At 69.3% G+C, this 55,863-nt stretch carries 51 protein-coding genes (2 of these 51 running past the window's edge); 18 read left to right on the top strand and 33 right to left on the bottom strand.

Going from position 1 to position 55,863, the window contains the following annotated elements; translation table 11 throughout:
- The 5 genes from E8A49_RS19020 to E8A49_RS19000 all read right to left on the bottom strand — a co-directional run.
- Positions 1-2,494, bottom strand: partial view of a carboxyl transferase domain-containing protein gene (locus E8A49_RS19020; protein ID WP_293385284.1) — the 5' portion only. Its footprint begins 848 nt before the window's first position; the window shows 2,494 of its 3,342 coding nt (coding positions 1-2,494); the start codon lies at positions 2,492-2,494; its stop codon lies beyond the left edge, outside the window.
- 63 nt (positions 2,495-2,557) lie between these two features.
- Positions 2,558-3,934 carry a PAS domain-containing protein gene (locus E8A49_RS19015; RefSeq protein ID WP_293385281.1) on the bottom strand — a complete coding sequence of 459 codons (1,377 nt, stop codon included), beginning with the start codon at positions 3,932-3,934 and terminating at the stop codon, positions 2,558-2,560.
- A gap of 120 nt (positions 3,935-4,054) precedes the next feature.
- Entirely contained in the window at positions 4,055-4,756 is a 702-nt protein-coding gene (locus tag E8A49_RS19010; protein ID WP_293385278.1) for a TPM domain-containing protein, read from the bottom strand.
- The gene (locus E8A49_RS19005) at positions 4,756-5,574 is read right to left on the bottom strand and encodes a YgcG family protein (protein WP_293385275.1); all 819 of its coding nucleotides are present in this window, start codon (positions 5,572-5,574) and stop codon (positions 4,756-4,758) included. The genes E8A49_RS19010 and E8A49_RS19005 overlap by 1 nt, the downstream gene beginning before the upstream one ends.
- The gene (locus E8A49_RS19000; RefSeq protein WP_293385272.1) at positions 5,574-6,269 is read right to left on the bottom strand and encodes a LemA family protein; all 696 of its coding nucleotides are present in this window, start codon (positions 6,267-6,269) and stop codon (positions 5,574-5,576) included. The genes E8A49_RS19005 and E8A49_RS19000 overlap by 1 nt, the downstream gene beginning before the upstream one ends.
- A 152-nt stretch (positions 6,270-6,421) precedes the next feature.
- Here E8A49_RS19000 and E8A49_RS18995 point away from each other — a divergent pair, with 152 nt between their 5' ends.
- Complete coding sequence (locus E8A49_RS18995) at positions 6,422-7,189, top strand: bifunctional 2-polyprenyl-6-hydroxyphenol methylase/3-demethylubiquinol 3-O-methyltransferase UbiG (RefSeq protein ID WP_293385269.1); 768 nt, start codon at positions 6,422-6,424, stop codon at positions 7,187-7,189.
- On the opposite strand, the gene E8A49_RS18990 is transcribed toward E8A49_RS18995, so the two are convergent.
- From E8A49_RS18990 to E8A49_RS18970, 5 genes are all read right to left on the bottom strand, one after another.
- The gene (locus tag E8A49_RS18990; protein ID WP_293385266.1) at positions 7,186-7,758 is read right to left on the bottom strand and encodes an SRPBCC domain-containing protein; all 573 of its coding nucleotides are present in this window, start codon (positions 7,756-7,758) and stop codon (positions 7,186-7,188) included. The two genes, E8A49_RS18995 and E8A49_RS18990, sit on opposite strands and share 4 nt — an antisense overlap.
- 26 nt (positions 7,759-7,784) lie before the next feature.
- Positions 7,785-8,384 carry a TetR/AcrR family transcriptional regulator gene (locus tag E8A49_RS18985; protein ID WP_293385263.1) on the bottom strand — a complete coding sequence of 200 codons (600 nt, stop codon included), beginning with the start codon at positions 8,382-8,384 and terminating at the stop codon, positions 7,785-7,787.
- A gap of 75 nt (positions 8,385-8,459) precedes the next feature.
- A complete protein-coding gene (locus E8A49_RS18980; protein WP_293385260.1) occupies positions 8,460-8,747 on the bottom strand; it encodes a hypothetical protein in 288 nt (95 codons plus the stop codon).
- 16 nt (positions 8,748-8,763) lie between these two features.
- A complete protein-coding gene (locus E8A49_RS18975) occupies positions 8,764-10,620 on the bottom strand; it encodes an ABC transporter ATP-binding protein (protein WP_293385257.1) in 1,857 nt (618 codons plus the stop codon).
- The gene (locus E8A49_RS18970) at positions 10,617-12,470 is read right to left on the bottom strand and encodes an ABC transporter ATP-binding protein (protein WP_293385254.1); all 1,854 of its coding nucleotides are present in this window, start codon (positions 12,468-12,470) and stop codon (positions 10,617-10,619) included. Before E8A49_RS18970 ends, E8A49_RS18975 begins: the two co-directional genes overlap by 4 nt.
- Before the next feature lie 191 nt (positions 12,471-12,661).
- On the opposite strand from E8A49_RS18970, the gene E8A49_RS18965 reads away from it, so the two are divergent.
- Positions 12,662-14,296: a tetratricopeptide repeat protein gene (locus tag E8A49_RS18965; protein WP_293385251.1), complete on the top strand. Its 1,635-nt coding sequence runs from the start codon at positions 12,662-12,664 to the stop codon at positions 14,294-14,296.
- Here the strand turns inward: E8A49_RS18965 and E8A49_RS18960 are convergent, their stop codons facing one another.
- Positions 14,297-15,067: a DUF1365 domain-containing protein gene (locus tag E8A49_RS18960; RefSeq protein WP_293385248.1), complete on the bottom strand. Its 771-nt coding sequence runs from the start codon at positions 15,065-15,067 to the stop codon at positions 14,297-14,299.
- Entirely contained in the window at positions 15,067-16,416 is a 1,350-nt protein-coding gene (locus E8A49_RS18955; protein ID WP_293385245.1) for an FAD-dependent oxidoreductase, read from the bottom strand. The genes E8A49_RS18960 and E8A49_RS18955 overlap by 1 nt, the downstream gene beginning before the upstream one ends.
- Positions 16,417-16,546: 130 nt before the next feature.
- Here E8A49_RS18955 and E8A49_RS18950 point away from each other — a divergent pair, with 130 nt between their 5' ends.
- Together E8A49_RS18950 and E8A49_RS18945 are read left to right on the top strand one after the other, a co-directional pair.
- The gene (locus tag E8A49_RS18950; protein WP_293385242.1) at positions 16,547-17,341 is read left to right on the top strand and encodes a DUF1295 domain-containing protein; all 795 of its coding nucleotides are present in this window, start codon (positions 16,547-16,549) and stop codon (positions 17,339-17,341) included.
- 34 nt (positions 17,342-17,375) lie between these two features.
- Positions 17,376-18,404, top strand: coding sequence for a cyclopropane-fatty-acyl-phospholipid synthase family protein (locus tag E8A49_RS18945; RefSeq protein ID WP_293385239.1), 1,029 nt, complete (start codon positions 17,376-17,378; stop codon positions 18,402-18,404).
- 6 nt (positions 18,405-18,410) lie between these two features.
- On the opposite strand, the gene E8A49_RS18940 is transcribed toward E8A49_RS18945, so the two are convergent.
- Positions 18,411-19,364, bottom strand: a complete 954-nt coding sequence (locus tag E8A49_RS18940; RefSeq protein ID WP_293385236.1) for a MoxR family ATPase — start codon at positions 19,362-19,364, stop codon at positions 18,411-18,413.
- 224 nt (positions 19,365-19,588) lie between these two features.
- On the opposite strand from E8A49_RS18940, the gene E8A49_RS18935 reads away from it, so the two are divergent.
- Complete coding sequence (locus E8A49_RS18935; RefSeq protein ID WP_293385233.1) at positions 19,589-21,910, top strand: EAL domain-containing protein; 2,322 nt, start codon at positions 19,589-19,591, stop codon at positions 21,908-21,910.
- A 15-nt stretch (positions 21,911-21,925) separates the two neighbouring features.
- Here E8A49_RS18935 and E8A49_RS18930 read toward each other — a convergent pair whose 3' ends face one another.
- On the bottom strand, positions 21,926-22,558 hold the full coding sequence (locus E8A49_RS18930; protein WP_293385230.1) for a methylamine utilization protein: 633 nt from the start codon (positions 22,556-22,558) through the stop codon (positions 21,926-21,928).
- Between the two features lie 100 nt (positions 22,559-22,658).
- Between E8A49_RS18930 and E8A49_RS18925 the strand changes: the two genes are divergently transcribed.
- Together E8A49_RS18925 and E8A49_RS18920 are read left to right on the top strand one after the other, a co-directional pair.
- Positions 22,659-23,534, top strand: a complete 876-nt coding sequence (locus E8A49_RS18925; protein WP_293385227.1) for a DUF3034 family protein — start codon at positions 22,659-22,661, stop codon at positions 23,532-23,534.
- A 1-nt stretch (position 23,535) separates the two neighbouring features.
- Positions 23,536-24,060, top strand: a complete 525-nt coding sequence (locus E8A49_RS18920) for a group 1 truncated hemoglobin (RefSeq protein ID WP_293385224.1) — start codon at positions 23,536-23,538, stop codon at positions 24,058-24,060.
- Positions 24,061-24,081: 21 nt separating this feature from the next.
- Here E8A49_RS18920 and E8A49_RS18915 read toward each other — a convergent pair whose 3' ends face one another.
- Positions 24,082-25,614 carry an aldehyde dehydrogenase family protein gene (locus E8A49_RS18915; protein WP_293385221.1) on the bottom strand — a complete coding sequence of 511 codons (1,533 nt, stop codon included), beginning with the start codon at positions 25,612-25,614 and terminating at the stop codon, positions 24,082-24,084.
- A 14-nt stretch (positions 25,615-25,628) separates the two neighbouring features.
- Positions 25,629-26,738, bottom strand: coding sequence for a saccharopine dehydrogenase C-terminal domain-containing protein (locus tag E8A49_RS18910; RefSeq protein WP_293385218.1), 1,110 nt, complete (start codon positions 26,736-26,738; stop codon positions 25,629-25,631).
- A 154-nt stretch (positions 26,739-26,892) separates the two neighbouring features.
- On the opposite strand from E8A49_RS18910, the gene E8A49_RS18905 reads away from it, so the two are divergent.
- On the top strand, positions 26,893-27,318 hold the full coding sequence (locus E8A49_RS18905) for an Lrp/AsnC family transcriptional regulator (RefSeq protein WP_293385215.1): 426 nt from the start codon (positions 26,893-26,895) through the stop codon (positions 27,316-27,318).
- A gap of 108 nt (positions 27,319-27,426) precedes the next feature.
- Positions 27,427-29,943: an ATP-binding protein gene (locus tag E8A49_RS18900; protein WP_293385212.1), complete on the top strand. Its 2,517-nt coding sequence runs from the start codon at positions 27,427-27,429 to the stop codon at positions 29,941-29,943.
- 30 nt (positions 29,944-29,973) lie between these two features.
- Here E8A49_RS18900 and E8A49_RS18895 read toward each other — a convergent pair whose 3' ends face one another.
- From E8A49_RS18895 to E8A49_RS18880, 4 genes are all read right to left on the bottom strand, one after another.
- Complete coding sequence (locus E8A49_RS18895) at positions 29,974-31,434, bottom strand: CehA/McbA family metallohydrolase (protein WP_293385209.1); 1,461 nt, start codon at positions 31,432-31,434, stop codon at positions 29,974-29,976.
- A gap of 176 nt (positions 31,435-31,610) precedes the next feature.
- On the bottom strand, positions 31,611-32,753 hold the full coding sequence (locus tag E8A49_RS18890) for a thiolase domain-containing protein (protein WP_293385206.1): 1,143 nt from the start codon (positions 32,751-32,753) through the stop codon (positions 31,611-31,613).
- Between the two features lie 4 nt (positions 32,754-32,757).
- Positions 32,758-33,168 (bottom strand): OB-fold domain-containing protein, encoded by a 411-nt coding sequence (locus tag E8A49_RS18885; RefSeq protein ID WP_293385204.1) that lies wholly within the window; start codon positions 33,166-33,168, stop codon positions 32,758-32,760.
- Positions 33,169-33,253: 85 nt separating this feature from the next.
- Positions 33,254-33,973, bottom strand: coding sequence for a winged helix-turn-helix domain-containing protein (locus tag E8A49_RS18880; protein ID WP_293385201.1), 720 nt, complete (start codon positions 33,971-33,973; stop codon positions 33,254-33,256).
- A gap of 116 nt (positions 33,974-34,089) precedes the next feature.
- On the opposite strand from E8A49_RS18880, the gene E8A49_RS18875 reads away from it, so the two are divergent.
- Together E8A49_RS18875 and E8A49_RS18870 are read left to right on the top strand one after the other, a co-directional pair.
- The gene (locus E8A49_RS18875; RefSeq protein WP_293385198.1) at positions 34,090-34,398 is read left to right on the top strand and encodes an NIPSNAP family protein; all 309 of its coding nucleotides are present in this window, start codon (positions 34,090-34,092) and stop codon (positions 34,396-34,398) included.
- Positions 34,395-34,739, top strand: coding sequence for an antibiotic biosynthesis monooxygenase (locus E8A49_RS18870; RefSeq protein ID WP_293385195.1), 345 nt, complete (start codon positions 34,395-34,397; stop codon positions 34,737-34,739). Before E8A49_RS18875 ends, E8A49_RS18870 begins: the two co-directional genes overlap by 4 nt.
- Here the strand turns inward: E8A49_RS18870 and E8A49_RS18865 are convergent.
- Genes E8A49_RS18865 through E8A49_RS18850 form a run of 4 tightly spaced genes read right to left on the bottom strand, consistent with a single transcriptional unit; the run spans position 34,736 to position 39,018 of the window.
- A complete protein-coding gene (locus E8A49_RS18865; protein ID WP_293385192.1) occupies positions 34,736-36,283 on the bottom strand; it encodes a DHA2 family efflux MFS transporter permease subunit in 1,548 nt (515 codons plus the stop codon). The two genes, E8A49_RS18870 and E8A49_RS18865, sit on opposite strands and share 4 nt — an antisense overlap.
- Before the next feature lie 3 nt (positions 36,284-36,286).
- Complete coding sequence (locus E8A49_RS18860) at positions 36,287-36,670, bottom strand: hypothetical protein (protein ID WP_293385189.1); 384 nt, start codon at positions 36,668-36,670, stop codon at positions 36,287-36,289.
- Positions 36,667-37,692 carry a phosphotransferase family protein gene (locus tag E8A49_RS18855; RefSeq protein WP_293385187.1) on the bottom strand — a complete coding sequence of 342 codons (1,026 nt, stop codon included), beginning with the start codon at positions 37,690-37,692 and terminating at the stop codon, positions 36,667-36,669. Before E8A49_RS18855 ends, E8A49_RS18860 begins: the two co-directional genes overlap by 4 nt.
- Before the next feature lie 24 nt (positions 37,693-37,716).
- Positions 37,717-39,018 carry a cytochrome P450 gene (locus E8A49_RS18850; RefSeq protein WP_293385184.1) on the bottom strand — a complete coding sequence of 434 codons (1,302 nt, stop codon included), beginning with the start codon at positions 39,016-39,018 and terminating at the stop codon, positions 37,717-37,719.
- 147 nt (positions 39,019-39,165) lie between these two features.
- Between E8A49_RS18850 and E8A49_RS18845 the strand changes: the two genes are divergently transcribed.
- A complete protein-coding gene (locus E8A49_RS18845; protein ID WP_293385181.1) occupies positions 39,166-40,245 on the top strand; it encodes a hypothetical protein in 1,080 nt (359 codons plus the stop codon).
- Between the two features lie 258 nt (positions 40,246-40,503).
- The gene (locus E8A49_RS18840; protein ID WP_293385178.1) at positions 40,504-40,980 is read left to right on the top strand and encodes a hypothetical protein; all 477 of its coding nucleotides are present in this window, start codon (positions 40,504-40,506) and stop codon (positions 40,978-40,980) included.
- Between the two features lie 180 nt (positions 40,981-41,160).
- Here the strand turns inward: E8A49_RS18840 and E8A49_RS18835 are convergent, their stop codons facing one another.
- Positions 41,161-41,373 carry a hypothetical protein gene (locus E8A49_RS18835; protein ID WP_293385176.1) on the bottom strand — a complete coding sequence of 71 codons (213 nt, stop codon included), beginning with the start codon at positions 41,371-41,373 and terminating at the stop codon, positions 41,161-41,163.
- Positions 41,374-41,492: 119 nt separating this feature from the next.
- Positions 41,493-42,278 carry a hypothetical protein gene (locus E8A49_RS18830; RefSeq protein WP_293385173.1) on the bottom strand — a complete coding sequence of 262 codons (786 nt, stop codon included), beginning with the start codon at positions 42,276-42,278 and terminating at the stop codon, positions 41,493-41,495.
- A gap of 442 nt (positions 42,279-42,720) precedes the next feature.
- Here E8A49_RS18830 and E8A49_RS18825 point away from each other — a divergent pair, with 442 nt between their 5' ends.
- Positions 42,721-43,080, top strand: coding sequence for a hypothetical protein (locus E8A49_RS18825; protein ID WP_293385171.1), 360 nt, complete (start codon positions 42,721-42,723; stop codon positions 43,078-43,080).
- 305 nt (positions 43,081-43,385) lie between these two features.
- Here E8A49_RS18825 and E8A49_RS18820 read toward each other — a convergent pair whose 3' ends face one another.
- Positions 43,386-44,333, bottom strand: coding sequence for an IS1595 family transposase (locus E8A49_RS18820; RefSeq protein WP_293385168.1), 948 nt, complete (start codon positions 44,331-44,333; stop codon positions 43,386-43,388).
- A 147-nt stretch (positions 44,334-44,480) separates the two neighbouring features.
- Between E8A49_RS18820 and E8A49_RS18815 the strand changes: the two genes are divergently transcribed.
- Complete coding sequence (locus E8A49_RS18815; RefSeq protein WP_293385165.1) at positions 44,481-45,023, top strand: hypothetical protein; 543 nt, start codon at positions 44,481-44,483, stop codon at positions 45,021-45,023.
- 91 nt (positions 45,024-45,114) lie between these two features.
- On the opposite strand, the gene E8A49_RS18810 is transcribed toward E8A49_RS18815, so the two are convergent.
- From E8A49_RS18810 to cpaB, 6 genes are read right to left on the bottom strand one after another with little or no spacing between them, the layout of a single operon-like run.
- The gene (locus tag E8A49_RS18810) at positions 45,115-46,065 is read right to left on the bottom strand and encodes a type II secretion system F family protein (RefSeq protein ID WP_293385635.1); all 951 of its coding nucleotides are present in this window, start codon (positions 46,063-46,065) and stop codon (positions 45,115-45,117) included.
- 19 nt (positions 46,066-46,084) lie between these two features.
- Entirely contained in the window at positions 46,085-47,044 is a 960-nt protein-coding gene (locus E8A49_RS18805) for a type II secretion system F family protein (RefSeq protein WP_293385162.1), read from the bottom strand.
- The gene (locus E8A49_RS18800) at positions 47,041-48,531 is read right to left on the bottom strand and encodes a CpaF family protein (RefSeq protein ID WP_293385158.1); all 1,491 of its coding nucleotides are present in this window, start codon (positions 48,529-48,531) and stop codon (positions 47,041-47,043) included. The genes E8A49_RS18805 and E8A49_RS18800 overlap by 4 nt, the downstream gene beginning before the upstream one ends.
- On the bottom strand, positions 48,531-49,733 hold the full coding sequence (locus E8A49_RS18795; protein WP_293385155.1) for an AAA family ATPase: 1,203 nt from the start codon (positions 49,731-49,733) through the stop codon (positions 48,531-48,533). Before E8A49_RS18795 ends, E8A49_RS18800 begins: the two co-directional genes overlap by 1 nt.
- Before the next feature lie 11 nt (positions 49,734-49,744).
- Positions 49,745-51,133, bottom strand: a complete 1,389-nt coding sequence (locus E8A49_RS18790; RefSeq protein ID WP_293385152.1) for a type II and III secretion system protein family protein — start codon at positions 51,131-51,133, stop codon at positions 49,745-49,747.
- A gap of 20 nt (positions 51,134-51,153) precedes the next feature.
- A complete protein-coding gene (cpaB, locus tag E8A49_RS18785) occupies positions 51,154-52,143 on the bottom strand; it encodes a Flp pilus assembly protein CpaB (protein WP_293385149.1) in 990 nt (329 codons plus the stop codon).
- Positions 52,144-52,378: 235 nt separating this feature from the next.
- On the opposite strand from cpaB, the gene E8A49_RS18780 reads away from it, so the two are divergent.
- The 3 genes from E8A49_RS18780 to E8A49_RS18770 all read left to right on the top strand — a co-directional run.
- Positions 52,379-53,308, top strand: a complete 930-nt coding sequence (locus E8A49_RS18780) for an aldo/keto reductase (protein ID WP_293385146.1) — start codon at positions 52,379-52,381, stop codon at positions 53,306-53,308.
- A 38-nt stretch (positions 53,309-53,346) separates the two neighbouring features.
- Complete coding sequence (locus tag E8A49_RS18775) at positions 53,347-54,555, top strand: CoA transferase (RefSeq protein WP_293385143.1); 1,209 nt, start codon at positions 53,347-53,349, stop codon at positions 54,553-54,555.
- Positions 54,556-54,733: 178 nt separating this feature from the next.
- A protein-coding gene (locus E8A49_RS18770) for an acetyl-CoA C-acyltransferase (RefSeq protein WP_293385140.1) crosses the window boundary here: on the top strand, positions 54,734-55,863 show its 5' portion. 175 nt of this gene lie beyond the right edge of the window; only the first 1,130 of its 1,305 coding nucleotides appear in the window; the start codon lies at positions 54,734-54,736; its stop codon lies off the right edge, out of view.

Genomic DNA, 55,863 nt, shown 5'->3' with positions numbered 1-55,863 from the left:
GGATGTCGATGGTGCCGTTGGCCTGCATGACCTTGATCGGGCCGATCTCCTCGGGCCGGAAGACGCCCAGGCCGCCGCCCTCCACCATGGCCGGACCGCCCATGCCGAGCGCCGAATCCTTGGTGGCGATGATCACGTCGCAGCAGCCGAGGATGGCGGCGTTGCCGGCGAAGCAGCGGCCGGAATTCACTCCCACCAGCGGCACGGTCCCGGAGAGCTTGCCCCAGAACTCGAAGCCGCGGGTGAAGCCGCCGCCCTCGGTGTCGCCCGGCCGCCCGCCGCCGCCCTCGGTGAAGAACACCGTCGGCGTCTTCCAGCGGTGGATCAGCTCGCTCATCCGGTCGAGCTTCCAGTGGTTGTTCGACCCCTGGGTGCCGGCCAGCACGGTGTAGTCGTAGGACAACACCGCCGTGCGCGCCCGGTCCTCCGGGAAGCGGTCGCCGTTCACGGACGCCCAGCCCATTATCATGCCGTCAGCCTGGGTGGTCCTGACCAGTTCGTCCAGGGAATGGCGGCGGCGGCGCGCGGCCACCACCAGCGGGCCGTACTCGACGAAGCTGCCGGGATCGACCAGGTCCTCGACGTTCTCGCGGGCCGTGCGCTGGCCGGTCTTGCGCCGGCGCGCCACGGCATCCGGCCGTGCCGCGTCGAGGGTGAGTTCGTGGCGGGCCATCACCTCGGCGAGGTCCGGGCGGATGAAGTCGAGGTCGATCTCTTCGTCCCCCGCGTGGGCGCCGCCGGCCACCTCGGCCTCCTCGACGAAGGCTAGCGGATGACCCTCGAACACCGTCTCGCCAGCGGCGACCGTCACCTGGCGCACGACGCCGGAGACTTCGGCTGAGATCACGTGCTCCATCTTCATGGCTTCCATGATCATCAGCGCCTGGCCGGCGCGGACCTCGTCGCCGGAGGCCACGGAGATGGAGATCACGGTGCCCTGCAACGGCGCGCGCAGGGCTTTGGTCCCCTCCGGCCCCTCGGGCTCCGACTCCTCCGTCGGCTGCTCGATGTCCTGCTTGCCGAGCGCCAGCACCGCGAGGGGATCGACCGCGTCGATCTGATAGCCCACCCGTTGCGGCGCGGCGGCCTTGGCCATAGCTTCGAAATAGAGCTTGGGATGGGCTTCGAGAGGGCCGGCCAGTTCGGCCATGTGCGCCTCGATGAAGCGGGTGTGGACCTCGCCCGCCGCCACCTCCGGCCGCGCCAGGAGGTGCTGCAGGAAGCCGATGTTGCTGGCCGAGCCCTCGATGCGGAATTCGCTCAAGGCGCGGTAGGCCTTGGCGACGGCGCGCTCCAGCCCGCCTGCGCCAGCGTGGACGATCAGCTTGGCGAGCAGGCTATCGAAACGGGCGCTGGTGCGGTAGCCGGCGTAGCCGAAGCCGTCGACCCGCACGCCCGGCCCCGAGGGCGGCTCGAAGGCGGTGAGCGTCCCGCCCGCTGGCCGGGCGGAGCCGTCGGCCGCCATGGTCTCCAGATTGACCCGGACCTGCACCGCATGGCCGCGCGGCGCGGGGACCTGCGCCTGCGTCAGGGCAAGGTCCGCCAACGAACGGCCGTCGGCGATCTGCAACTGCAGGCGCACGAGATCGAGGCCGGTCACCTCCTCGGTGACGGTGTGCTCCACCTGCAGGCGCGCGTTGCCCTCGATGAAGACGAAGTCCTCTCCGTCCACCAGGAACTCCATGGTCCCCAGGCTGCGGTAGCCGGCGGCCTCGCCCAGGCGTACGGCCGCGGCGAACAGCCGTTCACGCAGCGCCATGGGCAGGACATCGGCCGGGGCGATCTCCACCAGCTTCTGCCGCTGGCGCTGGAGGCTGCATTCGCGGTCCCAGAGGTGGCTGACCGCGACGCCGTCACCGATGACCTGCACCTCGATATGACGGGCGTGCGGCAGGAAGCGCTCCACATAGAGGTCACCATTGCCGAAGGCGGCCTTGGCCTCCGAGGCGCAGCGTTCGAAGGCGGCCTCCAGATCGTCCGCCGACGTCACCGGCCGCATGCCGCGCCCGCCGCCGCCGGCGACGGCCTTGACCATCACGGCGCCCTGGCCCGGGCCGCCGAAGAACGCCCGCGCCGCGTCCAACGTGGTCGGTCCGTCCGTACCCGCCAGCACCGGCGCGCCGCACTGTTGGGCGAGCGTCCGGGCGCGGCCCTTGTCGCCGAACAGCTCCAGGGTCTCCGGCGAGGGCCCCACGAAGATCAGGCCGGCCTCGGCGCAGGCCCGCGCGAAGGCCGCGTTCTCCGACAGGAAGCCATAACCCGGATGCACCGCGTCGCAACCCGCCGCCCGCGCAGCGGCCACCACCTGGGCGATGTCGAGATAGGCCGCGGGGCCGGAGCCCTTCAGACCTACCGCCGCGTCGGCCTTGCGGGTGTGCAGCGAGGCCGCGTCGTCCTCGGAGAACACCGCCACCGTGGCGATCCCCATCTCCGCGGCGGTGCGCGCGATCCGGACGGCGATCTCGCCGCGGTTGGCGATCAGGAGCTTCTGCACGTGCCGGCCATCCCCGCATTCGAACGAGCGGTCTGGCGCCGCCTCGAGCGCCATTGTGCCGGTCTAGCGAACGGTTGGGAACTCCACCCGCGCCTGGAAGCCGCTCGCATCGAAGGCGAAGCTCACCTGGCCGCCCTGCGGACGCAGCACCTGTTCCAGGAGGCGGGTGCCGAAGCCCGGCTTGATCTCGGCGGGCGGCGGGGGGCCGCCGGTCTCGCGCCAGGAGAAGGCCGCCTGGCCGTCGGCGGAAGGCAGGGGCGAGAGCGCCACCCGCCCGCCCGCCGCCGACAGGGCGCCGTACTTCACCGCATTGGTGGCCATCTCGTGCAGCAGGAGGCCCATGCCCACCGCCATCTCGCCGCGGATGACGATCCCGCCGATGGCGGGGTTGACGTCGACGCGGCCGCGGCCAAAGGGCGCGAGCGCCTTGGCGATCACGTCGGAGAGCGCCACCGGCCCGCCGCCGACGGCGGTGACCAGGTCCTGCGAGGCCGCCATGGCCTGCAGGCGCGACATGATCTGCTCCTCGAAGCTCTCGACGCTCGCCGCATTGCGCGCGGTCTGGCTGACGATGGCCATCAGGACCGCGATGCCGTTCTTCGAGCGGTGGGCCAGCTCCCCCATCAGCAGCGCCCGGCGCTCCTCGGCGGCCTTGCGTTCGGTGATGTCGAGGGAGGTGCCAACCACCAGCCCCGCCTCGCCGCTGGCGTCGGGGCTGACGCGGCCGTGCACCAGGAGCCAGCGCACCTCGCCGTCGGTGCGGACGATGCGGTGCTCGATGGCGTAGTCGCCGCCCTGCGGCCGGTCGCGGACGGCCAGGAAGGAGCTGCGCACGTTCTCGACGTCGTCGGGGTGCACCATGCGCAGATAGCGCCCGATGGTGATCTCTTCGTCGGCGCCCAGGCCATAGAGGGTCTTGTTGCGCTCCGACCAGCTGACCTTGCTGGCCGCGATGTCCCACTCCCAGAAGCCGAGGCCGGCGGCCTCCACGGCCACCTCCAGGCGGCGGCGCTGCTCCAGGAGCTCGGCGGCCAGGTCGCGGCGCTCGGTGACATCGATCTGCAGGCCGTCCCAGAGGACGCCGCCGTCCGGCTGTTGGCGGGGCAGGGCCGCGAAGCGCCGCCAGCGGACCCGGTCGTCGGCGCCGCGCATGGCCACCTCGACGTCCAGCGCCGTCAGCCCCTGGCGCGCCTCGGCCTCCGCCGCGTCGAAGACCGTGCGGTGGTCGGGCAGGATGCGGTCGAAGACCAGGGATGCGTCGGTCATGGCGGCCTCGCCGCTGATCCCGTTGACGCTCAGGCAGCGCGGGCCGGCGAACACGAACCGGCGCGTTCCGTCAGGCCTGCACTCCAGGACGAAGGCCATGCCCAGGGCTGTCGCGTCGGCTGCCGACCGGACGATGGGGTCGTAGCCGCCCAATTCTTCGACCGAGGCGCTCACCGGCTTGAAGCTTCCCGCCCAACCGGGCCGCAATCTGTCGCGGCCTTACCGCAGCGGCAATACCAGAAGAACTAAGGTTAAGCCGCGCACAGTGTTGTGCGGCCGATCGCCCCAACGCCTTCAGGGTCTTGGCAGCACGACCACCGCGTCTGGCAGTTGATTGGACCTGTCGTTCGGGTCGGCTGGGAATTTCTCGGCCAGCACATCGCCGCACAGCCGCACGCAGGTCTCGAAGCCCTGCTCCACCTGGCCGGTCTTCAGGCCCTGGGTGAGCGCCGCCATGGCCTGGTCCCAGACGTGCGGGCCCACGTGGTCGTGGATGCCCTCGTCGGCGATCAACTCGGCCATCCGTTCGCCCAGCGAGACGAAGATCAGCACGCCGGTGCGCTCGCGGGTGGCGTGCAGGTTCTTGGCCAGGAACTGCTCGGCGGCGCGGCGCTGGACGCGCAGGCGCTTCAGGCTGCGCGGCGTGAGGAACATCCGGACCGGCGGGATCGAGGCGATCAGCGCGGTGAGCACGAACAGCACCGCCTGGGCCGCCACCGCGCCCAGGAGGGCGCGGCGCACGGCCTGCTCTATGGCCTGGCCGACGTCGCTGGCGCTCCAGCTCGAGAAGACGTCGGGGATGGTCACATGCACGCCCGCCAGCAGCAGCAGGGCCGGCCCCAGCAGCGCCACGCCCGCGCCCCAGGCGATGGCGGTCTCGCCGTAGTGCGAGCTCTCCTCGGTGACGATGCAGTAGATCTCGCCGGTGGTGCGGGCCTCCGCGGCGGTCACCGCGGCCTCGATGGCGGCCAGGTCTGAGGGACTGAGCGCTTTCATCACCAGCTCCCCGACGAACCGCCGCCGCCGAACGAGCCGCCGCCGCCGGAGAAGCCGCCGCCGCCTCCGCCGCCCCAACCGCCGCCGCCGCCCCAGCCGCCGCCGCGGCCCAAGAACATGAAGGGCAACCACCATAGGCCGCCCAGGCCGCGGCCGCCGCTGCGCAGGAGGCCGGAGATCACCCAGAAGAGGATGAAGATGATGACGATGACCGGGATGTGCGGGCCGACGCCGCCGCGCTCATGGACCGCGACCGGCGGGCGCGCGGCGGCCTGGGCGACATTGGCCTTGGCCTGGTCGTCGGGCAGGGAAAGCTGGGCGATCAGCGCCTCCGCGCCGTCCACCACGCCCTGCTCCATATGGCCCTGCTTGAACTGTGGCAGGACCTTGCGCTGCAGGATGACGCTGGTCAGCGCGTCGGTGAGCACCGGCTCCAGGCCATAGCCCACCTCGATGCGCACCTTGTGCTCGCTGGGGGCGACCAGCAGGATCGCCCCGTCGTTGACGCCCTTGCGGCCCAGCTGCCAGGCGCGCCCGAGCTGGTAGCCGTAGTCCTCGATCTCGAAACCCTGCAGGTCCGTCACCGTGGCCACGACGACCTGGTGGCCAGTCTGCTGCTCGAGAGCCGCGAGTTCGGTGTCCAGCTTCTGCGCCGCCTGCGGCGACAGCATGTGGGCATCGTCCACCACCCGGCCGGTCAGCGCCGGGAACTTCGGCGTCGCCGCCACGGCTGCGCCCACAAAGGCGAAGGCCATCAGCAGCGTGGCGAGGACGACGCGCAGCCCCGCCAAGGGCCGCCGCGCCGTGAGCGCGCCCACTACTTGCTCGCCGGCGGCGGCGGGCTGCCGGGGGCGGCGCCGGGCGGCAGGGCGGCAGGCGCGGCCGTGCCAGAGGGCGCGGGCGGCGGGGTCGTGTCGAAGCTGACGGTCGGCGCGCTCTGGGCCGAGGCGCTGGCGGTGAACAGCTGCATCGGCTTGGCGTCGGCGTGCAGCGACTTCGCCCAGAGCACCTGCGGGAAGGTCACCAGGGTGGTATTGTAGGTCTGGACGGCCTGGTTGTAGTCGCGCCGGGCGATGGCGATCCGGTTCTCGGTGCCCTCGAGCTGGCTCTGCAGGGCCATGAAGTTCTCGTTCGACTTCAGGTCCGGGTACTTCTCCTGGATCATCATCAGCCGGCCCAGCACGCCGCTGAGCTTGTCCTGCGCCTGCTGGTAGGCCTGAAACTGGGCGGGGTTGGTGATGGTCGAGGCGTCGACCTTGACCTGGGTCGCGGACGCGCGGGCCTCGGTCACTTCCACCAGCGTGCTCTTCTCCTGGGCGGCATAGCCCTTCACCGTGTTCACCAGGTTGGGGATCAGGTCGCTACGGCGCTGGTACTGGTTCTGCACCTCCGCCCAGGCCGACTGGGCGGCGATCTGCTGGGTCGGGATGGCGTTGTAGCCGCAGCCGGCGAGGATCAGGGGCGCGATCAGCAACAGGGCGGCGCGCGCGAGGCGGGTCGAAAGTCGGGTCACTTTGGGTCTAGGCTCCCCCGGAAGCTCAGTGCGAGCTTGCTCATACGCCGATATTTGGCCCTAGCGTTGATCCGGCGCAACGATGTCGGGCATGACACTTCCGTAACCGATCCTCGCCCCGACAGCCAGGACGCGACAACCAGGGACCGCCGATGGCGCCGACGCGCCCCTACTACGCCGACAAGGGCCTGAGCGCGGCCTTCTACGACACGGTCACCGCCGCCGACGCCCGGCTGGCCGGCGACCTCGACATCTATCTGCGCCTGGTCCCCGAGGGCGGGACGGTGCTGGAGCTGGGCGTCGGCACCGGACGGCTGGCCTTCGCCATGGCCGAGCAGGGCCTCTACGTGGTGGGCGTCGACATCGCCCCGGCCATGCTGGCCCAGGCGGCCGTGCGCCAGGCGGAGGTCCATCCGGAGGTCGCCCGGCGTGTGGAGCTGAAGCGCGGCGACATGACCGCGATCGAGCTGAAGCGCGCCTTCGACCTGGTGATCTGCCCCTACTTCACCCTGGCGCACATGCCGCGCGGCATGGCCTGGAAGAACACCTTCGCCACGGCGGCGCGGCACCTGAAGTCCGGCGGGCTGGCCGCCTTCCATTTGCCGCTGCCGGAGATCATGCGCCTGCCCGGGCCGGCCGAGCCGGACCAGCCCGTGCTGGACCAGCCCGCGCCCAGCGGCGGGCGCCTGCGGCTCTATGTGCGCGAGCGGGCGTTCCGCGGGGACGTCGGCCGCCTCGACCAGGTGATCGAATACATCGAGCTGGACGCCCGCGGCGAGGTGCTGCGCCGCTCCGCCGAGCGGCTCACCTACTACCATACCGACCCGGTCCCGCTGGCGGCCTCGGCCGGCCTGACCCTCGAGCGCCAGCCGATCCCGCTGGGCGGGGTCGGCGAGATCTATGTGTTCATCAAGGCTTAGCGGCCCTCGCAGAAGGCCTTCAGGTCGGCGAGGTATTCCGGATTGTGGCCCTTGAAGAAGCCGTAGAGGGCGTCGAAGTCCGCGCCCGGGCCATAGCCGGCCTGGGTCAGGCTGACCTCGGTGGCGCCGTCCGGCCGCGGGGTCAGTTCCATGACCACGGCCAGCTTCGGATAGGCCGCGCCGCCCGGCACGCCGGGGTTGGAGCGGTTGCGGAAGGCGATCATCCGGCCGGGAACATAAGCCGTGATCTCCTGGGTCAGGTTGCCCGGATCGCCCGGCTGGCCCTTGGGATCGAAGGCCACCTCCACCGTCCCGCCAACGCGGAAGTCGATGAAGCTCTTCGGCGAGACCCAGGCCCGGTAGGTCGCCTGGTCGGTGAGCGCCTTCCAGACCTTGGCGGCCGGGGCGTGGATGATGACGGTGTCCTGCAGGACGCGCGCGCCGGAGGCCTCGACGCTGGAGGTGTCGCGCACGGCGGCGAGGTCGGCCTTGCTCCCGTCGGCGTGGGCCGCGCCGGCTATGAGCGCCAGGGTGGCGGCCAGCGCCACTGGTCCGTTCACAGGTGACATGTCTGAAGCTCCCCCTTTGTCGTTGCTCAGGCCGCCGCCCGGGCGCGCTCGGCCAGCAGGTCGAGGTGCTGGCGCAGCTGGCCGATGTTGCGGTCGAAATAGGCGATGTCACGGTGGGTGCGCGCCTGCATGACGCCGCCTTCCATGGTGGTGAGGATGAACTCGGCGAGCGCCGCGATGTCGGTCCCGGGCGGCAGCCGCGCTGAGCCGGCCTGAAGGCAGCCGCCGATGGCCTTGGTCCATTCGGTGAAGTTCTGCGCCAGGAGCGCGCGCACCGGCGGGTCGGGTTCATGCAATTCCAGCGCCAGGCTGCCGATCGGGCAGCCGTAGAGGCATTCGCTTTCCAGGAGCGCCAGGCGGTAGCGGGCCAGGAGGGCGAAGATCCGCTCGATGGGGTCCTCGACGCCCTGCCAGGCGGGTTCCAGCAGCATCCGGTGGATGCCGTCGCGGTAGAGCTCCAGCACGCCGACCAGCACGTCCTGCTTGCCGGGGAAGAAGTGATAGAGGCTGCCCGAATTGGCCTGGCTGCGGCTCAGGATGTCGGAGATCGAGGTCGAGCCGTAGCCCTTCTCCGCGAACAGCTCCATGGCGGCGAGCAGGATGCGCAGGCGGGTGTCTATTGGCATTGACGCCTCTTGGTTGATCGATCCATCAAGTCGCAAGTTGAACGATCGGTCAAGTGGCGGCCCGTCGTGATGCGCCTAGGGCCGGCTCTTCCACCGGGCGAAGGCGAAGAAGACGGCGAGCTCAGCGATCAGCAGGGCGAAGCGGGCCGCCAGTGGCAGATGCAGGCCGCTCAAGCCCGCGTCGGCGCGGAGTTGGACGATCCAGGCGGCGCTCTGTGAGGACTTGGCGGCGACCGGGTCCCCGAGCAGGGTCATGGTCGTCGCGGCGATCGCAACAAAGATCAGGAGCGCGATCAGCCCCTTGGCGTTCGCCGGGTTGTAGCCGTAGCCCACCATCTTGGGCCGGAACCAGGGATCGCTCATCGTCTCGCCCTTTCGTTCAAGTCCGCGTCGCGAACTCCGCGTCGCCGGTAGCCGCCACCGCCTCATCGTCGAAGCTGGCGTGGGCGGAGGTGTAGAGGTGGCGGTAGAGGCCGTCCGTGGCCATCAGCTCGTCATGGCTGCCCTGCTCAAGGATGCGGCCGGCCTGCAGGACGACGATGCGGTCGGCGTCGCGGATGGTGGCCAGGCGGTGGGCGATGACCATGCAGGTGCGTCCGGCGAACAGCACCTTCAGCGCCTTCTGGATCGCCTGCTCAGTGAAGCTGTCGATATTGGCGGTGGCCTCGTCGAGGATCAGCACCTGCGGGTCGGCCACCAGGGCGCGGGCGAAGGAGATCAGCTGCCGCTGGCCCATGGAGAGGTTGCGCCCGCGCTGGCCGAGCGGGGTCTGATAGCCCTCCGGCAGGCGCATGATGAAGTCGTGGGCGCTCACGGCTCTCGCGGCGGCCACGATGGTCTCCAGGCTGGCGCCCTCGGTGTTGTAACGGATGTTCTCCTCGATGGTGCCGGTGAACAGGAAAGGCTCCTGCAGCACCATGCCGATGGTGCGGCCGAGGCTGTCCAGGCTGACGTCGCGCACGTCGACGCCGCCCACCAGCACCTGGCCCTGGTCCACGTCGTAGAAGCGGTGGGTCAGCGAGATGATCGAGGTCTTGCCCGATCCCGTCGGCCCGACCAGGGCCACCACCTCGCGCGGCCGCACCTGGAAGGAGACGTCGTGCAGGATCGGCCGCGCCGGGTCGTAGCCGAAGGTCACATGGCGGAACTCGACGGTGGGCGCCTCGACCGCCAGGACCCGCGCGTCCGGCCGGTCGGCGATGGTCACCGGAACGTCCAGCACCTCGAAGATGCGGTGCGCCGCGGCCATGGCCCGCTGCATGATGGTGTACTGCATGCTCAGCATGCGGACGGGATCGAAGAACTTCTGCACATAGAAGACGAAGGCCACCATCACGCCGACGCTCAAATGCGAGTTCAGCACCTCCGAGCCGCCGACCACCACGACGATGCCCAGCGCCACGCCGGTCAGGATGTCTACGGTCGGGATCATGATCTGGCTGATCCAGGCGGCGTGCGCCTGGGCGCGGAAGTTCTCCTGCGCCTTCTCGGCGTAGAGCTGGAAGTTCAGCGCCTCGCGCCGGGTCTCCTGCACGGTGCGCACACCGTTGATGTTCTCGGCGAGGGCGGAATTCGCCGTCGAGGAGGCGTCCCGGGCCAGGCGGAAAGCCACCTTGGAATAGGGCAGCCAGATCGCCCGCAGGCCGATCAGCGCCGGCAGGACGGTGAGGGTGAGCAGGCCCAGCTTCACGTCGATGGCGACCAGGATCACCGCGATCCCGATCAACTGCACGAAGTCGCCGACCGCGCCGGTGGTGTTCTCCAGGAACTCCTGCAGGGAGTTCACATCGCCCTGCAGGCGGCTCATCAGCCGGCCCACGTGGGTCTTGTCCATGAACGACAGGCTGATGTCCTGGAAGTGGGCGAACATGTGCCGGCGCACATCGAAGATCACCCGGTTGGCCAGCCGCTGCGACAGCCACTCCTCCAGGAAGAACATGGCCGCGAAGGCCGCCGCGGCGACGGCGAAGGCAGCGAGCGCCAGATGGAAGCGCCCGACGTCGTGGGCGATGACGCTCTGGGTCACCCAGCCGATCACCAGGGGCATGGAAAGCTGCCCCGCCGCCGAGAACAGCACCGCGACCTGGGCGATGATGAAGCTGCGGCGGTGCGGCTTCAGATAGGCCAGGAACCGCCGCGCGACCCGTGGATCGAAGGCGCCGAAGACGTCGTCGCCCTCCGGCGAGCCCAGGGACGCGCGCGGCGCGCGCTTCGGCGCGGCGGCGGCCTCGCTCACGCCGCGTCCTCCAGGTCAGAACCCATGCGGCTCTGCAGCTCGAAGAGGTCGGCGTAGACACCGCCCCGGGCGACCAGCTCGTCATGGGTTCCGCGCTCGACGATGCGGCCCTCGTCCAGCAGCAGGATCTCGTCGGCGTGCATCAGGGACGATAGGCGGTGGGCGATGATCACCGTGGCCTTGGCCGCGGTCGCCTGGGCCAGCGCCTCGCGCACCTTGCGCTCGGTCACCGCGTCGATGGCGGCGGTGGAATCGTCGAAGACCATGACGCCCGGGCCCGGCACCACGCCGCGCGCGATGCTCATCCGCTGGCGCTGGCCGCCGGAAAGCGCCACGCCGCGCTCCCCGACCCGGGTCTCATAGGCGCCCGGCAGGCCGGCGATATGGTCGTGGATCTGCGCGGTCCTGGCCGCGCCCTCGATGCGGGCGTCCTCCGCCCATGGATCGGCGTAGGCGACGTTGTGGCCCACCGAGGCGTCGAACAGGAAGGCTTCCTGCTGCACCAGGCCCACATATTCGCGCAACGAGGCCAGCGTCACCTCGCGGATGTCGGTCCCGTCGATGGTGATCCGGCCGCCGCTGACGTCGTAGAAGCGCGGGATCAGGTTGGCGATGGTCGACTTGCCCGAGCCCGGCGGCCCGACGATGCCGAGAGTCTTGCCCGCGCCCACCTCGAAGCTGATGTCGCTCAGGACCTGCCGGCCGGCCGGGTCGTAGCGGAAATCCACATGCTCGAACCGCAGGGTCCCTTCCGTGGGCCGGAGCGGCTCGGCGTTGGGGGCGTCGGCCACCTCCGGCTGCAGGTCGAGGATCTCGAACAGCCGGCCGCCTGAGGAGGTGGCGCGGGCCATGGAGTTGAAGATGATGGCGATCTGCCGGATCGGGCCCAGCAAGAGCATCATATAGGCCACGAACTCGGTGAGGCGACCGGGCGTCATCTGGCCGGCCAGCACCTTGGTCCCGCCATACCAGAGCAGCAGGCCCAGCGAGATGTAGAAGCTCACCTGCATGCCCAGCACGCCCGCGAACCGCAGGGTGATGCGCCGGTACTGGAAGGTCAGCACCGCGTTGGCGGCGGCGTCGTACTTGCCGAGCTCGAAGGCGCGGCCGGCGAAGGCGCGCACCACGCGGATACCCTGCAGGTTCTCCTCCATGGCCAGCGTCAGCGCCGACATCAGCTGCTGCACCCGCAGCCAGGTGACCCGCAGGCGGAAGCCCATCCGGCCGAGCGAGGCGCCGGCGAAGGGGATGAAGCCCAGGCCGATCAGGGTCATCACCGGGTCCAGCGCCAGCATCCGCCAGGCGACGAAGGCGGCCAGCAGCACCAGGGACACCGCCGGGAAGATCGCCCCGTTGATCAGCGCCCGCGCGCCCTCCAGGTCGAGCATGCCGCGGGTGATCAGGTCGCCGGAATGGATGCGGTCGTGGAAGCCGAAGGACAGCCGCTGGAGCTGCTGGAAGAAGGCCGTGCGCAGGTCCAGCGCCACCCGCTGGCTGAGGTATTCGCTCTGGTAGCCCGAAGCCAGGGTCAGGACGCCGCGCAGGCTGGTGGCCGCCAGGATCAGGAACGCGTTGCGCATCAGGAGCGCCTTGACCGCGGCCGCGTCGCCCGGATGGACGGCCGAGGTCATCATCCTGTGGGCCGCGTCGATGGAGCCGCCGATCAGCTGCGGCGCCATCAGGCTGGCCAGGGCCGCCAGCAGGGACGTCACGAAGGTCAGCGCCATGCGCCACGGATAGCGCAGCGCCAGCCGGGCGATGCGCGACAGCACCGCCGGCATCGCCGACACGTCGACCGTCGGAGCCGACGACGGTCCCGCGCCCCGCCCGATGGGGGGCTTCTCGCTCATCCCAGGTTTTCCAATTGCTGCGCCCCTATTTTGGGCGCCCGCCGCGCCGACGCCAAGGCGTTTTCGGCGCCTTCGTGTCGCAAGTCCGTCAAACGTGACAGAGGCGGTGTCGCCTTCGAAATCGCGCCGCAGCGAAGCTCGGCTCCACTGTCGGCGGGGGTGTTCGCGATGGGGGTCTTCGCGAGGGCTGGATGATCGACCTCAGGGCCGCAAGCTTCGACGCGGTCAAGTCACTGAACGAGGCCCTGCAACACCACGCCCTGGGCCAGATCCGGGAGGCCGAGGCGGGCTATCGCGAGATCCTGGCGCGCGAGCTTGGCCCGGGCGATCCCGCCCATGTACGCGCGCTGGGCATGCTGGCCCTGATCCTGGCCGAGGGCGACGACAAGGCCGCCGCCGAGGCGGCGCTGACGGAGCACCTCGCCCTCGATCCCGATAGCGCCGCCAGCCACCTGGCGATGGGCCGGCTGCGCACGAGCCAGGGCGACGTCAAGGCGGCGCTGGCCCTGCTCACCCGCGCGGCGGAGCTGCAGCCGGACCTGGCGCCGATCCACAACGAGATCGGTATCTGCCTGCACGAGGTGGGCCGCTGGCCGGAGGCGCTGGAGGCGCTGGACCGGGCGGCCGACCTCGACCCGGGCTACTACGCCGCCCAGGTCAACCGCGCCAAGGTGCTGACCGCGCTGGGGCGGCTGGAGGAGGCCGAGACCGCCGCGCGCCTGGCGCTGGCCGGCGGGGCTTCGGCCTCCGACACCACCGAGCAGCTGGCGGCCATCCTCCTGCGCCTGAACCGCCGCGACGAGGCGCTCAGCCTGTTGGACGACCTGTCGCGCCAGGCCGGCCTGCAGGGCAGCGGGCGGACGGACGCCGAGGCGCCCAAGGTGCTCCTGCTGGGCGCGGTGGGCGGCGGCCATGTGCCGACCCGCTACCTGCTGGACCCCCGCGCCTTCTCCATCGCCTCGCTCAGCCTGCTCTCGCCCGCCGCGCCGGACGCGCCCCTGGGCGCGGTGGACATGGAGCGGCTGACCCGCGCCGATGTGGTGTTCTGCGCCCTGGGCGACGTCGACCGCGACCAGTTCGGCCAGCTCGCCGCCGCGGAGGCGTTGTGCGCCGAGCTCGGCAAGCCGGTGGTCAATCCGCCCGACCGGGTGCGGCGCACCGCCCGCGACGCCGCTCCGGAGCTGTTCGCCGGCGTCGACGGCCTGATCGTGCCGAGAGCGCGGCGCACGACCCCAGCGGAACTGGCGGACCTCGTCATCGACAGCCCCATCCTGGTGCGCCCGCCCGGCACCCACAACGGCGACAACCTGGTCCGCATCGCCGATGAAGCCGAGAAGGCCGCCTATCTGGAGAACGGCCCGCCCGAGCAGCTGATCCTGACGCCCTATGTCGACACCCGCTCGCCGGACGGCTTCTGGCGCAAGTACCGGCTGGTGTTCGTCGACCGCCGTCCGTACCCGTTCCACCTGGCGATCGTCGAGGCTTGGCTGGCGCATTACTGGCGCGGGGGCATGGCGCGCAACGAGTGGAAGCGGACGGAAGAGGAGCGCTTCCTGGCCGACTGGCGCGGGGTGTTCGGCGAGCGAGGGGCGGCGGCGATCGACGAGGTCGGCCGCCGGCTCGACCTCGACTACGGCGGCATCGACTGCGCGCTCACCGCCGACGGTCAGGTGGTGCTGTTCGAAGCCAACGCCTGCATCCTGCTGCACCTCGACGAGCCGGAGACGCTGTTCCCGTACAAGCACCGTTTCGTGCCGCAGGCCCGCGACGCCTTTACGCGGCTGATCCGCGAACGGGCCGGCTTCCCTCCGGAGCCGGCGACCTGACTAGGCCGCGAGCCGGGCCTGCGGGGCCACGGTGACAAAGCGTTCCGGCTTCTTGGGGCGGGTACGGATCTTCTCGCCCTTCAGCCAGATGAACAGCGCCTCCCAGTGGATGGCGGCGACGACGCCCAGGCTCATCCAGGGGTGGGTCAGCCAGGCGCGGACAAGTTCGCGGTCGGAAAGTTCGCGCCGTTCGCCGGAGAAGCTGGCCGCCAGCACCAGGCCGTCCGCGTCGGACGTGTCGACGGCGACCAGCACCTGGTCCTCCGGGCGCAGGATGCGGAAGGCGTAGGACAGGTCCATGTCCATGAAGGGCGAGACGTAGAAGCCCTTGGCGCAGTCCTGCCGGATCAGGGCGGCGTTGGGCGCCGGGATCAGGTAGCAGTGCCGCTCGCCGAAGGTGTTGTTCACCTCATAGAGGATGGCCGAGAGCGTTCGGTCGGCGGCGTGGCAGAAATAGACCGTCAGCGGATTGAAGGCGCGGCCCAGGATCTGCGGCATGGCCAGCACACAGATCGGCCCGCCGGTGGGGATGCCCGCCTCGGCCAGGATCGCCTCGATCTGCGCCTTCAGCGGTCGGTCCGAGCCGTCGCCGAACCGCTGCGGATCGAAGCCGAACAGGTTGAAGCGGCCGACGCCCAGGGTCTTCAGCTTGAGATCCGCCAGCTCATCGAGGTCGATGAGCAGCATGAAGACCTTGTAGGCGAGCTTGTGGCGGCGGGGCTTCACCCGCGCGTGGCTGACCAGGCCCGTATAGAGCCCGGAGGCGAGCATCAGGCCGCCGCCTCGACGGGGCGCCTGGGCAGGCTCACGTGGATCCGGCCGGATTCGGCTTCCACCGTCCACGGACGGCGCACGCCGCCGAGCTGCTCGGCCACCGCCAGGCCGGCCTGCAAGGCGTCCTCGTGGAAGCCGTGGCCGAAGTAGGAACCGCAGAACCAGGTGTGCTTGACGCCCTGCAGGCTCCAGATCTCTCGCTGGGCGGCGATGGCGCCCGCGTCGAACAGCGGATGCTCGTAGACCTCGGTCTTGATCACCGCCTCGGGCGCGATCGGCCGGGTGGGCTTCAAGGTCACGAACAGGTCCTGGGGCGACGTCAGGCTCTGCAGCCGGTTCATCCAGTAGGTGACGCAGCCGTCCTCCGGATCGTTGCGCCGGCCGATGTGGTTCCAGCTGGTCCAGGCGGCCTTGCGCTGCGGCATCAGGCTGGGGTCGGTGTGCAGCACCGTCAGGTTGCGGCTGTAGCGGAAGGCCGACAGCAGCCTCCGTTCCTCCGCCGTCGGATCGTCCAGCAGGCTGAGCGCCGTGTCGCCGTGGGCGGCGATCACCACCTCGTCGAAGCGCTCCACGTGGCCGGTGACGTCGCGCACCTCCGCGCCGCCGGGCGTGCGCTTGACGCCGGTGACCCGGGCGCCGGTGCGCACCTCGCCGGTGAAGGCCTCCGTCAGCTTGCGGACATAGGTGCGGCTGCCGCCCTGGACGGTGCGCCACAGGCCGCGGCCGAAGACGCTCATCATGCCGTGGTTCTGGAAGAAGCGGATCAGGGCCGCGGCCGGATAGGCGCCGATGGCCGCCAGCGGCGTCGACCAGATGGCCGCCGCCTGCGGCAACAGGTGGTCGTCGCGGAACGCCTGGCAGTAGCCCTTCTGCGCCAGGTAGTCGTCGAGCGAGGTGAGCGGCGCCTCCAGGGACGCCAGGTCCCTGGGGCCATGGCGGTAGAAGCGGGTGACGTCGCGCAGCATGCCCCAGAACCGCGCGGAGAAGATGTTCCGCTTCTGGGCGAACACGCCGCTCATCCCGAAGCTGGAATATTCGAAATCGCCGTCGTCGAGGCTGACGCTGAGGGCCATGTCGGCGGGGATCGAAGCCACGCCCAGGTGGTCGAGAAGGGCGGTGAAGTTGGGGTAGTTGGGCTCGTTGTAGACGATGAAGCCGGTGTCGACGGGCGTCGTCCCGCCCAGGTGGTTCGGCGCGTCGGCGGTGTTGGCGTGGCCGCCCAACCGCCCGTCAGCCTCGAACAGCACCACGTCGTGCCGCTGCGACAACAACCAGGCCGCCGACAGACCGGCGACGCCGCCTCCTACGATCGCTATGCGTAGACGACGGTCTTCCGAATCGAACACGCCTTACCTCTTGGCCAACTGGGCCCAGCCGAAGCTGCGGCGCCTCTTTGAGCTACGGGAGGCTTCCCCCAGCGGATGCATCCGAACCAAGGTATGACCGCGTATGGCTGACGTGGAAAGTGGGTCGCCCATGCTCTGGTTCCTGAGCCTTTTCGTGCTCGGCGTCATGACCGTTGTGATGCTGGCGGCCTGGGCCTTTGGGCTGGCGCGGAAGAACGGCGGCTGGACGGACGTCTTCTGGACCTTCGGGACCGGCGCGGCCCTGGCGGCGGCGGCCCTGTGGCCCCTCGGCCCGGGCGCCATGCCGCAGGCCCGGCAATGGCTGGTGGCGGGGCTGGTGGCGCTCTGGGCGATCCGGCTGGGCGGCTATATCGCGCCGCGCGTCGCCCATCACGAGGACCCGCGCTACGCCCGCTTCCGCGCGGAGTGGGGCGGTGACTATGCGCGCAACATGCTGTTCGTGGTCCTGCCCCAGGGGCCGGCCTCGGCGCTCCTGTCGCTGTCCGTCCTGGTCGCCGCGCGCGCCCCCGGCCCGGCGCTCGGCCTGCGCGACCTGGCGGGTGTCGTCATCCTCCTGGCCGCCATCGCCGGCGAGGGCCTGGCCGACGCCCAGATGAAGCGTTTCAAGGCCGACCCCGCCAACCGGGGCAAGGTCGCCGAGACCGGGCTTTGGGGCTGGTCGCGGCATCCCAACTACTTCTTCGAATGGTTCGGCTGGCTGGCCTATCCGGTGATCGGCCTCGATCCGGCCCGGCCGCTCACCTGGTTGAGCTTCGTGGCGCCCGCCGTGATGCTCCTGCTCCTGACCAAGGTCAGCGGCATCCCGCCGCTGGAGGAGGCGCAGCTCGCCTCCAAGGGCGAGGCCTACCGCGACTACCAGCGGCGGGTCAGCGCCTTCATTCCCCTGCCGCCGAAAACCGCCTAGCCCTCAAACCGCCTCAGCAAGGACCGACCTTCGTATGAGTCTCGTCTCCACCGCCCTCCTGGCCTTCGAGGGCGCGCCGCTTCCCGATCCCGTGCGCAAGGCGGCCATCGAGTTCCTGGTCTCCGGCGCGCGCCGCCAGGCCGCGGCCGCCGGCCCGGACGCCGACGCCGCCTTCGCCCGCCAGATGGCCGAGCGGCCGATCGCCGAGCACACCGACGCGGCCAACGAGCAGCACTATGAGGTCCCGGCCGAGTTCTTCCTGAACTGCCTGGGCCCGCGGCTGAAGTACTCCTCCTGCCTCTACGAACCCGGCGACAGCCTGGCCCAGGCGGAGGACCGCGCGCTGGCCGAGACCTGCGCCCATGCCGACCTGAAGGACGGCCAGCGTATCTTGGAGCTCGGCTGCGGCTGGGGTTCGCTGTCGCTGTGGATGGCGCGGGCCTATCCGAGGGCGCAGATCACGTCGGTCTCCAACTCCGCCAGCCAGGGCGAGTTCATCCGCAGCCGGGCCGCGGCTGAGGGCCTGACCAACCTGACGGTCATCACCGCCGACATGAACGACTTCACCCCGCCGGATGCCGGGAGCTACGACCGCATCGTCAGTGTCGAGATGTTCGAGCACATGGCCAACTGGCGCGCGCTCCTGGGCCGGGTGAAGACCTGGCTGAAGCCGGACGGCCGGGTGTTCATCCACATCTTCACCCACCGCACCGGACCCTACCGCTTCGACGTCGAGGACGAGGCCGACTGGATCGCCCAGCACTTCTTCGCCGGCGGGGTCATGCCCAGCCACAACCTGATGCGGCAGTTCCCGGACCTGTTCGAGGTGGAGGCGGACTGGCGCTGGAGCGGCGCGCACTATGAGAAGACCGCCCTGCACTGGCTGGAGAACTACGACCGCAATGTCGCGGCGATCCGCCCCGTGCTGCGCTCAGTGTACGGCGACAAGGCCGTCCTGTGGCATCGCCGCTGGCGCCTGTTCTTCCTGGCCACCGCCGGCCTTTTCGGCCATCGCGGCGGCGCGGAATGGGGCGTCAGCCACTATCGGTTGCGGCCGGCCTAGCGGGCCTTATCGGCGCGTCAGCAGCTCGACGATCTGCGGTTCCACCGCCGTCACGTCCTGCTCGAACTTCAGGATCACGTTCAGGGTGTCGCGCACCATGGCCGGGTCGAGGTCTGCGGCGTGCAGCAGGACCAGGGCGCGGGCCCAGTCGACGGTCTCGGAGATCGAGGGGGCTTTCCTGAGGTCCAGGGTGCGCAGGGACTGGACGAAGGCCACCAGCTGGTTGGTCAGCGCCGCCTCGATCCCGGGCACGCGGGTGGCCACGATCCGCTCCTCCAGCGCCGGCTCCGGCAGCGGGATGTGCAGGTGCAGGCAGCGGCGCTTCAGGGCGTCGCCCAGGTCACGGACATTGTTGGAGGTCAGGAACACCAGGGGCGGCGTCTTGGCGACGATGACGCCCAGCTCCGGCACCGAGACCTGATAGGCCGACAGCACTTCCAGGAGGAAGGCCTCGAAGGCCTCGTCCGACTTGTCGATCTCGTCGATCAGCAGGACGCAGCCTTCGTCGTGGCGCAGGGCCTGCATCAGCGGCCGGGGCTCCAGGAAGGGCTCGGAGAAGAACAGGTCGCCCATGCCGTGCAACCGGTCCATGGCCGCGTCCATGGTCGGCGCGTCGGCGAGCGCCTCGCCCATGCGGTCCTTCAGGATCTGGGTGTAGAGCAGCTGCTTGCCGTACTTCCACTCGTAGAGCGCCTTGGACTCGTCCAGGCCCTCGTAGCACTGCATGCGGATCAGGGGCTTGGCGATCAGGCGAGCAGTGGAGAGCGCCAGCTCGGTCTTGCCGACCCCAGCCGAGCCTTCCACCAGGATCGGTTTCTGCAGGTGGACGGCCATGTAGAGGGCGGTGGCGATGCGGCGCGAGGCGATGTAGCCCACCCCGCCCAGGCCCTCGACCAGGGCGTCCACCGACGAAAAGGGGCTGGCGGCGGAGGCGGCCGCGAGCGGATTGGAAATCGTCAAAGCACAGGCTTTCAAAAATGCGGCGCGCACGGGCGCCAGGTCGTCTCGAATGCCGGCGATTGTGCCAAGGGGGCGCCGCCAGGGCAAACGGGACCTTTTCCCCAATAGGTTGTAGGCTGGAAATCAAAAGTTTTCCGTGGTTTACGCCGGCTTCACCAAGGGTCGGCTAGACGACAAGTCCGCGCCTCCGTGCGCTCACGCCTTCAGGCCCGAAACCCCTAACCGTGTTCACCCGGCTCCGCACCCGATTGACCGTTCTCTACGTCGCCCTGTTCGGGGCGGTGCTGACGCTCGTCTCGGTGAGCGTCTATCTGGCGATCAACCAGGCCGCCCAGCGCCAGGTGCGCGGCGAGCTCACCGCCACGGGCACGGTGTTCGACCGCGTCTGGTCGCTGCGTTCCGACCGCCTGCGCGAGGGCTCGGCGCTGCTCTCCAAGGACTTCGGCTTCCGGGAGGCGGTGGCCACCCACGATGCGCCCACCATCGTCTCTGCGATGGAGAACCTGAAGTCGCGCTTCAGCATCGACGCGGCCTTCATCGTCACCACCGACGGCCACATGATCGGCGCCGACGCCCAGGCGCTGGCCGCCGACGGCCCCGGCCTGGAGAAGGCCCTCGACAACGCCGAGGACCCCTCGGGCGTGGTGGTGCTGGGCGGCGCGCCCTATCAGGTGGTGGCCGCGCCGGTGATGTCGCCCGACCAGATCGGCTGGCTGGTGTTCGCCGTGAAGCTCGACCGCGGCGAGATGACCGCGCTGGAGAAGCTCTCCGCCATTCCGCTGAACGCCGCGGTGCTGAACCGCGACGCGCACGGCTGGCGCCAGGCGGAACAGGTTAGCGGCCGCGACCGCACGATCCTCTCCGGCGCCATCGACCAGGCCGCCGCGAAGAAACTCACCAAGCCGCTGGAGATCGACGACAGCCGCGGCGCGACGCTGGCGCTGGTGAAGCCGCTGCCGACGCTCACCCGGACCCAGCCGTCGGTGCTGGTGCTGCGCTATCCGCTGGCCCTGGCGCTCGCGCCCTACCGCCCGATGCTGGCCATCGTGGCCCTGGCCGGCGTGCTGGGCCTGGGCGTGGTGGCCTGGGGCTCCTGGGCGCTGGCCCGCGGGATCACCCGGCCGATCTCCGCCCTCGACGAGGCGGCGCACCGCCTGGAGCGCGGCGAAGAGGCGCAGGTCGACATCGGCGGCAAGGATGAGATCGGCCGCTTGGCGACCAGCTTCAACACCATGGCCACCGAGATCCGCGACCGCGAGCGGCGGATCACCCACCTGGCCCTGCACGACGGCGACACCGGCCTGCCCAACCGCCTGGCCCTGGAGCGGGTGGTGGAGGCGCTGTCCGACCTGCCGGAAGGCCAAGTCTATGTGGCGGCCCTGGGCGTCCACCGCTTCGACCACCTGCGCGGCGCCATCGGCTACCAGCTGGCGGCGCAGGCGGTGCGGATGATCGGCAACCGGCTGGGGGCGCTCGCGCCGACCTCCGGCGTGGCGCGGGTGGCCAGCGACGTGCTGGGCTTCGTGCTGATCGCCGCCGACCCGGCCGGCGCCGACGAGGACGCCGAGCGGTTGATGGCCGAGCTCGAGGCGCCATTGAACGTCGGCGGCGACGTGATCGACGTCAGCCTGCATCTGGGCCTGGCGCCGATCCGGCGCGGCGCGGGGCCGGGCGCGGCCATCGAGCAGGCCAACATCGCGCTGGACCAAGCCAAGGCCGCCAAGCGTAAGGTCGCCTTCTTCGACGCCAAGGCCTACGGCGATCCCGGCGCCAACCTGGCCCTGATGAGCGGCATGTTGCGGGCTCTGGAAGACGGCGCCATCGACCTCTTCTATCAGCCGAAGTTCGACATCCGGCAGGGCCGGGTCACCGGCGTCGAGGCCCTGTCGCGCTGGCGTCACCCGGCGCGCGGTATGCTGCCGCCCGACCTGTTCATTCCGATGGCCGAGGAAACCGGCCACATCCGCACCCTGACGGAGTGGGTGTTCCGGCGCGCCATCGACGTGCAGGCCGAGCTGGCGGCGGCGGGTCATGTGGTGGACATGTCGGTGAACGTCTCAGGCCGCACCCTGGGCGAGCCGGACTTCGCGGACTTCGCGCTGGCCGAGGCGCGGCGCGCCGTCGGTGGGCTGACCATCGAGATCACCGAGACCGCTGTCATCGCCAACCCGGAGGTGGCGCTTTCCATGCTGGCCCGCTTCGCCGAGGCCGGCATCGCCATCTCCATCGACGACTTCGGCACCGGCCTGTCGTCGCTGGCCTATCTGAAGCAGATCCGTGGCCAGGAGCTGAAGATCGACAAGTCCCTGGTGGAGGGCGTCACCGAGAGCCAGCGCGATGCGTTGATCGTGCGCTCGACCATCGACCTGGCGCATAGCCTGGGCCTGAAGGTCACCGCCGAGGGGGTTGAGACCGACCCCTGCTACGCCCTCCTGGCCGCCATGGGCTGCGACCTGGTCCAGGGCTACCTGATCGCCCGGCCGATGCCGATCAAGCAGCTCATCGCCTTCCTGGCCGATAAGGACGCCAACCGGCGCTACGGCTAGGTCTCGGAAGAGTGGCTACATCGCCATCTTCTTGTGGCGCATGGAGACCGGCTTCAGCTCCAGGCTGACCGCCATGTCCGTGGCCGTCGCGGCGAGCGGCTTGTCGACGGCGGCCTTGGCCTTCATATCCGGGTGCCAGACGCTAAGCGTGCCGGCGACGCCCGGCAGGCCGTGGATCACGGCTTCGCCCGCGGCGTTGGTCTTCGCCGCGAAGGGCGTGTCGGCCACATAGATATAGCCGATCATGCTGTCGTGGATGTTGCACCCCAAGGGCACGATCCCGGCCTTGTCGAAGGTGACGGTGCGTTCCTCCTGCTGACCGTAGAGCTTCAACTCGAACTTCTTGGCTGCGGAGAAGGAATAGACGTGGTGGCGCACCTTGTCCTTGTTCGGAAAGGCCACCGTCGAGCCCACCGGCACGATCAGGACGTACGGGTTGAACGAGATGTTCTGCTGGGTCATCACATTGGGCCAGCTGTAGTGGATGGGTCCCGCCGCGCCCGCGCCGCCGGCGGTGTGCACCAGCACCACGGCGTCCACCAGGGGCGAGCCGTCCTCGCCCTTCACCGTCACGGTAAGATCAGCGGCGGCGGCCTGCCCGGCGAAGACGAGTGCGGTGGCGACGATCGGCAGAATATGTCTGAGCATACCCGTCGCACTAGCTGGGTTTGCTTGAACGTACTGTAAATATTTACAACCTAAACTCTCCTGCAGACCGCAAAATGCGGGGCTATGGGGGTCATCAAGGATGCGAGGACTTCGTACGGTGCTTCTGTGCGCCGGAGCGCTGCTCTGCGCGCATGCCGCGCAGGCGCAATCGGAGCTTCGGCCCAGCGGCAAGCTGCTGCTGACCGAAGGCGTCAGCACCATTGAGGGCTCGGGCGGCGGCGGCATCGCCACCTGGGCGCTGATCACCGGTTACGAGACTCGCGACGGGATCGGCGCCAACGTCCACGCCACCGGCATCCAGCTCCCGGACTACCAGTTCCGCGCGTATGGCGCGGCGGTGGGCTTCCGCGACCGGCTGGAGCTCAGCTACGCCCACCAGGAGTTCGACACCCAGGGCACGGGCGTGAAGCTGGGCCTGGGCCGCGACTTCACCTTCGGCCAGGACGTGTACGGCGCGAAGCTGAAGGTGGTGGGCGACGCGATCTACGACCAGGATAGCTGGCTGCCGCAGATCTCGGTGGGCGCCCAGTACAAGAAGGCCGCCCAGAGCGGTGTGCTGAGCTTCCTGGGCGCCAAGGACGACGCCGGCGTCGACTGGTATGTGGCCGCCTCCAAGGTCTTCCTGGACGAGAGCCTGGTGCTGAACGGTGCTGTGCGCGCCACCAAGGCCAACCAGACCGGCCTTCTGGGCTTCGGCGGCCCGGGCAACGACGACTACCACGCCGAGTTCGAGGGCTCCGCGGCGCTCTTGCTCACCAAGCGCCTCGCCGTGGGCCTCGAATACCGCACCAAGCCCAACAATCTGGGCCTGAAGGAAGACGACTGGATGGACGTCTTCGCGGCCTTCGCGCTCAACAAACACCTCTCCGTCACCGCGGCCTATGTGGACCTGGGCGAGATCGCCACCTTCAAGGATCAGCGCGGCGCCTACCTCTCTCTGCAAGCGGGGTTCTAAGATGATCCAAGCGCTGATTTTCGCCGCCGCCCTGGCGGGCGCGCCGACGCCCGACGCAGCTCCGGCGCTGGCCTTCAAGGTCGAACATCCGTCCACGAAGTATCCGGGCGAGGAGGAGGTCGCCGACTATCCCCACGCCGCCGCCAACGCCGGCGCCCAGCCGTTCGAAGGCGACCGCATGTGGAGGGCTTTCCACGGACAGGCCGGCGTCGACAGGGTGGTGGATGAGCTGGTGGACCGCAGCCTGGCGGACCCGCGTATCTCCGACATCTTCAAGAGCCACGACATGGTCCGCCTGCGCCGGACGCTGAAGGAGCAATTCTGCTACCTGCTGAACGGCGGTTGCGACTACTCGGGCCGCGACATGAAGACGGTGCACAAGGACATGGGGCTGCAGAACACCGACTTCGACGCGCTCGTCGAGCACCTGCAGGCGGCCATGGACCACGAGAAGATCGGCTTCCGCGATCAGAACCGCTTCTTGGCCAAGCTCGCGCCCATGCAGCGCCAGGCTGTGGAGCGGTAGGTCGTCAGCTAGCGGACGATTTCAAACGTCGAACTGCACGCCCTGGGCCAACGGCAGGGTGCGGCCGTAGTTCACCGTGTTGGTGGCCCGGCGCATATAGGCCTTCCAGGAGTCCGATCCGGCTTCGCGGCCGCCGCCGGTCTCCTTCTCGCCGCCGAACGCCCCGCCGATCTCGGCGCCCGAGGGGCCGATGTTGACGTTGGCGATGCCGCAGTCCGACCCGCCCGCGGAGGTGAATAGCTCCGCCTCGCGCACGTCGTTGGTGAAGATCGAGGACGACAGGCCCTGCGGCACGTCGTTCTGCAGGCCGATGGCCTCGGTGATGTCGGAATAGCGCATCACGTAGAGGATCGGGGCGAAGGTCTCGCGACGGACGATTGCGGCTTGGCGGTCCATCTCCACCAGGGCGGGACGGACGTAGACCGCTTCGCCGCAACCGGGGACGTCCACCCGTTCGCCGCCGGTGACCTGACCGCCGGCCGCTGTGGCTTCGGCGAGGGCGCGTTGCTGGCTTTCGAAGGCGGCGGCGTCGATCAGCGGGCCGACCAGGGTCCCGGCCTTGCGCGGATCGCCCACCGCGACCGATCCGTAGGCCGCCTTCAGGCGGGGCAGCAGGGCGTCATAGACGCTGTCGTGCACGAACAGGCGGCGAAGCGTGGTGCAGCGCTGGCCGGCGGTGCCCATGGCCGCGAAGGCCACCCCGCGCAGGGTCAGGTCGAGGTCGGCGCTGGGCGCCACGATGGCGGCGTTGTTGCCGCCGAGCTCCAGCAGCGCGCGGGCGAAGCGCGCGGCCAGGCGCGGGGCCACGGCGCGGCCCATGGCCGTCGAGCCGGTGGCCGAGACCAGCGGGACCTTATGATGGTCGACCAGGGCTTCGCCGACCTCGCGGGCGCCGATCACCACGGCCGAGAGGCCCGCCGGCGCCTCGCCGAACTTGGCGCAGGCGCGCTCGAACAGGGCCTGGACGGCCAGCGCTGTCAGCGGGGTCTTTTCCGAGGGCTTCCAGACCACGGCGTCGCCGCAGACGAAGGCCAGCGCCGCGTTCCAGGACCAGACCGCGACCGGGAAGTTGAAGGCGCTGATCACGCCCACCACGCCCAGCGGGTGCCAGGTCTCCATCATCCGGTGGTCCGGCCGCTCGGTGGCGAGCGTCAGGCCGAACAGCTGGCGCGACAGGCCGGTGGCGTAGTCGCAGATGTCGATCATCTCCTGCACTTCGCCGGCCGCCTCGGAGACGATCTTGCCCGCCTCCAGGGTGACGAGGGCGGCGAGGTCGGGCTTGGCGGCGCGCAGCTCCTCACCCAGCAGGCGGACCAGCTCGCCGCGCCGGGGCGCGGGCGTGAGCCGCCATTTCAGGAAGGCCGCGTGCGCCGTCTCGACCGTGCGGGTGACCTCGTCGGGGGACGCATCATGCACCTCGGCGATGGTCTCGCCGGTGACCGGGGAGCGCACGGCGCGTCCGCCGCCGGTCCATAAGCCTTCGGCCACGCCCAGGCGGGCCAATACCTCGGCGGCTTCGGCCCGGGCGGAGCCGATGGGGGTCTGCACGGTCATCTGGTCTGCTCGGTCTATTCGGCGGCGGCGCGAAGGGCGGGGGTGGATTGCTCGTCGCCAGCGTAGAAGCGTCCGAAGCGGTTGCCCAGGATGTCGGCGAGCGGGATGTCCTCCTGGCGGATGAAGCCATGGTCCGCCAGCTTGCCGCCGGCCAGGAGGTCCAGCACCGCGCAGGCCGCGCCGGCGGTGGTGATCTGGATCGCGCTCTTCATCTCGCCGCCCACGGCTTGCGCGTAGATCTTGTTGACGTAGGTCTCCTGCATCAGCCGGCCGGCCTTCAGCCCGCTGACGGTCACGAAGACGATGACCACGTCCTGCAGGGTGGCGGGGACCGCGTTCTCCAGGATGTCCTTCAGGAGCGCGCGGCGGTTGCGCAGGCCCAGGTCGTTCAACAGCGCCTTCATGATCGCCGCGTGGCCGGGATAGCGGATGGTGCGGTAGTTCAAGTTGCGCACCTTGCCGGCCAGGGTCTGGCACAGCGTGCCCAGGCCGCCGGAGGTGTTGAAGGCCTCGTAGGTGACGCCGTCGAGGGCGAATTCCTCGCATTCCTCCAGCGCCGGGACCTCGCGCAGCTGGCCGCCGACGATGGCCTCGCAGGGCTCGCAATATTCGTTGATCACCCCGTCCGTCGACCAGGTGAGGTTGTAGTTGAGCGCGTTGGACGGATAGCGCGGCAGGGCGCCGACCCGCAGGCGCACGTCATGCAGCTCGTCGAAGTGCTGCGCCAGGTCCCAGGCGGCGATGGTGATGAAGCCGGGCGCCAGCCCGCACTGCGGGATGAAGGCGGTCTCGGCGTCCTTCGCCAGCTCACGGACGATGCGGCTCGCGGCCACGTCCTCGGTCAGGTCCAGGTAGTGGGCGCCAGCCGCCTTGGCCGCGGTCGCCACCACGGTGGTCAGGTGGTAGGGCGCGGCGTTGACCACCGCGAAACAGCCGGTCAGGGCGGGCGTCAGGACGTCAGGATCGTCGACCGCCAGAGCCAGGCCCAGGACCCGCGGATCGAGCCCCTCCAGCGCCTCGGCGCTGCGGTCGATCACCCGCACCGAATAGTCGCCGCAGCTCGCCAGCAGAGCGGCTATGGTCGAGCCGATCTTCCCGGCTCCGATGACGGCGACGTCCAGCATGCGAGGTTCTTCCGAATAAGACGGCGCGAGGGGTGCGCCCCCTAAAGGTGATTCGCATCGCCGCCGGTATCAATTGGCATCTCGGCGATATTCATGGCATATCTTGGCATATCGACCGCAGCATTCGGCGCAACGCCGAAAATGGAGGCCGGCGATGGATGACCTGGACGATCACCTGCTGGCGCGCCTGCGCGACAACGCCCGCGCGCCGGTGGCGGAACTGGCCCGGGCCCTCGGCCTGTCGCGCACCACGGTGCAGAGCCGGCTGGCGCGGCTGGAGCGGTCCGGGGTCATCGCCGGCTATGCGGTGAAGCTCTCCCAGGCGCGGGAAGCCGCCATGATCCACGCCTTCGTCATGCTCACCGTCGAGCCCAAGCAGGCCGCGGCCGTCACCGCGACGCTGAAACGCCTGCCCGGCGTGCGCAAGCTGCAGTCGGTGAGCGGACCGGCCGACATGATCGCCGCGGTCGAGGCGCCTAATGTGGGCGAGATGGACGCCCTGATCGACCAGATCGGCGCGGTCCACGGGGTGGAGCGCACCAACTCCTCCATCGTGCTGGCGACGAAGTTCGACCGCTAGGCCCCCCGGGGGCCGCGCCGGCGATTGTGACAGAAGGTGAACGGTGTAAACCCAAGCTCAATCTTCGCTGATTAAGTTCCGAGAATTGGCGGAGTCCTCAGCGGTCCCATGAAGTCCCTCTCGCGTCGGTTTCTGATCAGCGTCGGCTTGATGTCGCTGATCATGACGGTGCTTGGCACCTTCGGCGCGTTCGTCGTGTTCGAGCGCGAACTCTCGCACCGTCAGATCGGTTACCTGACCGACTACGTGCGTGAGCGCAGCTCCAACGTGGACCGTCAGCTTGCCGACGTGTCCAGCCTGCACAAGGCGGCGGGGGAGGAACTGCAGCAGCGGATGGCCAAGCTCAGCGACGCCGACGTCCGGCGCCTGGCCGACAAATACTTCCCGGCCAAGGGCGACGGCACCCGCCGCAGCCGCGACGAATACTTCGACGGCGTGGTGCAGGAGGGGCAATACACCTACGGCATGGGCGCCTTCCTGGCCCACGAGCGGGACGCCACCCCGGAGCAGATGCGGACCCTGGTGGCCGCCTTCAACCTGGTGGCCGCGCTCGGTCCCGCCGCCCGGCGGGAGTACGACAACCTCTATTTCTTCACCAGCCACCCGACGCGGCTAGTGATGTACGGGCCGGACCGGCCCGACCATCTGACCTACTACCGTCACGAGGCCCCGGCTGACATGACGGTGGACAACGAGGAGATGGCCAAGCTCACCCTGCCGCAGAACGATCCGAGCGGCGCCACACGCTGCACCAACCTGCAGCGGCTGGTGCAGGACGATGTGGGCAAACGGCTCATGACCGCCTGCCTGACCCCGACCTATGTGAACGGCCGCTACGTCGGGTCGTTCGGCTCGTCGATGGAGCTCACCCACTTCTTCCTGAACGCCCTGAAGGACACCCCGTCCGGCGCCTCGCCGCTGATCGTCACGGGCAAGGGCGAGCTCATCGCCTATCCGGGCTTCATCAGCGACCAGACCAAGGCCCCCGAAAAGACCATCGCGGCCTATGAGAAGACCTTCGCGCTGAAGGACCTCGTGGCGCGGGCCATAGCCACCGGCCGCGACCATGGGGTGATCGAGAGCAAGGACGGCCGCCAGATCGTGGCCTTCGGCCGGCTGAATGGGCCCAACTGGTACCTGATGCTGACCTATCCGAAGGCCGACGTGGTGTCCTCGGCCCTGTTGTCGGCCTCCTGGGTGCTGCTGATCGGCGGCTTCGCCTCGGCCCTGCAGGCGCTGGCGGTGGTGCTGCTGGCCCGCCGCAGCATCGTCCAGCCGCTGGAGCGCCTGGCCGCCTCCTGCGAGCCCGGCGACGGCGACCGGCCGGACGTCCGCGACGTGGAAGTCCGCAACGACGAAATCGGCGTGCTGGCCGTGTCCCTGCGCACCGAGCGTGAGAAGGTCGAGGCCGTGCTGGCCTCCCTGGAAGACCGGGTCAGCGAACGCACCGCCCAGCTGGAACGGGCCAATACCGAGAAGTCGCGCTTCCTGGCCAATATGAGCCACGAACTGCGCACCCCGCTGAACGGGGTGATCGCCATTTCCGAGACCCTGGCCGGCCAGCAGTCGACGCCCAAGGGCCGCGAACTGGCCGAGTTGATCGTCTCCTCCGGCCGCCTGCTGGAGCGGGTGCTCACCGACATCCTCGACTTCTCGAAGATCGAGGCCGGCGAGATCACCCTGGCGCGCGACGAGTTCGACATGGAGCGCCTGGTGGGCGGCATCGCCGAGCTGCACCGCGCCTCCGCGCAGGGCAAGGGCCTTGATTTCCGCTGGTCGGTGGCGCCGGAGGCGGCGGGCCGCTACGCCGGCGATACGGTCCGTATCACCCAGGTGCTGTCCAACCTGCTCTCCAACGCCGTGAAGTTCACCGAGGCTGGCCAGGTGAGCCTCGACGTCATCGGCTTCGGCGACGAGGTGCGCTTCCAAGTGGCCGACACCGGCATCGGCTTCGACGCGGAGACCGGCCAGCGGCTGTTCCGCCGCTTCGAACAGGCCGACGCCTCCATCCGCCGCCGGTTCGGCGGCACGGGCCTGGGCCTGGCCATCAGCCGCTCGCTGATCGAGCTGATGGGCGGGCGGATCGTGGTCAAATCGACGCCCGGTCAGGGCTCGGTGTTCTCGGTCTACGCACCGCTGGAGCGGCTGGCGGGCGAGGCGGCGGAGACCGAGGCTGAAGAGGCCTACGACCTGGACATCGCCGGCTGCCGCGTGCTGGTGGCCGAGGACCATCCCACCAACCAGAAGGTGGTCGAGCTGATCCTGGAGTCGGTCGGCGTCTCGCCGGTTATCATCGAGAACGGCCAGCTGGCGCTGGACCGACTGAAGGCCGAACGCTTCGACGTGGTCCTGATGGACATGCAGATGCCGGAGCTGGACGGCCTGTCGGCCACGGTCCTGCTGCGCGAGTGGGAGCGTGAGACCGGGACCCCGCGCACGCCGGTGATCATGCTGACCGCCAACGCGCTGGACGAGCACATCCGCTCCAGCCACGACGCCGGCGCCGACCTGCACCTGTCCAAGCCGATCCACGCCCAGGCCCTGATCGAAAGCATCCTCGCCGCCATCAGCGCGGCCGACGAAGCTTTGACGGTTTCGGATGAACCGATCAGCGACGTGGCCTGAGTAACCCCGACTTTCGTCGGGCCATTCGGACTAAGGTTGGGCGTTGAAGTAGATCGGGTTGCCGAGCAGCCAGAGCTTGCCGTCCGGCCCGCGCACGTCGATGCGCAGCCAGTGGCGCTGGCCGTCGCCCGTCACCTCGAAGCTGCGGGTCTCGTCGTCGCCGGCCAGCGCAGCGTCGGCCAGTTTCGGCTTCGGGCCGTTCCCGGCCAGCGACAGCGAACCGCCGGCCGCATGCGCCACATGGATGCTCACGCGGACCACCGCGCCGGCCGGAGCGGCTATCGCATCGCCCATCTCGCCCACGCGCCCGCCGGACGTCGCGCTGACCTCCAGGAGCTTGTCGCGGCTGCCAGTGATGTCGACGAAGACGTGCCCGGCGCGGATCCCCGCCAGAATCGCCGGCTGCGACAACTCGCTCGCATGGACCACGGTGGTGGGGAAGCCGATGCCGGTGTGCGTCGCCTGGTCGATGCCTGCGTCGTGGTTGTCCGAGCCCCCGACAGCGGTGACGCGGAAGCCCGCGTTCAGCCGCGCCTCCCAGAACGGAATCCCGGAGATCGCGCTCTCCGCCCCGCCAGGCAGGCGCAGCGCGCCGCCGTTCACCGCCTCCACTGCCTGGATGCGTGAGAAGTCGGTGTCCTTCGCCGTCCAGCCGCAGCCCATGCAGGCCTCGCCCGACGGCTGGCCTGGATGGTTGATGGAGATCAGGCCTCCGGCCTTCTCCACCTGGTCCTGGATCGCGGCCAGGGTCGGCGCGCGCGGCGAGCCCAACTGGAAGTCCATGGGCGCGCTCGGCCCCCAGATGTTGGCGTGGCCCCAGAAGGTGGTGAGCTCCCGGCCGGGGATCAGCAGGAGGTCGTCGAAATAGGGGGCGAACTCGCGCAGGGCCTCGTTCTGGGCGGTGTCGTTGTGGTCGGTGACCGAGATGAAGTCGAGGCCGTGGGCGTGGGCGGTCTCGAGCGTCCTGAACACCGGACACGGCACGCGCTGGCCGCGGTGGGAGGCGCAGGAGCCGTCGGAATGGGCGGTGTGCATGTGCAGGTCGCCGCGGTACCAGCCGGGCGTGGCCTTGATCGGCGTGGCGCTGAAGCCCGCGAAGCTGGTTCCTCGATCGAAGTGGACCTTGGCGGTGTAGTGGGCTTCGACGCCGGCGCGCAGGTTCGGCACGCCCAGCACCAGCTTCCAGGTCCCGGCGGGGATCGGGCCGGGCAGGTAGGAGGGCGTCGCCTCAGCGTCGCTGATCGTGAAGCTTTGCTTGTTGCCGCCGCTCCAGCCGCGGAAGCGCACCGGATCGCGCACGCCCAGGTCGATGACCGAGTGCTGGTCCTTGCCGGTGTAGGCGAACTCCACGGTGATCCGCGTGGTCCCGCCCGGAACCTGGAACGGGACCTCGCGGTAGTGCTCGTGGTCGGCGCGGGTCATGACGCCGGTCAGCGTCAGGTCCTGGGCGCGGGCCGCGGCGGCGAGGCCGAGAGCTGCGAAGATCGCCAACAGTATCCTTCTCCCGAGCCGGGAAAAGGTGGCGGCCGAAGGCCGACGGATGAGGGACTGCACTGACATCATCGCCGTCATCTGCCCGTCAATTGTGAAGGACGTGCGAGGCCCCTCATCCGACCTGCTTCGCAGGCCACCTTCTCCCCTCCGCGGGGAGAAGGTAGCTTCCGCAATTACGGCGCTTCGTTCGAGAACACGATGGTTCCGGAGGCCGCGAACATGCCGCCGACGCCATGGGCGATGCTGATCTTCGCGCCGGGAACCTGGGCCGGGGCGATCCCGCGCATCTGCCGCACGCTCTCCTGCAGGGCGTACATGCCGTACATGCCGGAGTGCATGTAGGAGAGGCCGCCGCCGTTGGTGTTCAGCGGCAGCTTGCCGCCCGGCGCGGTGTTGCGGCCCTTGATGAAGGCAGCCGCCTCGCCTTCCTGACAGAAGCCCAGGTCCTCCAGGCCGTAGAGCGGCAGGTGAGCGAAGGCGTCGTAGATCATCAGGTGGTCGACGTCGGAATGGGTGATGCCGGCCTCGTCGAAGGCCTTCTTGCCGCTGATGCGGAAGGCGGTCGAGTGGGTGAAGTCGTACATCTGGCTGACCATCGGGGTCTCGACGCTCTCGCCGGTGCCCAGGACGTAGACCGGCTTCTGCGGGAAGTCCCTGGCCCGCTCGGCCGAGGTCAGGATCAGCGCGCCGCCCCCGTCGGTGACCAGGCAGCACATCAGCTTGGTGAAGGGCCAGGCGATCATGTCGGACTTCAGGACGTCCTCGACGGTGATCGGGCCCTTGAAGCTGGCGCGCGGGTTCTTCGCCGCCCATTCGCGCTGGATCACCGCCACCTGGGCCAGGTCCTCCACCGTGTAGCCGCGGGCCTTGAGGTAGCGCAGCACGGGGATGGTGAACATGGTGGGCGGCCCCATGGGCCCGTAGGGCATCTCGAACTGGCCCATCAGGCTGGAGGCCGAACGGCCGAAGCCGCCGGCGCCCACTCGGGAGCGGCCGCTCTCGCCGTGGGTGATCAGCACTGTCGAGCAGAGCCCTTCGTTGATCGCCGCCGCGGCGTGGCGGACGTGCAGCATGAAGGAGCAGCCGCCGACCTGGGTGCCGTCGGCGTAGGTGGGCTTGATGCCCATGTAGTGGGCGAGCTCGACGGGGCTGATCCCGGCGGTGGCGACGCCGTCGATGTCGCTGGGCTTGAGGCCCGCGTCGGCGAGCGCGTTCAGCGCCGCGTCGGCATGCAGGCCGATCACCGAGACGTCGGGGATCTTGCCCATCTGGGTGGTCTCGGCCGCGCCGACGACCGCGATGGATTTGCGCTTCATGGTTCTACGCTCCCGCCGGCTGGAAGAACGGCAGGGTGATGTCGTCGCTCTGCGGGGCGAAGGTGACCTTCACCGGCATGTCGAGCTGCAGCGCCTCCGGCGTCTGCGGACAATCCACGATGTTGGTCATCATGGTCGGGCCCTCGGAGAGCTTCACGACCGCGATGGCGTAGGGCTCGGTCCCCATGTCGGGGCGCGGGCGCATGTTGATGACATAGGACCACAGCACCGCCTCGCCCGAGGCCTTGAACACCTCGACCTTGCGGCTGCCGCACTTGGGGCAGAAGGGCCGGGGCGGGAAATAGGCGCCCCCGTCGCAGTCGGCGCAGCGCTGCAGGCGAAGCTCGCCCGCCTTGCAGCCCTCCCAGAAATGCCGGGTCTCCGGCGTGGGCTCAGGCAACATCCGTGGTGGCATCTGAAATCCGTCCCTATGGAAAATGGCTTGGGCTTGGCGCGCCAAATCGGCGGCGCGCGCAGCAAAGCCGAGCGGGACGGACTTGTCACGTCGCGGCTGCGGTTTCCTCGTTCGGCGTGTCGGGCATGACCCCGAAGATCTCGCGGAAGGCCTCCAGGCCGCGGGGGCTGAAGCGCACCAGGCGCGTGCCCGGCTCGCGCGCCGCCCAGCCCAGGGCGAAGAACCGGTCCAGCAGGGCCGCGCCCAGGCCGCCGGCCAGGTGGGTGCGGCGCACGCTCCAGTCCAGGCAGCCCTTGCACAGCGGCCGACGCTGTCCGGCCAGCGCCGGCAGGTCGAGGCCCAGCGCCGCCATGAAGGCCTCGCCGGCCGGGGTGAGGCTGAGCCGCTCGTCGGTTTCCACAATGAAGCCGCGCGCGGTCAGGCTCTCCAGCATGCCCACGGCCAGGTCGCCGGCCAGGTGGTCGTAGCAGACCCGCGCCCGGCGCAGCGCCGGCTCCTTGGGGCCCGTGCGCACCCGGGTGTGGCCGGTCCGCGCGGCCAGGCCCATCAGGGCCTCGATGACCCCGGCCACGTCCTCGCCCGAGAGCGCGTAGTAGCGGTGGCGGCCCTGCTTCCTCTGGGTGAGCAGGCCGCCGGCCTCCAGGCGGGCCAGGTGGGAGCTGGCGGTCTGGGCGGTGACCCCGGCCTCACGGGCCAGTTCGCCGGCGGTCAGCGCCTGTCCGGAGAGCAAGGCGGTCAGCATGTTGGCGCGCGCCGGGTCGCCTAGCAGCGAGCCCAGGGTGGCGATATCGGGTCCGACCTTCATGGTTCGACATTACGCGAATGATCGCCGGTGGGACAGGCCCCAAGCTTCGTCCTGGATCGAAGCATGGGCCCCTGCGAAGCGGCTACCCAGGGTCCAGGCCAGACCTGGAGAGCGCCATGACCGTCACCTGCTGCATCCGTTACGTGATCGATCCCTTCAAGAAGGACGACTTCGAGGCATACGCCCGCAATTGGCTGACCATCATCCCGGCCCTGGGCGGGGACCTGCTCGGCTATTTCCTGCCGCACGAGGGGACCAACAACATCGCGCTGGCGATGATCGGCTTCGACAGCCTGGCGTCCTACGAGGCCTATCGCGGCCGGCTGAGGTCCGACGCGGCCTCCATGGCCAACTTCAGGTTCGCCCAGGAGCGGAAGTTCATCCTGGAAGAGACGCGGACCTTCCTGCAGCCGGTGAGCAAATGATCGCGGTGATCTTCGAAGGCCAGCCGGCCGCGGCGCGGGGCCAGGAATATCTGGATATCGCCGCGGAGCTGCGCCCGCTGCTGGACGGTGCCGACGGGTTCATCTCCATCGAGCGGTTCGCCAGCCTGACCCAGGAGGGCAAGCTGCTCTCGCTGTCGTTCTGGCGCGACGAGGCGGCGGTGGCGGCGTGGCGGGGCCTGGATCCGCACCGGGCCGCCCAGGCGCGCGGGCGCGGCGGGGTCTTCGAGAGCTACCGCATCCGGGTGGCGAGCGTGCTGCGCGACTACACCGAGGGCGACCGGACCGACGCGCCGGCGGATTCACGGGCGGCCAACGGCTAGTCGACGGCGACCTCGTGCGCCGGCTGAGGGGCCGCCCCGGCCGCCGCCGCTGGCTGCCGCGCCGGCGGCTTCAGGATGAGCAGGGCCGGCGCCATCAGGAGCGCGAGGACGCCCAGGGCGCCGAACACCGCGTCGTAGCTGATCATCGTCCCTTGGCGGGTCACCTCGCCGTTGAGGGCCTCCAGGCCCGGGCCGGAGAGGCTGAACACCTGCGGCAGGCTCCAGCGCAGCACCGGATCGGTCACCGTCACATGCTCGGCAAGGCGGGCGTGGGCGACGGCGGCGTCGCGGATCAGGATCGCCTGCACCACCGAGATCCCGGCGCTGGAGCCGATACTGCGGGCCATGGTCGAGACGATGGTGCCTTCGGTCCGGTGGATGGGCGCCAGCTTGGCGTAGGCCAGGGTGTTGAGCGGCGCGAACAGCAGGCCTGTGCCCAGGCCCTGGATGAAGCCCGCCACCTCGATGGGCCGGGCGGTCATGGACAGGTCGAACTGGCCCATCAGCCACATGGCCATCGACGACAGCATCACCCCGACCAGCAGCACCTTGCGCGGCCCCAGCCAGCCCACGATCGCCGGCACCGCCAGGAAGGCTATCAGCGACCCCACGCCGCGGGTCATCGACGCGATGCCGGCTTGCAGGGCGGAGTAGCCCAGCAGGTTCTGCATCATCGACGGCAGGAGCGCGCTCGAGGAGAACAACAGCACCATGGTGGTCAGCGAGAACACCGTGGTCGCGACGTAGTTGGTGTCCTTGGCCAGGTCGCGGTGGAAGAAGGGATGCTCCGCCGTCGCGGTCTGGACGATGAACACGAACAGGCCCGCCGCCCCGATCGCGCCTTCGATCCAGATCTCCTTGGAGTCCAGCCAGTCCTCGGTCGGGCCGCGGTCGAGCATGAGCTGGAAGCCGGCCACGAACAGCACCAGCGCTCCGAAGCCCAGGAAGTCGAACGGCCGCTGCCGGCCGCCAGGGTCGGCGTCCATGAAGGTCCAGATGCCCAGGAAGGCCAGGATGCCGATGGGCACGTTGATGTAGAACACCCACCGCCAGGAGAAGTCCTCGGTGAGATAGCCGCCCAGCGTCGGGCCGATGATCGGCCCCAGGATCACCGCGGCGCTCCAGATGCTCATCACCCGCGGGATCATCTTCTGCGGATAGATGTCGAGCATCACGGTCTGCGACAGAGGGATGAGCGAGGCGCCGGCGATGCCCTGCAACAGGCGGAAGGCCACGATCTCCGGCAGCGAGGTCGCGATCCCGCACAGCACCGAGGCGGTGGTGAAGCCCGCGATCGAGAACAGGAACATGGTCTTGCGGCCGATCTTCTGGGACAGCCAGCCGGACAGCGGCGTCATGATCGCGGTGGCGATGATGTAGCTGGTCAGCACCCAGGTGATCTGGTCCTGCGAGGCCGAGACGCTGCCCTGGATGTGCGGCAGGGCCACGTTGGCGATGGTCTGGTCCAGGGTGTTCATCAGCGTCGCCAGCATCAGGGCGCCGGTGATCGGGATGCGGTTGGCGATGTCCTTGGACGAGGCCATGGGTCAGACCGGCGCGACGGAGAGCTTGCGCCGCTCGGTCGAAGCGCGCAGCTCCGCCCAGATGGCGTCCTGCCGGGCGTCATCGCCGGCCGTTTCCGCCGCCGCGTGGGCCGCGATCAGCCCCGCGCGTAGCCGGGCGTTCTCGGCGCGCAGGGCAGAGAGCCTGAAGCTGGTCTCGTCGGCGGCGTCGGCCAGCAACTCGGCGAGCGCGCGGTTCTCCGCCACCAGACAGTCCGCCTCGCCGTCGGCGACCTCGGCGGCCAGGCCGAGGATCATCGACGACAAGGTGAGCGCGTTGGCCCGCTCCGCGGCCGGGACGTCCGGCGAGGCGTTGCGCAGCGCAAGCTCGGCGAGTTCGGCCAGGACCGAAGGGACCGTGGGCGTCATAGCTTCCCCATCAGCTCCAGTATGGCGCGATCCTGGGCGTTCAACAGCCACCAGGCCGCATAGATCAGGATCGGCTCGGTATTGCCGCCGTCGATGAAGGCGCGCGCGGAGCCCACCCAGATGCCCTGGCCCTTCACGCAGTTGAACAGCATCCACCAGTGCAGGGCCGCCGGATCGACGGCGAGGCCGCTGGCCCGCGCCCAGACCGCCACGGCCTCGTCCTGCGGAACCAGGCCGCCGGCCAGGCCGCGGCCCATCCGCCAGATCGGGTTGAAACTCCAGGCCAGGTCCTCCAGCGGGTCGCCCAGGTGGGCCATCTCCCAATCCAGCACGCCTTGGACCTCGCCGGCCGCGTCATAGAGGAAGTTGCCGGTGCGGTAGTCGCCGTGGACCACCGACAACCGCTGCGCCGGCGGCGGCGGATGGGCGCGCAGCCAGCGGATGGCGGCGCGCGCGATCGGCTGCGGCTCGGCCTCCTCGCGGTCGATCACGCCTTCCCAGTGGTCGAGCTCGCGCCGCCAGCAGGCGTCGAGCGCCGGAGCGTCCATCACCTCGGTCAGGCCGAGCGCTATGGGATCGGCGCGGGCGATCTCGCCCAGGATCGTCCACTTGCGCTCCGCGAGCCTCGGCAGCACCGCATCGTAGGGGCCGGAGAACAGCACCTGCGGCGAGGTCTGGAAGCCCGCCAGCTCCTCGGCGATGAAGAAGGGCGCCCCCAGCGGGCCGGCGTCCTCCTCCAGCCACAGCATCCGCGGCACCGGCACGGCGGAGCCCTCGAAGGCGCGGTAGGCGGCGAATTCGATCCGCCGCTCGGTGTCGATCAGGCTGGCCGGCGGGTCGCGCCGCAGGATCAGCCGGCGTTCGTGATCCCGGCCGCCCTCCCGCCAGGTCAGCCGGAAGCGATAGGTCTCCCGCGAGGCGCCGCCGGGGATCTTCTCGACGTCGGCGACCGTCAGGCCCTGAGTGCCCGGCATCCGGGCGGCGACATAGGCGGCGATCCTGGGCGCGAGCGGGTGGTCCACTAATTGAAAGATCCGGCCAACCGCTCAGCTCATCCGATAGCGGATCGGCAGGCGTTTGGGGCCGTTGACGAAGACCGCCTCGCTCATGGCCGGGGCGCCGTCCAGCGCCAGCTCCGACAGGCGCGGCAGAAGCTCCTCCCAGAGGATGCGCATCTCCATCTTCGCCAGGTGCTGGCCAAGGCACAGGTGCGCGCCATAGCCGAAGGCCAGGTGCTTGTTGGGCCGGCGGTCGGCGTGGAATTCGTCGGGCGCCTCGAACACCGCCTCGTCGCGGTTGCCCGAGGCGTAGCAGAGCATCAGCCAGTCGCCTTTCTTGATGTCGCGGCCGGCGAGGTCGACGTCCTCGGTGGCCGTGCGCATGAAGGTCTTCACCGGGGTGGTCCAGCGGATGCTCTCGTCCACCAGGGCGGGGATCAGCGACAGGTCGGCCTTGACCTTGGCGAACTCGGCGGGGTTCTCAGCCAGCGCCCAGAGCGCGCCGGCGGTGGAGGACGAGGTGGTGTCGTGCCCGGCGGTGGCGACGATGATGTAGTAGCTCATCGCCTCCAGGTCGCTGATCGGGGCGCCGTCCACCTGGGAGTTGGCGATGACGGTGGCCAGGTCGTCCTTCGGGTCGGCGCGCTTGCTCTCCGACAGGGCGCGGAAATAGTTCGAGAAGTCGATGATGACGCTGAAGTCGAAGTCGCGCTCCTCCGGCGGCGTGCCGGCGTCGCGGGCGAGCTCGGGGTCGGCGGCGCCGAACAGCTCCTGGGTGAGCTTCAGCATCCGCGGCTCGTCGTCCTGCGGCACGCCCATGATGCTCATGATCACCCGCAGCGGATAGTGCAGGGCGACGGCCTGGACGAAGTCGCAGTGGCCGACACCCTCCGCGTCCGTGGCGGCGGCCAGCTTCTCCACCGCGGCCTTGGCGATCACCCGGATCTGGTCCTCCAGGCGCTTGAGGTTCTGCGGCATGAACCAGGCCTGGGTCAGCGCGCGGTACTTCAGGTGATCGGGCGCATCCATATGGATCAGGGTGCGCAGGAGGTGCGGGCTGCCGCCCATCATCTCGCGCACTTTGCGGTCGCCCTCCTGGCCGATCAGGGTCGGCGAGCGGTCGCCGTTGTGGAACAGGTCGTTCTGGCGGCTGACCTCCAGGATGTCGGCGTGGCGGGTCACCACCCAGAAGGGATCGACCCCCTCGATCCTGGCCACGCCCAGCGGCTCGTTCGACCGCAGCCGGCGGTAGGTCTCGAAGATGCGGCCGTCGGCATAGGCCGGCGGCGTCACCAGGCTGTCGGCGAGGTCCTGCGGTATCCGATGGTCGGCGGCGGTCATGACGCTCATCGCACCCTCCCGGCCTGATTGGCCCTGCCCATGTCGCCCCCGTCCGGATCGGCGCGGGCTTGTGTTCTGGTTGTTGCGCGCAGTTGATACGCCCTGGCGGCGGCCCGCAAGCGTGACGAGGCGTCAAGACAGCAGGAGACGGCGGCGATGCTGACCAAGGGCGACGACTTCCCGATCCACCAGACGCCGGAGCCGATCGCCTACGCCGGCTCCGACCGCAATTTCTACGACCGCTACTTCTTCAACGCCTATTCGCCGGACGGTTCGGAGTTCGTGGCGGTGGCCTTCGGGGTCTACCCGGCGCTGAACGTCGCCGACGCCCATGTCTCGATCATCCGCGGCGGGACGCAGTATTGCCTGCACGCCTCGCGCATCCTTGCGATGGAGCGGATGGACCTGGTGGTGGGGCCGCTGCGGATCGAGGTCGTCGAGCCCTTGCAGACCTTGCGGGTGACCCTGGAGAAGGCCGAGGGCCTGGCCTGCGAGCTGACCTTCGAAGGCCGCGCCTTCCCCATCGAGGAGCCGCGCTTCACCTACCGCAACGGCCCGCGGATGTTCATGGACTACACCCGCCTGACCCAGAACGTCCGTGTCTCCGGCTGGACCGAGGTCGACGGCGAGCGCCGCGCCTGCGCCGGCGGCTGGACCGGCACGCGCGACCGCTCCTGGGGCGTGCGGCCGGTGGGGGCGCCGGACCCGCAGCCCACGCCCGGCGGCACGATGATGGGCTTCTTCTGGCAGTGGACGCCGCTCAACTTCGCCGACAAGTCGGTCTTCTTCCACGTCAACGCCGACACCGAGGGCAAGCCCTGGAACACGCGGGCGGTGATCCTGCCGGACGGCGCGGGGCCGCAGGGCGGCTGGCACAGCGACCGCCCGCGCATGGAGGACGTCGCCCTGAAGGCCGGGACGCGCCATGCGCTGGGCGGGACGCTGAAGATCCCCCTGGAGCAGGGCGAGGCCTCGGTGCGGCTTGAGCCCAAGGGCCTCTTCCTGATGCGCGGCATCGGCTACGGCGCCGAGTGGCGCCACGGGGCCTTGAAGGGTGAGCTGGCGGTGGGCCGCGAGGACATCGACCTGGCCGCCGCCGACCTGGCCGCGCCGGAGAACTGGCACATCCAGGCGATCGCCACGGCGACGATGGAGATCCCCGGCGAAGCGCCGCAGCAGGGCCTGGGCGTCTTCGAGCAGCTGATCTTCGGGCCCTACCGGCCCTACGGGTTGTGAGCGTCCGCTTTGGGGCCTCCTCCCACGATGGGGGGAAGGATCGCCGGGGTCAGCCCCAAGCGTTGGTCGACCAGCTTCGGCCCGCCGGGATTACCGTGGTGCTGATCTCACGGCCCCAAGGCCCGTCCCAACCCTGAGATCAAAGCCCTTCCAGCCGTCTGGAAGCCGGTGCGAGGCCTACGGCCGCTTCCGACCCATCTGAGACGTTCGCAAGGTCTGCTATACGGCGGAGCCCAATCGCCATCACACTGTGCATCAATGCAAATCAGCCGGATCATCCAGCGCCTGATCAAGATTGCCCGGTGGGTGATCACCGCCTTGCTCGTTCTCGAACTCCTGCTGGTGTACGGACTTGGTTCGATGTTGGGCGGCGCGCTGGGTGAGGCCGACGATGCAAAGGGGCCGATTCTGCTTGTCGGGCCAATATCTGTTGTAGTGGCTCTCTTAGTCGCTTGGCGGTTCAAGAAACGGGCTTCTGCATGGGCGTTGGCACTAGTGGTTTTGAGCGCACCGATGTGGGCATCTATTAGTCTCGGCCCCGCTTCAGAAACCAATCTTCGGCCGTTTTGGGGTGAGGCTCTGGCCGTGGCTTTGTGGCCTGCATGGGGGCTATTGGGGTTCGGATTGGCTGCTAGGATGGCAATCCGCCGCGACATCAACGACCGCTTTCCACCCGATCCAGACGATCGCGGAGCCCGCCTTCCGGCATTGCCCGAGCTCGCCGCCGGGCGCTGATGATCGCGGGCTTCGGCCTGGCGGGCGCGGCGCCGCGCTGGCGCCGGTCGGTGGCCGTCTCGGACATCCCGCAAGTCCCGCGGCGGGGCGTGCGCCATCGCAAAATCTTGACTTTGGGCTTGATCTATGTTCCTGTTTTGTTCATGTCCGACGCCGGCGTTTATATACTTTGCAAACAGCCTAGCGGGCTCTAAGCGCCTCAAGAAGAAACATCAGGCCAAGGGCGAGCGGAAAGATCGAAAGAATCCTGAGCAGGAGCGGATCGAAGCCGCGATACCACTTGCCGCCCAGCGCGCTGTACACGGCGATCACGACCTTGGGGAACAGCAGCCACGCCAGGCCGATCCCGAAACCAAGCCAAACGCCGGGCCACGGTGAATAGCTAGGCGTCATCGCGACTGTTCGCCTTTGGGTGAGGTGCAGGAGGCGCCTTCGCCAGCTTCTTCAGTCGCTCGTCAAACGCGGCTTCGTCGTCGTCGCACTCTAGCTCGCGGGCTAAGTCGGCGAACTTCTCAGACTGCTTCTTCGGGTCCTCCGGGGGCGGGGCCTTTGGGTTCGGCAATGCCACTCTCCTTTGGGCGCGCTGCGACCAGCCGCTTCCGCTGGCGCTTCGTGAAGTCCTCCAGCGCCTCTAGGAGGTTATCGTCCAGGGCCCCGGCCGCAACCAGCTTTAGATACCGCCCCGCGTCGGCTTCCTCGACAAAAACTACTCGCTCGCCTTCCATAAGCGGAATCTCCCGACTCTGTGGCGACGCCTGAATCGGGGGTGGCGGACTGTGAACGACCAGCGCGCGCCCTTCTGTAGAGGCATCGGATTTGTAGCCAGTTGATTCTTCATAGTTTTCTGCGCGAAGTCCATGACTTGGGCTTGCAATCTTTTGCTCCAGAGCGCGGTAAGTCTCCAGATAGCTTTTCATCACCGGTGGGATGGCGGCAGACGCGAACCCGTTTCGCATGAGATAGGAGCGCAGGGCGTTGTCTGAGGGCAGACCGTCTGCGAACTGGCTGTTCAGCTCTGCGAACAGCGTAGGAGAGTCAGCGGCATCGTGCAGGGCCTCCCGGCGCGCCTCTTCTGATTCGGGATAGAGGATTTCGACGGCTCGCCGCGACACCCGGACTTGACCGCTCCCCACCTTCTCCAGGAGTCCGAAATGGGAAAGATCGGACAGCACCTTCGCAGAGCGCCCACTGATGCCGGTATAACCCATCTCCTTGGCCGCCGCTTCGCGATCAATCGGGTTCGTCCGGTTGGCGTCGTGAATTTTCTTCACAACATCAAGGGCTTCTCCGAGCGGCATGCTGGGATATCCCGGGCTTCGTGATTGGGCCATCTCGGCTCCCTCAGGCTAATTCCTCCAATGGAGTAACAGAAGCGCGCCAGATCAGCAAGGAATGCCGCCGAGATTACTCCCGGCGCTTGACCGCATGGCGGTAAGGCGCCAATTTGAGTAGCCGCAACCGGCGGTGGAGGCCGCGCTATGCTCAGGAGGGTCGCACCCATCGTCGTCACGCTCGCGGACGCGGTGGGGCCCAATTGAAGAGGCCGCCCAACCCCTGCCAGGGCGGCGGCCTCAAGTGAGCCAATAGATCGAAACCCCAACTGGCGACGGTGACCATATCACCGTCGCCGCTCTTTGTGAATCGGCGACGTTGAAACACAGGCCCACCCCACCCGAAACGCCCGAGGATGACCCGAATACGGTCATCTGCCCCGCGCGGGGCGTCAGGGATATTGGCGTCGTGGACGCCGACGCCGCGAAAGCGCTGGGTGTGGCGGCCGGACCCATTCGCCTGCTCCTGGGGCATCATGGCAGGACCGGTGGCTGGGGCCTGAAGCACTTGGAGGGGCGTGAGGATCGCCAAGGAGCTATCAAGGCGCTGGGATACGTGCAGTGCGAAAAGTTTATTTTCGCGGTAGCTGCATCGTGGACCGAGGTTCACGATGCGACTGAGCCCAACCGCATCAAGCTGGTCTGGCCGAAAGACGGTTTGCACTTAGCGCTGGTCGTAGAGTGGACCGGCGAGTTCTGGACGGTCATCACGGCTTTGCCGTTCCGACCTAGTGACAAACCCAAGCTGTACGAGAAAAAAGCGGCCTGACGAGAGCGAACCTCGTCCTACGATGGCTGTACGTATCCGCTTGGCGACAACCCCACCTGAAACCTTTTCGGGTCAGCCGGTGAAGTATCCGAACGCGCGCGGAGACCACTTTCAGGCCCGATATATATGGAGCCGTCGTGATCCTATCAACAGTTTTCCTAACGCGGAGTTCCGATGTACCCGCCACCAGTCGGCATCTGGCGGTACTTGAGCGCACTCGGGTCCTAGAAGATCTTAGCGGCCTTCGCTGCCTCGGATAACGATGTGGCTTGGTCTTCCAACGGCTTCGAATACGCTTCTTCGGCTTAGGCGGAGGCTTCGGCCCCGAGATCAGGCCTGCGGTACGCAAGCCGCTTACCGACCACACCTTGCAGTGCTCGCGTGGCCCGCGCGGCGTCATCGACGCCCAAGGCAATGCGGTTCGAATACCGGAAGTCGAACTCAGCCAGATAGCGGTGCAGGTGCTTCTTGCTGGCGTGCTGATAGACGCCGCGCATGCCGCGTTTGAAGATCGAGAAGAAGCCCTCGACCGTGTTCGTGTGGACCAGCGGATTGAAGCGGCTGACGTACTCACCGGCGCCGTGGTTCGTGTGGCCATGACCGGCCTGCTGCTGGCCGATCTTGATATAGTGGCGAGCCTCATCGGTCATAAGGATGGCTTCTCGGCTCAGGTTGGCCGCGACGATCTCACCCAGCACCTTGGAGCTAATGTCATCGACCACCACGGAGCGGGCCTTGCCGCTGTCGCGGTCAACGAGGCTGACGACCTTCATCTTGTGATTGCCGCCAGCGCCGACCGGCGCGCCCGGTTCATGGCCGATGTAGGTCTCATCGACCTCGACCATGCCGCCATCGTGGCCGAACGGGCTCAGGTCGCCAGAGCGCATAGCTTCACGGATGCGGTGAGCGAGGAACCAGGCGCTCTTGTAGGTGATCTCCAGAGTCCGGTGGAGCTGGTGGGCGCTAACGCCCTTCTTGCTGCTGCACATCAGGTGCATGGCCTGAAGCCAGATGTGCAGGGGCAGCTTCGACTCTTCGAAGATCGTACCCATTCGCACGGTGAACTGGCGCTTGCAGTCGCCGCAGCGCTTTAGGCCGTAGCGGACGCGCTTTTCGGGGTTGGCGGGGATCGCGCTGATGCGGCCCATGCAGCCGCAGTGATGGCAGACAGGACCTTGCGGCCAGATGACCTTTTCGACCCGCTCAAAGGCGGCGGCTTCGTCGTGGAAGTGAGGGGCGGAAAGGATCGACATATCGGGCTCTCTGGCTTGCCCGATTGTTATATCTCAGCTTCTCGTGTTTGCAAAGTATATAAACGCCCCGACGCCGCGGCGAAACCGGCCCATCCCAAGCGGGAACGGGCGGAGCAGATCCTGGGCGAGCTGTCCGAGCTCGGCCTGATGCTGGCGCGCGACCTGGCGGCCCAGGCGCGGGCGGCGGAGACTCCGGAGGAGAAGGTCGCCTTGGCGGCGGCCTTCCAGAAGACCTCGCGGGCCGTGCGCCTGACGCTGGCGCTCGACGCCAAGCTGGAGCGGCAGGCGGCCCGCGACGCGCGCGACGAAGCCCGCGAGGCCAAGGCCGCGGCCGACGACGCGGCCCTGCGCGAAAGCCGCGTCGTCGAGGCCGCCGAGGCGGCGCGCCTTCGCGTGGCGGAGCCGACGCCCGCCGAGACCCAGAAGCGGCGCGTGAAGGGCGTGCTCAACCGCCTGCTGTGGACCGAAGCCGAGGGCGACGAAGAGGAATACGAGATCCTGCGCGAAGACCTGGACGCCCGGCTCTACGAAGCCGAGGACGCTCCCGGGTTCGCCGACCTGCCGATCGAGGTCCTGGCCCAGGCGCTGAAGGCCGACATGCGGCTTTGCGGCGAACTGGTGGTCACCACCGCCGCGCGCCTCGTCCCCGCCAACACCGGCGTCCAGTCGCCGCGCGCGGACACCGGCTAGGGCCCAGGTTGGTGTTTTCCGTGTCTTCCGTGGTCAAGAAACCTGGGCCCCGCGTTTGCGGGAATGACCGGACGTTGTCGGGGCCGCGGTCCTAGTGGTGGCTGAAGACGTGCATCAGGCGGGCCGCGGCGGGCAGCATCAGCGAGCCCAGCAGGCACGGGAAGATGAAGACGATCAGCGGCACGGTCAGCTTGGCCGAGAGCGCCAGCGCCTTTTCCTCGGCCCGCAGCATGCGCTTGGAGCGCATGTCCTGGGAGAAGACGGTGAGGGTCTCGCCCAGGCTGGTGCCCATCTCCTCGGCCTGGCGCAGCATGGTGGCGAGCTGGCGCGCGTCGTCGATGCCCAGGCGGTCGGCGAAGGCTGACCAGGCGTCCTTCCGCGACTTGCCGGCGCGCAGTTCCAGCACCAGGAAGCGCAGGTGCACCGTCAGATTGGGGTATCGGCGGGCGAGCTCTTCGGTGACCCGGGTCACGGCGGCGTCCAGCGACAGGCCGGCCTCGACCGAGGCGACCAGCAGGTCCAGGAGGTCGGGGAAGCCGTCGCGGTATTCCTGCTCACGCTTGGAACGGCGCATGTTCAGCACCCGGTCGGGGCCCAGGATGGCGAGGCCCGACAGGGTGCAGGCGAGCAGGATGCCCGTCATGCCGCCCTTACCGCCGGCGATCAGCGGCAGGATCGAGATGACGCCGACGGTGGCGACGGCCAGGGCTGCGGCGCGCACCCCCAGATAGATCACCGGCGCCTCGCGGTTGTAGAAGCCGGCCTGCATCAGGCGCGAGCGAAGCACCGACAGCTTGGCCGGGTCGCGCACAGCGCTCTGCTGGCCGAGGCGGCGGATGGTCCCCAGCATCTGGCCGCCCAGGCCGGCGTTGGGGTCGCGCGCGGCGCGGCCGCCGCCGAACTGCGCGCCGCCGGCGGTGGCCAGCCGGCCGCGGCGGATGGCGCGCAGGCGCAGCTCGTTGATTCCCGCCCAGGCGACGCCGCCGACGCCGGCCATGACGAAGACGGCGCCCAGGATGGTGATCAGGGTCTGGATCTGCATGGCGCTCACCGCCCTTGTCCTAGAGCCGAAGGTTGATCATGCGGCGCATGACCATGTTGCCGAGGAACATCCAGACGCCCAGGCCCACCAGGCCCCACTTCACGATGGGCTCGTGGATCACGTCGCCATAGAAATGCGGCGAGGAGATCATGATGAAGCCCATGGCGCAGAAGGGCGCGGCGGTCAGGATCAGGGCCGAGGCGCGGCCTTCCGAGGAGGCCGCCTGGATCTTCAGGCGCATCTTGTGCCGCTCGCGCACCGTGGCGGCGTTCAGCTTCAAAAGGCCGGTCAGGTTGCCGCCGGTGCGTTCCTGCAGGCGCACGGTGGCGGCGAACAGGTCGACGTCGGGATGCTGGCAGCGCTCCGACATGCGGGCCACCGCCTGCTCCATGGTGGCGCCGTAGGCGATCTCGTCGGCGGCCATGCCGAATTCCGAGCCGATGGGGTCGCTCATCTCGCGGCCCACCAGGTTGATGGCGGTGGGCACCGGGTGGCCGGCCTCCAGGCTGCGGACGATGATCTCCAGCGCCTGCGGCAGCTGGAAGCCGAGGGCCTTGGCGCGCTTGGCGACCATGAACTTCAGATAGAAGATCGGCCCTGCGCCGCCGACCAGGAGGGCGCCCGGGATGAACATCACCGGGTTCTTCAGGACGATGGCGCCGGCCATGCCCCCGACCACCGCCGCCAACCCGATGTAGAGCGCCCACTTCTTCGGATCGTAGGGCACGCCGGAGGCGACGATCAGGTTCGACAGCCAGCGCAGCCGCTCGCCGCGCTTGCCGTCGGCGTTCAGCCCGCGCTGCTTGCGCAGCTCCATGACCAGCGCCGAGACCCCGTCGATCTTCTCGGCGACCTTCAGCCGCTTGTTCACCCGGCGCTTCTGGGTGGCCACCGTGAGCAGGCCGATGGCCGCCTGGCCGGCGGTGAAGACCGCGGCGAACACCAGGATCAGGAAGATGACATGGGCGTCGATCTTCATGACACCATCAGCGGACGCGAGGGGTCGAAGTTGGCGACGTCGTAGACGATGCCGCGGCGGTTCATCTCGTCGATGCAGCGCGGGCGCAGGCCGGTGGCGCGGAACTCGCCGTGCACCGTGCCGTCGGGGTCGGTGTGGGTGCGGTTGAAGGTGAAGATGTCCTGCATCTGCACCACCTGGCCCTCCATGCCGGTGATCTCGGTGACGTGGGTCACCTTCCGCTTGCCGTCGGCCAGGCGCATGACCTGGATGATCAGGCCGATGGCCGAGGCGATCTGCTGGCGCATGGCGTCGGGGCTGATGGAGAGGCCGCCCATGGCGATCATCTGCTCCAGGCGGCCGATCGCCTCGCGCGGGTTGTTGGCGTGGATGGTGGCCATGGAGCCTTCATGGCCGGTGTTCATCGCCTGCAGCATGTCGAAGGCCTCGTCGGCGCGGACTTCCCCCAGGATCACCCGGTCGGGACGCATCCGCAGGGCGTTCTTCACCAGCTCGCGCTGACGGATCTCGCCCTTGCCCTCGATGTTCGGCGGCCGGGTCTCCAGGCGCACCACGTGCGGCTGCTGCAGCTGCAGCTCCGCGGCGTCCTCGATGGTGATCAGGCGCTCGCCGTGGCTGATCGCCGCCGAGAGCGCGTTGAGGAGGGTCGTCTTGCCGGAGCCGGTGCCGCCGGAGATCACCGTGGACACCCGGCTCCTCACCGCCCCGTGGATGAAGTCGGCGACGGCCATGGGCATGGCCTTGAACTCCACCAGGCGCTCCAGCGTCAGCGGCTTCTTGGAGAACTTCCGGATCGAGACCGCGGCGCCGTCGATGGCGATGGGGGCGATGGCGGCGTTCACCCGGCTGCCGTCCTGCAGGCGGGCGTCGACCATGGGCTGGCTCTCGTCGATCCGGCGGCCAACGCCGGCGACGATACGGTTGACGATGCGCAGCAGGTGGTCGTTGTCGCGGAAGTGGACGGGCGTCAGCTCCAGCTCGCCGCGCCGTTCCACATAGACCTGGAACGGTCCGTTGATCAGGATGTCGTTGATGCTGTCGTCCTTGAGCAGGGGCTCCAGCGGCCCCAGGCCCACCATCTCGTCGTAGATCGAGGCGCCGAGCTCCTGCAGATCGGCGGTGTTCAGCGCCATCCGCTCGGAGCGGGCGAAGTCGGCGGTGAGGCTCATCACCTCGCGGCGCATGTCCTTCTCGTCGAGCTTGTCCAGCTTGGCGAGGTCCAGCTCTTCGATCAGGCGCGAGTGCAGCCGCAGGCGGATGTCCAGCTGCGAGGGCGCGCCGTTCTTGGTGGCGGGCTGGGCGGTGGCGCGCGGCGGCAGGGGCTCGACCGGGGCCATGGAGGGATGGGCGGCGGCCGGCGCCGGCGCTGCGGCCGGCGGCGCGCTGGCGTAGGGCGCAGCCGCGCTGGGCGCGGGCGCTGCAGGAGTCGGCGCCGCCGGGGCGGGCGTTTCCGCGGGCAGCGCGCCGGGCAAGCCGAAGCGGCCCATCACGCCGCCTTCACGGTGCGTTGCTCGGCTTCGGTCGCCAGCTTGTCGACCAGGGCCTGGACGTCCTTGACGATCTTGGACTTCGGCCGGTGGGTGGCGATCGGGCCGCCCAGGTTGACGGAGGCCGCGGCGGCCTCCCAGTCGGAGCTGACCCCGGCTTCGGCCTTGCGCTGCAGGGCCCGCTCTGCCTCGGCCATGGAGGGCGCGGGGCCGAACATGCGGCTGGCCAGGCGGTTCAGCACGATCTTCGGCTTCTGGCCGCCGCCCAGGTCGCGGTCGATCTCGTCGGACAGCGAGCGGGCCGCCAAGAGGGCCGGGACGGTGAGCTCTGAGACCACCAGCATCTCGTCGCAGCCGCCCAGCGCTTCCAGCGTCCAGGGCCGGCGGTGCCGCGGCATGTCGAGGATCACCCAGTCGTAGCTCTCACAGGCCACCTCCAGCATGCGTAGGATCGCCTCGCGTGGAGCGGCGTCGAAGGCCGAGGGATCGCGGGCGGCGGCCAGGAGGTCGAGCTGCTTGGTCACCGGAGTGACGAAGGCCTGCAGCATGGAGGGGTCGAGCTTGTCGGCGGCGGCGGCGAGCTCGGCCGGCCGCAGCATCGGATTGGCGCCCAGATAGGCCGAGGCCGAACCGTCGACCAGGTTGAGGTCGATCAGGCAGACGCTCTTCTCCTTGGCCTGGCGGCCGCAGAGCTGGTTGGCGATCTCGATGGCGAGGGTGGTGGCGCCGGAGCCGCCCACGGCGCCGATCACCGCCCAGCATCGGGCGACGTCCTGCGGCTGGGGCGGGGCGGCCGGCTGGGCGGGCTTCTGGGCCAGGAGGGCGGCGATGGCCATCGCCAGGTGCTCCGGCGCGAAGGGCGCGTCGAGCACATCGGAGCGTTCCAGGCGCAGGAGGTTGCGCACCACCGCGGTGGGCAGGTGCGCGCCCATCAAGAGCACCGGCGGCGGCGAGGGGCAGAGCGTCAGCGCCTGCACCGCGGCCGCCAGCGCCGGCGCGCCCCAGGCGTCGGCGTCGATGAGGATCAGGTCGGCGTCGGCGCCGCTCACCCCGATCATCCGCTCCAGCCCCGCGGTCTCCACCACCGCCCCCGCCAGCGGCCCGGCGGCGAGCTGGCCGAGCGCTGGGCCCAGCGCCAGGACGCGCCGGCCGCTGAGGACCTGGTCGGTCTGCGGCAAGCCGGGGAAGGACGGGGTGGTCATGACAGGTACGCTTACTTTCCGGTGGTGGGCGCGACGGGGCTGGCCGGTTGGATTTCGCCGCGCAGTTGCTGGGCGGCGGGTTCGTCGATGGGGCCGCGCATGTCGTGCGCCATCGGCTTGTCGAGGGCGTCGCCGTTCAGGAGGAAGCCTGCCATGCCCGGCTCGACGCCGGAGATGGTGCGGTCCTTGGCGGAGTCGATGTCCGACGCGGTGACGATGCGCGGGGTGACGACGATCAGCAGCTCGGTCTCGTTGCGCTGGTAGCGCGACGAGCGGAACAGGGCCGACAGGATCGGGATATTGCCCAGGCCGGGGATCTGGTTGATGTCGGTCTGGGCCGTGTGCTGGAACATGCCGCCGATCGCCAGGGACTCACCGTCCTTCAGCTCCACCGTGGTGTTGGCGCGGCGCACGGTCAGCGCCGGGATGGTGACGTTGTCGACGCGCACCGTGTTGGTGGGGTCGAGCGCGCTCACTTCCGGCGCCACCAGAAGCTTGATCTTTCCGTCGTCCTGCACGGTGGGGGTGAATTCCAGTTTCACCCCATAGTCGCGGAATTCCACGGTGATTTGGTTAAGGCCGGCGGGCACGGGGAACGGAAATTCGCCGCCGGCCAGGAAGCTCGCCTTCTCGCCGGACATGGCCACCAGGTTCGGCCGGGCGAGCGTGCGGATGACGCCCTTGGTCTCCAGCGCCTGCAGGGTGGCGTCGATGGTGGTGTGGCCGGAGTGGCCGGTGAAACCCAGCACGCCCTGCGGCGGCGAGGCGCCGATCAGGCCTGTGCCGTAGGTGAAGCTGAAGGAGCCGTTGCTGATCGTGGCGCCGAGGCCGATGTCCTGCGAGGCGTTGCGGGTGGCCTCCAGCACGCGGACCTCCAGCACCACCTGGGCGCCCTGGACGTCGAGCATCGAGGTGACGGCGTCGGGGGCGAACTTGTCGGCGATGGTCTTCGCGCGGATCGCCACGCCCGGATTGCTCACCTTGCCGGTGAGCAGGATGCCCTCGCCCAGGGTCTGCACCTTGATGTGCTCGTTGGGCAGCAGCTGGTCCATGTCGGACTGCAGCGCGTTGGCGTCGAAGCCCACCCGCACATCGATCACCTGCATCAGCCGCCCGCCGGCCCCATAGACCAGGAGGTTGGTCGAGCCCACGTCCAGGCCGCGGACGTAGAAGCTGCGGTCGGTGGTGGCGACCACCTCGGCGATGTCGGGCTGCGAGACCACGATCTTCGCCGCCGGTTCGTCGAGCCGGAAGGACTGCGACTTGTCGCGGGCGAGCGTGATCACCCGGCTGGGCGCGGCTTCGGCCGGTAGGGCGTCGGCGAGGGCGGGCCGGGCAAGGGCGCCGGCCGAGGCCAGCGTCAGCGCGGCGCAGAAGGCGGCGGCAAGATGGCGCGGCATGGTCAGGGACTCCCGGAAACTCACGAGGGGTGGCTCATGCCCGAGCCCAGCGACTGGCCCGCACCGGCGCTCGCGGCGTTCGCCGTCTGTTGGGCGACAGCGGCGGCGACAGGCGCGGACGGCGGGGACGCGGGCTTGGGCGCGCGCTTGTGCGCGTGGTCGCCGCCCTTGCCGTCGCCCTCGACGATCAGGATCAACGGGGCCGCGGCCGGCGCGGCGGGTACGCCGGCCGGGTGGCGGGCCACGGCGTGGCTCACCCGCGGGGCGCCGCCGCCGGACACGAAGTTGGCGTGCATCGGCTCGGTCTTGGCGATCTCCGCCGAGCCGGTCTTGCGCAGCGCCAGCGACAGTTTGCCGAGGTCGCCGGCCACCGCCAGCTTCTCGGCGTCCGGCACCGAGACCTCCAGGGTCGCGGTCGACGGCGTGGCGGGCTTGTTGGAGGCCGGGTCGGCGTTCAGGTCGACGCCGAGGACGCGCACGTCCTGGATCACCACCTCGGAGACGAAGTTGTGCTTGCTCGAGTTGGCGTCGGTTGAGAGGTCGCGCATCAGCACCACATCCACCCGGTCGCCCGGCAGGGCGTGGCCGCCGACCCCGGTCACGTCGGTGACCTTGATGGTGTAGGCGCGCATGCCATCGGCGATCTCGGCGGCGATGGAGGCCCGGGCGCCCGGGCCGGACAGCTTGGCCGGCAACAGGGGCTCGCGCGCGGCGATGGCGGTCAGCGCCACCGGCGGTCCGCCGCCGTCCTGCGCCAGCACCTGGGCCGTGGTCTTGAAGGCCCCGTCCGGCACCGCGTTGGCGGGCATCTGCAGGACCTCGACCTTGCTGGCGTCCAGCTTGTCGCCGAACTTCATCGGCGCCTTGGCGACGACCACCGGCACGCCCACCACCGGCGCGGGCGCCGCCTTGGCCGTTCCGGGATTGGGCAGCATGGTCTTGGCGACCACGAGGGCGGCCAGGCCGAAGAGGGCGCAGCCCCCGAGACTGACGATGGTGACGACACGCATGGCTTAAACCGTCCGCCAAAAAACCTTTTGGGATCGTGACCTTACGGACCGGACACTTGCGATATCCCCAACAAACCTAGTGAATTGCGCGTCAAGCTTTCTGAACCGTGAAGAGGCGGCCCCCGCGCGGGCGCCCGATTGGCCGCTTCCGCTCGGGCGGGCCGGCGGGCTAGGGTCCCGCCGCGCCGGACGCTGGGTCGCCGCTCGGCCCTTAACGAACCTGGGAGAGACGACGATGAAGCTGCGCCGGCTGGGAACCTCGGGCCTGAAGGTCAGCGAGGTGGGACTGGGCTGCAACAACTTCGGCATGCGCATCGACGAGAAGGAGACCGACGCGGTGGTGGGCGCGGCCATAGACGCCGGCATCACCCTCTTCGACACCGCCGACATCTACGGGGGGACCAAGTCCGAGGAGTTCCTCGGCAAGGCGCTCGGCAAGCGGCGCGGCGATATCGTGCTGGCCACCAAGTTCGGCATGAAGATCGGCGACGACCCGCGCCGCATGGGCGGCTCGCGCCGCTGGATCATGCGCGCGGTGGAGGACAGCCTGACGCGGCTGAAGACCGACTGGATCGACCTCTACCAGTTCCACGCCCCCGACGCCGACACACCGATCGAGGAGACCCTGCGCGCCCTCGACGACCTCGTGACCCAGGGCAAGGTCCGCTACATCGGTAACTCCAACTTCACCGGCTGGCAGATCGCCGACGCCGACTGGACGGCGGCCGGCGCCACCCGCTTCGTCAGCGCCCAGAACCTCTATTCCCTGCTGGAGCGGAAGGTGGAGTTCGAGGTGTTGCCGGCCTGCGAGCACTTCGGCCTAGGCTTCCTGCCGTTCTTCCCGCTGGCGTCGGGCCTCTTGAGCGGCAAGTACCGGCGCGGCGAGAAGCCGCCGGAAGGCACCCGCCTGGCGGCCTGGGGCGCCCGCGGCGCGGCGGCGATGAGCGACAAGAACTTCGACAAGGTCGAGAAGCTGGAGCGCTGGGCTGAAGAGCGCGGCCACACGATCCTGGAGCTGGCCTTCGCCTGGCTGCTGGGCCACGAGGTCGTCTCCTCGGTGATCGCCGGCGCCACCAGCCCCGACCAGGTCCGGACCAACGCCGCCACTTCCGGCTGGGCGCTGACGCCCGAGGAGGTCAAGGAGGTCGGGGACCTGATCGGGTGACTCCAAAACTTCGCCGGGACGAGCGGACAAGGGGATAGATGTACGACCTCCTGAAAGGCCTGCGCGTGGTGGAGGGCTCGGCCTTTGTGGCCGCACCGACCTGCGGGCTCTACCTGGCGCAGATGGGCGCTGAGGTGATCCGCTTCGACCAGATCGGCGGCGGGCCGGACTTCCGCCGCTGGCCCTTGGCCGACAACGGCTCCAGCCTCTATTGGGAGGGGCTGAACAAGGGCAAGAAGTCGGTGGCGCTCAATCTCGCAAGCCCCGAGGGCCGCGAGATCGCCCAGCGGCTGGCGACCGCGCCCGGCGCCGACGGCGGCCTCTTCGTCACCAACTTCCCCGCCGAGGGCTTCCTGGCCTACGAGACCCTTCGCAAGCTGCGCGAAGACCTGGTCTGCGTGCGCGTCATGGGCTGGGCCGACGGCTCCCAGGGCATGGACTACACGATCAACGCCGCCCTCGGCCTGCCGCAGATGACCGGGCCGCAGGACGATCCGAGGCCCGTGAACCACGTGCTGGCCGCCTGGGACCTCTTGACCGGCGCCTATTGCGCCTTCGGCCTTGTCGCGGCCCTGTTGGCTAGGACCCGTGACGGGCAGGGCCGCGAGCTGCGCGTGCCGCTCTCCGACGTGGGCGCGGCCACCATGGCCAACCTGGGCTTTGCGGCGGAGACGCTGCTGAGCGGCCGGCAACGGCCGCGGATGGGCAACGACATCTTCGGCGCCTTCGGCCGCGACTTCGTCACCCGCGACGGCAAGACCCTGATGCTGCTGGCGATCACGCCCAGGCAGTGGAGCAAGGCGTTGGAGGCGCTGGGCCTCCCCGGCGAGGTCGCCGCGCTGGAGGCCGAGCTCGGCGTCTCCTTCGCCGCCGACGAGGGGCTGCGCTTCACCCACCGCGCCCGGCTCTATCCGCTGGTCGAGCGCGCCTTCGCCGCCAAGACCGCCGCCGAGCTGGCCCCGGCCTTCGACGCCGGCGGCGTCACCTGGGGCGCCTACCAGCCGCTGGAGGCGGCGCTGGAGGACCCCAGGCTCTACAAGGACAACCCCGCCTTCCAGACCCTCCGCCATCCGAGCGGCCTCAGCTATCCCGCGCCTGGCGCCATGGCGACCATCCCGCAGGACGCGCGCCAGGACGCGCGGCCAGCACCGCGTCTGGGGCAGCACACCGACGAGGTCCTGGCCGAAGTCCTCGGCCTGCCGTCCGGCGAGATCGGCCGGCTGCACGACCAGGGCGTGGTGGCCTGATCCCCTCGATCGTCATCCTCCGGTCAGCCGCAGGCTGATCTGGGGACCCAAGCTGGGTTGCGAGGGGCGGCGAGGCCGCTTGGGTCCCCCAGATCGCGTCTTCGCGCGACCGGAGGATGACGGGTGAAAATGATGCGCTTCGAGCCCATCTTAGCGGGACGATCAAGGGAGCATGGGCATGGCGCGGGCGGCGGCGAAGACTTCAACCTCAACCGGGCGGCCGGACATCTGGTTCGCGTCCGGCCTGCGCACGCCCTTCGCCAAGGCGGGCGGGGCGCTGGCGAAGAAGGATGCGCTCGACCTCTCCGTGCCGGTGGTGAAGGCCATGCTCGCGCGGGGCGGGCGGCCGGACCTGATGAACTGGGGCGCGGTGATCCCCAACCTCACTATCTCCAACCTGGCGCGCGAGGCGCTGATCTCGGCGGGCGGCGACCCGACCGTCCCGGCGTCCTCGACGATCATGGCCTGCTCCACCTCGATGATGGGCGCGTTCCAGGCCGGCGGCATGCTGGACGATCGCGTCGGCCGCAGCCTCGCCCTGGTCGGCGGGGCGGAGGCGATGAGCCGCATCCAGATCGGCCTGTCGCAGGGTTTGTCCGACGACCTGCGCAAGTTCATGGAAGCCAAGACCGGCGGCCAGCGCTGGTCGGCGCTGACCGCCACCAAGCTCAGCGACGTCCGCCTGTTCATCCCCGAGATCAAGAACCGCGCCACCGGCAAGTCGATGGGCGAGCACACCGAGGACATGGCCAAGGGCTGGGCCATCAGCCGCGAGCAGCAGGACGAGCTGGCGCTGGCCAGTCACAAGCACGCCGCCGCCGGCTGGGCGGCGGGCTTCTTCGACGACCTGGTGCTGCGCCTGGACGAGATCGGCCGCGACGGCCTCGTCCGTCCGGACTCCAGCCTGGAGGCTCTGGGCAAGCTGAAGCCGGCCTTCGACCGCACCAGCGGCCACGGCACCTTGACCGCCGGCAATTCCAGCCCGCTCACCGATGGAGCGGCGGCCATGTGGGTGGCGACCGCCGAGGGGCTGAAGCGCTTGCCGGCCGAGACGCCCCGTGCGCGGCTGGTGGACTATGAGGCCAACGCCATCGACCTCTTCAACGAGTACCTCTTGATGGCGCCGGCCTATGCGATCCCGAGGCTGCTCGCCCGAAACGGCCTGACCTATGAGGATGTCGCGCTCTGGGAGCTGCACGAGGCCTTCACCGCCCAGGTCGCCAGCCACATCAAGGCGCTGCAGGACCCGGAATTCCTGAAGACCAAGGCCAAGGTCACCGCCAAGCTCGGCGCCTTCCCCATGGACCG

Origin of the sequence: Phenylobacterium sp. (genome assembly GCF_004799515.1) — a bacterium.
GTDB lineage: Bacteria > Pseudomonadota > Alphaproteobacteria > Caulobacterales > Caulobacteraceae > Phenylobacterium.
This window is presented reverse-complemented; position numbering and strand designations above follow the sequence as displayed.

What these genes read in the sequence shown, in the direction of transcription:
- E8A49_RS18875 (WP_293385198.1), top strand. Translation starts at nt 34,090, where the DNA reads ATGACCGTCACCTGCTGCATCCGTTACGTGATCGATCCCTTCAAGAAG.
- E8A49_RS18965 (WP_293385251.1), top strand. Translation starts at nt 12,662, where the DNA reads ATGATCGACCTCAGGGCCGCAAGCTTCGACGCGGTCAAGTCACTGAAC.
- E8A49_RS18775 (WP_293385143.1), top strand. Translation starts at nt 53,347, where the DNA reads ATGTACGACCTCCTGAAAGGCCTGCGCGTGGTGGAGGGCTCGGCCTTT.
- E8A49_RS19010 (WP_293385278.1), bottom strand. Translation starts at nt 4,756, where the DNA reads ATGAAAGCGCTCAGTCCCTCAGACCTGGCCGCCATCGAGGCCGCGGTG.
- E8A49_RS18960 (WP_293385248.1), bottom strand. Translation starts at nt 15,067, where the DNA reads ATGCTCGCCTCCGGGCTCTATACGGGCCTGGTCAGCCACGCGCGGGTG.
- E8A49_RS18990 (WP_293385266.1), bottom strand. Translation starts at nt 7,758, where the DNA reads ATGTCACCTGTGAACGGACCAGTGGCGCTGGCCGCCACCCTGGCGCTC.
- E8A49_RS18885 (WP_293385204.1), bottom strand. Translation starts at nt 33,168, where the DNA reads ATGCCACCACGGATGTTGCCTGAGCCCACGCCGGAGACCCGGCATTTC.
- E8A49_RS18850 (WP_293385184.1), bottom strand. Translation starts at nt 39,018, where the DNA reads ATGAGCGTCATGACCGCCGCCGACCATCGGATACCGCAGGACCTCGCC.
- E8A49_RS18790 (WP_293385152.1), bottom strand. Translation starts at nt 51,133, where the DNA reads ATGCCGCGCCATCTTGCCGCCGCCTTCTGCGCCGCGCTGACGCTGGCC.
- E8A49_RS18980 (WP_293385260.1), bottom strand. Translation starts at nt 8,747, where the DNA reads ATGAGCGATCCCTGGTTCCGGCCCAAGATGGTGGGCTACGGCTACAAC.
- E8A49_RS18970 (WP_293385254.1), bottom strand. Translation starts at nt 12,470, where the DNA reads ATGAGCGAGAAGCCCCCCATCGGGCGGGGCGCGGGACCGTCGTCGGCT.
- E8A49_RS18835 (WP_293385176.1), bottom strand. Translation starts at nt 41,373, where the DNA reads ATGACGCCTAGCTATTCACCGTGGCCCGGCGTTTGGCTTGGTTTCGGG.
- E8A49_RS18820 (WP_293385168.1), bottom strand. Translation starts at nt 44,333, where the DNA reads ATGTCGATCCTTTCCGCCCCTCACTTCCACGACGAAGCCGCCGCCTTT.
- cpaB (WP_293385149.1), bottom strand. Translation starts at nt 52,143, where the DNA reads ATGCGTGTCGTCACCATCGTCAGTCTCGGGGGCTGCGCCCTCTTCGGC.
- E8A49_RS18870 (WP_293385195.1), top strand. Translation starts at nt 34,395, where the DNA reads ATGATCGCGGTGATCTTCGAAGGCCAGCCGGCCGCGGCGCGGGGCCAG.
- E8A49_RS18915 (WP_293385221.1), bottom strand. Translation starts at nt 25,614, where the DNA reads ATGACCGTGCAGACCCCCATCGGCTCCGCCCGGGCCGAAGCCGCCGAG.
- E8A49_RS18945 (WP_293385239.1), top strand. Translation starts at nt 17,376, where the DNA reads ATGAGTCTCGTCTCCACCGCCCTCCTGGCCTTCGAGGGCGCGCCGCTT.
- E8A49_RS18845 (WP_293385181.1), top strand. Translation starts at nt 39,166, where the DNA reads ATGCTGACCAAGGGCGACGACTTCCCGATCCACCAGACGCCGGAGCCG.
- E8A49_RS18900 (WP_293385212.1), top strand. Translation starts at nt 27,427, where the DNA reads ATGAAGTCCCTCTCGCGTCGGTTTCTGATCAGCGTCGGCTTGATGTCG.
- E8A49_RS18905 (WP_293385215.1), top strand. Translation starts at nt 26,893, where the DNA reads ATGGATGACCTGGACGATCACCTGCTGGCGCGCCTGCGCGACAACGCC.
- E8A49_RS18810 (WP_293385635.1), bottom strand. Translation starts at nt 46,065, where the DNA reads ATGCAGATCCAGACCCTGATCACCATCCTGGGCGCCGTCTTCGTCATG.
- E8A49_RS18930 (WP_293385230.1), bottom strand. Translation starts at nt 22,558, where the DNA reads ATGCTCAGACATATTCTGCCGATCGTCGCCACCGCACTCGTCTTCGCC.
- E8A49_RS18925 (WP_293385227.1), top strand. Translation starts at nt 22,659, where the DNA reads ATGCGAGGACTTCGTACGGTGCTTCTGTGCGCCGGAGCGCTGCTCTGC.
- E8A49_RS18860 (WP_293385189.1), bottom strand. Translation starts at nt 36,670, where the DNA reads ATGACGCCCACGGTCCCTTCGGTCCTGGCCGAACTCGCCGAGCTTGCG.
- E8A49_RS18920 (WP_293385224.1), top strand. Translation starts at nt 23,536, where the DNA reads ATGATCCAAGCGCTGATTTTCGCCGCCGCCCTGGCGGGCGCGCCGACG.
- E8A49_RS18815 (WP_293385165.1), top strand. Translation starts at nt 44,481, where the DNA reads ATGCTGGCGCGCGACCTGGCGGCCCAGGCGCGGGCGGCGGAGACTCCG.
- E8A49_RS18950 (WP_293385242.1), top strand. Translation starts at nt 16,547, where the DNA reads ATGCTCTGGTTCCTGAGCCTTTTCGTGCTCGGCGTCATGACCGTTGTG.
- E8A49_RS18995 (WP_293385269.1), top strand. Translation starts at nt 6,422, where the DNA reads ATGGCGCCGACGCGCCCCTACTACGCCGACAAGGGCCTGAGCGCGGCC.
- E8A49_RS18880 (WP_293385201.1), bottom strand. Translation starts at nt 33,973, where the DNA reads ATGAAGGTCGGACCCGATATCGCCACCCTGGGCTCGCTGCTAGGCGAC.
- E8A49_RS18910 (WP_293385218.1), bottom strand. Translation starts at nt 26,738, where the DNA reads ATGCTGGACGTCGCCGTCATCGGAGCCGGGAAGATCGGCTCGACCATA.
- E8A49_RS18805 (WP_293385162.1), bottom strand. Translation starts at nt 47,044, where the DNA reads ATGAAGATCGACGCCCATGTCATCTTCCTGATCCTGGTGTTCGCCGCG.
- E8A49_RS18985 (WP_293385263.1), bottom strand. Translation starts at nt 8,384, where the DNA reads ATGCCAATAGACACCCGCCTGCGCATCCTGCTCGCCGCCATGGAGCTG.
- E8A49_RS18780 (WP_293385146.1), top strand. Translation starts at nt 52,379, where the DNA reads ATGAAGCTGCGCCGGCTGGGAACCTCGGGCCTGAAGGTCAGCGAGGTG.
- E8A49_RS18800 (WP_293385158.1), bottom strand. Translation starts at nt 48,531, where the DNA reads ATGGGCCGCTTCGGCTTGCCCGGCGCGCTGCCCGCGGAAACGCCCGCC.
- E8A49_RS18890 (WP_293385206.1), bottom strand. Translation starts at nt 32,753, where the DNA reads ATGAAGCGCAAATCCATCGCGGTCGTCGGCGCGGCCGAGACCACCCAG.
- E8A49_RS18865 (WP_293385192.1), bottom strand. Translation starts at nt 36,283, where the DNA reads ATGGCCTCGTCCAAGGACATCGCCAACCGCATCCCGATCACCGGCGCC.
- E8A49_RS18840 (WP_293385178.1), top strand. Translation starts at nt 40,504, where the DNA reads ATGCAAATCAGCCGGATCATCCAGCGCCTGATCAAGATTGCCCGGTGG.
- E8A49_RS18795 (WP_293385155.1), bottom strand. Translation starts at nt 49,733, where the DNA reads ATGACCACCCCGTCCTTCCCCGGCTTGCCGCAGACCGACCAGGTCCTC.
- E8A49_RS18830 (WP_293385173.1), bottom strand. Translation starts at nt 42,278, where the DNA reads ATGCCGCTCGGAGAAGCCCTTGATGTTGTGAAGAAAATTCACGACGCC.